The 56,125-nt window shown below is 66.5% G+C and carries 52 protein-coding genes (2 of these 52 cut by a window edge); 14 read left to right on the top strand and 38 right to left on the bottom strand.

Features of this window, described 5'->3' with window-relative positions; genetic code table 11:
• On the bottom strand, positions 1-633 hold the 5' portion of the coding sequence (gene puuE / locus DBY63_RS00795; RefSeq protein WP_108581046.1) for an allantoinase PuuE. 276 nt of this gene lie to the left of the window's left edge; the window shows 633 of its 909 coding nt (coding positions 1-633); the start codon lies at positions 631-633; its stop codon lies off the left edge, out of view.
• Positions 634-849: 216 nt separating this feature from the next.
• On the opposite strand from puuE, the gene uraH reads away from it, so the two are divergent.
• On the top strand, positions 850-1,221 hold the full coding sequence (uraH, locus tag DBY63_RS00790; RefSeq protein WP_108581045.1) for a hydroxyisourate hydrolase: 372 nt from the start codon (positions 850-852) through the stop codon (positions 1,219-1,221).
• A gap of 69 nt (positions 1,222-1,290) precedes the next feature.
• Here the strand turns inward: uraH and DBY63_RS00785 are convergent, their stop codons facing one another.
• The gene (locus DBY63_RS00785) at positions 1,291-2,337 is read right to left on the bottom strand and encodes an SGNH/GDSL hydrolase family protein (RefSeq protein WP_074583060.1); all 1,047 of its coding nucleotides are present in this window, start codon (positions 2,335-2,337) and stop codon (positions 1,291-1,293) included.
• 187 nt (positions 2,338-2,524) lie between these two features.
• Complete coding sequence (locus DBY63_RS00780; protein ID WP_007158858.1) at positions 2,525-2,848, bottom strand: metalloregulator ArsR/SmtB family transcription factor; 324 nt, start codon at positions 2,846-2,848, stop codon at positions 2,525-2,527.
• 107 nt (positions 2,849-2,955) lie between these two features.
• On the opposite strand from DBY63_RS00780, the gene DBY63_RS00775 reads away from it, so the two are divergent.
• The gene (locus DBY63_RS00775) at positions 2,956-4,053 is read left to right on the top strand and encodes an NADH:flavin oxidoreductase/NADH oxidase (protein WP_044342806.1); all 1,098 of its coding nucleotides are present in this window, start codon (positions 2,956-2,958) and stop codon (positions 4,051-4,053) included.
• Between the two features lie 143 nt (positions 4,054-4,196).
• Positions 4,197-5,360: a pyridoxal phosphate-dependent aminotransferase gene (locus tag DBY63_RS00770; RefSeq protein ID WP_007158856.1), complete on the top strand. Its 1,164-nt coding sequence runs from the start codon at positions 4,197-4,199 to the stop codon at positions 5,358-5,360.
• A gap of 213 nt (positions 5,361-5,573) precedes the next feature.
• Here the strand turns inward: DBY63_RS00770 and guaD are convergent, their stop codons facing one another.
• Genes guaD through xdhA form a run of 4 tightly spaced genes read right to left on the bottom strand, consistent with a single transcriptional unit; the run spans position 5,574 to position 11,569 of the window.
• A complete protein-coding gene (gene guaD, locus DBY63_RS00765) occupies positions 5,574-6,884 on the bottom strand; it encodes a guanine deaminase (RefSeq protein ID WP_108581211.1) in 1,311 nt (436 codons plus the stop codon).
• Positions 6,885-6,913: 29 nt separating this feature from the next.
• Positions 6,914-7,741, bottom strand: a complete 828-nt coding sequence (gene xdhC, locus DBY63_RS00760; RefSeq protein ID WP_027599776.1) for a xanthine dehydrogenase accessory protein XdhC — start codon at positions 7,739-7,741, stop codon at positions 6,914-6,916.
• Complete coding sequence (gene xdhB / locus DBY63_RS00755) at positions 7,738-10,137, bottom strand: xanthine dehydrogenase molybdopterin binding subunit (RefSeq protein ID WP_108581044.1); 2,400 nt, start codon at positions 10,135-10,137, stop codon at positions 7,738-7,740. The genes xdhC and xdhB overlap by 4 nt, the downstream gene beginning before the upstream one ends.
• Positions 10,130-11,569, bottom strand: a complete 1,440-nt coding sequence (gene xdhA / locus DBY63_RS00750) for a xanthine dehydrogenase small subunit (protein WP_108581043.1) — start codon at positions 11,567-11,569, stop codon at positions 10,130-10,132. The genes xdhB and xdhA overlap by 8 nt, the downstream gene beginning before the upstream one ends.
• Positions 11,570-11,883: 314 nt before the next feature.
• Here xdhA and DBY63_RS00745 point away from each other — a divergent pair, with 314 nt between their 5' ends.
• Positions 11,884-14,460 (top strand): EAL domain-containing protein, encoded by a 2,577-nt coding sequence (locus tag DBY63_RS00745; RefSeq protein ID WP_256594329.1) that lies wholly within the window; start codon positions 11,884-11,886, stop codon positions 14,458-14,460.
• Here the strand turns inward: DBY63_RS00745 and DBY63_RS00740 are convergent.
• The 8 genes from DBY63_RS00740 to cydP all read right to left on the bottom strand — a co-directional run bounded on the left by DBY63_RS00740 (position 14,457) and on the right by cydP (position 23,240).
• On the bottom strand, positions 14,457-15,089 hold the full coding sequence (locus tag DBY63_RS00740) for a LysE family translocator (protein ID WP_074583044.1): 633 nt from the start codon (positions 15,087-15,089) through the stop codon (positions 14,457-14,459). The two genes, DBY63_RS00745 and DBY63_RS00740, sit on opposite strands and share 4 nt — an antisense overlap.
• Before the next feature lie 141 nt (positions 15,090-15,230).
• Complete coding sequence (locus DBY63_RS00735; RefSeq protein ID WP_108581041.1) at positions 15,231-17,192, bottom strand: methyl-accepting chemotaxis protein; 1,962 nt, start codon at positions 17,190-17,192, stop codon at positions 15,231-15,233.
• Between the two features lie 505 nt (positions 17,193-17,697).
• On the bottom strand, positions 17,698-19,659 hold the full coding sequence (locus DBY63_RS00730) for a methyl-accepting chemotaxis protein (protein WP_042133528.1): 1,962 nt from the start codon (positions 19,657-19,659) through the stop codon (positions 17,698-17,700).
• A gap of 217 nt (positions 19,660-19,876) precedes the next feature.
• Complete coding sequence (locus DBY63_RS00725; protein WP_074583040.1) at positions 19,877-20,179, bottom strand: cyd operon YbgE family protein; 303 nt, start codon at positions 20,177-20,179, stop codon at positions 19,877-19,879.
• The gene (cydX, locus tag DBY63_RS00720; protein WP_007158843.1) at positions 20,160-20,276 is read right to left on the bottom strand and encodes a cytochrome bd-I oxidase subunit CydX; all 117 of its coding nucleotides are present in this window, start codon (positions 20,274-20,276) and stop codon (positions 20,160-20,162) included. The genes DBY63_RS00725 and cydX overlap by 20 nt, the downstream gene beginning before the upstream one ends.
• A 23-nt stretch (positions 20,277-20,299) precedes the next feature.
• Positions 20,300-21,439, bottom strand: a complete 1,140-nt coding sequence (gene cydB, locus DBY63_RS00715) for a cytochrome d ubiquinol oxidase subunit II (RefSeq protein ID WP_027599768.1) — start codon at positions 21,437-21,439, stop codon at positions 20,300-20,302.
• Positions 21,440-21,449: 10 nt separating this feature from the next.
• The gene (locus tag DBY63_RS00710; RefSeq protein WP_108581040.1) at positions 21,450-23,063 is read right to left on the bottom strand and encodes a cytochrome ubiquinol oxidase subunit I; all 1,614 of its coding nucleotides are present in this window, start codon (positions 23,061-23,063) and stop codon (positions 21,450-21,452) included.
• A gap of 33 nt (positions 23,064-23,096) precedes the next feature.
• Complete coding sequence (gene cydP, locus DBY63_RS24940) at positions 23,097-23,240, bottom strand: cytochrome oxidase putative small subunit CydP (protein ID WP_007158840.1); 144 nt, start codon at positions 23,238-23,240, stop codon at positions 23,097-23,099.
• Between the two features lie 259 nt (positions 23,241-23,499).
• On the opposite strand from cydP, the gene DBY63_RS00705 reads away from it, so the two are divergent.
• Positions 23,500-23,760, top strand: coding sequence for a hypothetical protein (locus tag DBY63_RS00705; protein WP_108581039.1), 261 nt, complete (start codon positions 23,500-23,502; stop codon positions 23,758-23,760).
• Positions 23,761-23,840: 80 nt separating this feature from the next.
• Positions 23,841-24,842 carry a membrane dipeptidase gene (locus DBY63_RS00700; protein WP_108581038.1) on the top strand — a complete coding sequence of 334 codons (1,002 nt, stop codon included), beginning with the start codon at positions 23,841-23,843 and terminating at the stop codon, positions 24,840-24,842.
• A 29-nt stretch (positions 24,843-24,871) separates the two neighbouring features.
• Here DBY63_RS00700 and DBY63_RS00695 read toward each other — a convergent pair whose 3' ends face one another.
• Together DBY63_RS00695 and DBY63_RS00690 are read right to left on the bottom strand one after the other, a co-directional pair.
• Positions 24,872-26,059, bottom strand: coding sequence for an NAD(P)/FAD-dependent oxidoreductase (locus DBY63_RS00695; RefSeq protein ID WP_108581037.1), 1,188 nt, complete (start codon positions 26,057-26,059; stop codon positions 24,872-24,874).
• A 193-nt stretch (positions 26,060-26,252) separates the two neighbouring features.
• Positions 26,253-26,756 carry an Lrp/AsnC family transcriptional regulator gene (locus tag DBY63_RS00690; protein ID WP_197027415.1) on the bottom strand — a complete coding sequence of 168 codons (504 nt, stop codon included), beginning with the start codon at positions 26,754-26,756 and terminating at the stop codon, positions 26,253-26,255.
• A gap of 138 nt (positions 26,757-26,894) precedes the next feature.
• Here DBY63_RS00690 and DBY63_RS00685 point away from each other — a divergent pair, with 138 nt between their 5' ends.
• On the top strand, positions 26,895-27,830 hold the full coding sequence (locus DBY63_RS00685) for an EamA family transporter (protein WP_256594328.1): 936 nt from the start codon (positions 26,895-26,897) through the stop codon (positions 27,828-27,830).
• A 25-nt stretch (positions 27,831-27,855) separates the two neighbouring features.
• On the opposite strand, the gene DBY63_RS00680 is transcribed toward DBY63_RS00685, so the two are convergent.
• From DBY63_RS00680 to DBY63_RS00660, 5 genes are all read right to left on the bottom strand, one after another.
• Positions 27,856-30,324 carry a PAS domain-containing protein gene (locus tag DBY63_RS00680; protein ID WP_108581035.1) on the bottom strand — a complete coding sequence of 823 codons (2,469 nt, stop codon included), beginning with the start codon at positions 30,322-30,324 and terminating at the stop codon, positions 27,856-27,858.
• Between the two features lie 218 nt (positions 30,325-30,542).
• Positions 30,543-32,003, bottom strand: a complete 1,461-nt coding sequence (locus DBY63_RS00675; protein WP_108581034.1) for an amidase — start codon at positions 32,001-32,003, stop codon at positions 30,543-30,545.
• A gap of 20 nt (positions 32,004-32,023) precedes the next feature.
• A complete protein-coding gene (locus tag DBY63_RS00670; protein WP_044342819.1) occupies positions 32,024-33,241 on the bottom strand; it encodes an MFS transporter in 1,218 nt (405 codons plus the stop codon).
• Between the two features lie 10 nt (positions 33,242-33,251).
• The gene (locus tag DBY63_RS00665) at positions 33,252-34,178 is read right to left on the bottom strand and encodes a transporter (RefSeq protein ID WP_044342820.1); all 927 of its coding nucleotides are present in this window, start codon (positions 34,176-34,178) and stop codon (positions 33,252-33,254) included.
• A 65-nt stretch (positions 34,179-34,243) separates the two neighbouring features.
• The gene (locus DBY63_RS00660; protein WP_108581033.1) at positions 34,244-35,212 is read right to left on the bottom strand and encodes a helix-turn-helix domain-containing protein; all 969 of its coding nucleotides are present in this window, start codon (positions 35,210-35,212) and stop codon (positions 34,244-34,246) included.
• Positions 35,213-35,395: 183 nt separating this feature from the next.
• Between DBY63_RS00660 and DBY63_RS00655 the strand changes: the two genes are divergently transcribed.
• Together DBY63_RS00655 and DBY63_RS00650 are read left to right on the top strand one after the other, a co-directional pair.
• On the top strand, positions 35,396-36,388 hold the full coding sequence (locus tag DBY63_RS00655) for a dienelactone hydrolase family protein (protein ID WP_077172548.1): 993 nt from the start codon (positions 35,396-35,398) through the stop codon (positions 36,386-36,388).
• 261 nt (positions 36,389-36,649) lie between these two features.
• Entirely contained in the window at positions 36,650-37,099 is a 450-nt protein-coding gene (locus tag DBY63_RS00650) for a DMT family transporter (protein WP_042133543.1), read from the top strand.
• Between the two features lie 67 nt (positions 37,100-37,166).
• On the opposite strand, the gene DBY63_RS00645 is transcribed toward DBY63_RS00650, so the two are convergent.
• From DBY63_RS00645 to DBY63_RS00620, 6 genes are all read right to left on the bottom strand, one after another.
• Entirely contained in the window at positions 37,167-38,069 is a 903-nt protein-coding gene (locus tag DBY63_RS00645) for an allantoinase PuuE (RefSeq protein WP_027599758.1), read from the bottom strand.
• A 52-nt stretch (positions 38,070-38,121) separates the two neighbouring features.
• Positions 38,122-38,991, bottom strand: coding sequence for a MurR/RpiR family transcriptional regulator (locus DBY63_RS00640; protein WP_027599757.1), 870 nt, complete (start codon positions 38,989-38,991; stop codon positions 38,122-38,124).
• Between the two features lie 36 nt (positions 38,992-39,027).
• Entirely contained in the window at positions 39,028-40,263 is a 1,236-nt protein-coding gene (locus tag DBY63_RS00635) for a cysteine desulfurase-like protein (RefSeq protein ID WP_027601968.1), read from the bottom strand.
• A 20-nt stretch (positions 40,264-40,283) separates the two neighbouring features.
• Positions 40,284-41,018: an amino acid ABC transporter ATP-binding protein gene (locus tag DBY63_RS00630; RefSeq protein ID WP_027599755.1), complete on the bottom strand. Its 735-nt coding sequence runs from the start codon at positions 41,016-41,018 to the stop codon at positions 40,284-40,286.
• Entirely contained in the window at positions 41,015-41,692 is a 678-nt protein-coding gene (locus DBY63_RS00625) for an amino acid ABC transporter permease (protein WP_027599754.1), read from the bottom strand. The genes DBY63_RS00630 and DBY63_RS00625 overlap by 4 nt, the downstream gene beginning before the upstream one ends.
• A 64-nt stretch (positions 41,693-41,756) precedes the next feature.
• Positions 41,757-42,533, bottom strand: coding sequence for a transporter substrate-binding domain-containing protein (locus tag DBY63_RS00620; protein WP_027599753.1), 777 nt, complete (start codon positions 42,531-42,533; stop codon positions 41,757-41,759).
• A 522-nt stretch (positions 42,534-43,055) separates the two neighbouring features.
• Here DBY63_RS00620 and DBY63_RS00615 point away from each other — a divergent pair.
• Entirely contained in the window at positions 43,056-44,288 is a 1,233-nt protein-coding gene (locus tag DBY63_RS00615) for a glutamate carboxypeptidase (RefSeq protein WP_108581032.1), read from the top strand.
• A gap of 48 nt (positions 44,289-44,336) precedes the next feature.
• On the opposite strand, the gene DBY63_RS00610 is transcribed toward DBY63_RS00615, so the two are convergent.
• Entirely contained in the window at positions 44,337-45,299 is a 963-nt protein-coding gene (locus DBY63_RS00610; RefSeq protein WP_108581210.1) for an endonuclease, read from the bottom strand.
• Between the two features lie 229 nt (positions 45,300-45,528).
• Between DBY63_RS00610 and DBY63_RS00605 the strand changes: the two genes are divergently transcribed.
• On the top strand, positions 45,529-45,732 hold the full coding sequence (locus tag DBY63_RS00605; RefSeq protein ID WP_108581031.1) for a hypothetical protein: 204 nt from the start codon (positions 45,529-45,531) through the stop codon (positions 45,730-45,732).
• A 94-nt stretch (positions 45,733-45,826) separates the two neighbouring features.
• Here the strand turns inward: DBY63_RS00605 and DBY63_RS00600 are convergent, their stop codons facing one another.
• The 5 genes from DBY63_RS00600 to DBY63_RS00580 form a co-directional block, all read right to left on the bottom strand.
• Positions 45,827-46,081, bottom strand: a complete 255-nt coding sequence (locus DBY63_RS00600) for a DUF2790 domain-containing protein (RefSeq protein ID WP_108581030.1) — start codon at positions 46,079-46,081, stop codon at positions 45,827-45,829.
• 165 nt (positions 46,082-46,246) lie between these two features.
• On the bottom strand, positions 46,247-47,419 hold the full coding sequence (locus DBY63_RS00595; RefSeq protein ID WP_108581029.1) for an MFS transporter: 1,173 nt from the start codon (positions 47,417-47,419) through the stop codon (positions 46,247-46,249).
• Positions 47,420-47,496: 77 nt separating this feature from the next.
• Complete coding sequence (locus DBY63_RS00590; protein ID WP_108581028.1) at positions 47,497-47,985, bottom strand: DUF3237 domain-containing protein; 489 nt, start codon at positions 47,983-47,985, stop codon at positions 47,497-47,499.
• 41 nt (positions 47,986-48,026) lie between these two features.
• A complete protein-coding gene (locus DBY63_RS00585) occupies positions 48,027-49,361 on the bottom strand; it encodes an alginate export family protein (protein WP_108581027.1) in 1,335 nt (444 codons plus the stop codon).
• Between the two features lie 127 nt (positions 49,362-49,488).
• Positions 49,489-50,697, bottom strand: a complete 1,209-nt coding sequence (locus tag DBY63_RS00580; protein WP_256594339.1) for a serine hydrolase — start codon at positions 50,695-50,697, stop codon at positions 49,489-49,491.
• Between the two features lie 196 nt (positions 50,698-50,893).
• Here DBY63_RS00580 and DBY63_RS00575 point away from each other — a divergent pair, with 196 nt between their 5' ends.
• From DBY63_RS00575 to DBY63_RS00565, 3 genes are all read left to right on the top strand, one after another.
• Positions 50,894-51,514, top strand: coding sequence for a TetR/AcrR family transcriptional regulator (locus DBY63_RS00575; RefSeq protein WP_027601977.1), 621 nt, complete (start codon positions 50,894-50,896; stop codon positions 51,512-51,514).
• Between the two features lie 334 nt (positions 51,515-51,848).
• Positions 51,849-52,199 carry a CidA/LrgA family protein gene (locus DBY63_RS00570; protein WP_027599748.1) on the top strand — a complete coding sequence of 117 codons (351 nt, stop codon included), beginning with the start codon at positions 51,849-51,851 and terminating at the stop codon, positions 52,197-52,199.
• Positions 52,192-52,878, top strand: a complete 687-nt coding sequence (locus DBY63_RS00565) for an LrgB family protein (RefSeq protein WP_108581025.1) — start codon at positions 52,192-52,194, stop codon at positions 52,876-52,878. Before DBY63_RS00570 ends, DBY63_RS00565 begins: the two co-directional genes overlap by 8 nt.
• A gap of 50 nt (positions 52,879-52,928) precedes the next feature.
• Here DBY63_RS00565 and DBY63_RS00560 read toward each other — a convergent pair whose 3' ends face one another.
• From DBY63_RS00560 to DBY63_RS00545, 4 genes are all read right to left on the bottom strand, one after another.
• Positions 52,929-53,429: a DUF4126 domain-containing protein gene (locus DBY63_RS00560; RefSeq protein WP_108581209.1), complete on the bottom strand. Its 501-nt coding sequence runs from the start codon at positions 53,427-53,429 to the stop codon at positions 52,929-52,931.
• A 187-nt stretch (positions 53,430-53,616) separates the two neighbouring features.
• A complete protein-coding gene (locus tag DBY63_RS00555) occupies positions 53,617-54,174 on the bottom strand; it encodes a hypothetical protein (protein ID WP_108581024.1) in 558 nt (185 codons plus the stop codon).
• A gap of 282 nt (positions 54,175-54,456) precedes the next feature.
• Complete coding sequence (locus DBY63_RS00550) at positions 54,457-54,885, bottom strand: nuclear transport factor 2 family protein (protein ID WP_027599744.1); 429 nt, start codon at positions 54,883-54,885, stop codon at positions 54,457-54,459.
• Positions 54,886-55,227: 342 nt separating this feature from the next.
• Positions 55,228-56,125: the 3' end of an amidohydrolase gene (locus DBY63_RS00545; RefSeq protein ID WP_108581023.1), read on the bottom strand. Its footprint extends 941 nt past the window's final position; 898 of the gene's 1,839 nt are visible here — the last part of the coding sequence; the start codon falls outside the window, past its right edge — the gene reads right to left on this strand; it ends in the stop codon at positions 55,228-55,230.

The following is a 56,125-nucleotide window of genomic DNA, read 5'->3' as shown; positions in this document are numbered from 1 at the left end:
CAGGGTGTAGGGGATCACCAGGTGTGGCCTGCCGGTGGGCGTATTGGGTTCCCAATAGGGCAGGTCGTCGTCATAGGTGTCGCTGTCGTAGAGGAAGCCGCCTTCCTCCATCACCAGGCGCCGGGTATTGGGCCCGGTCCGGCCGGTGTACCAGCCCAGCGGTCGTTCGCCGGTCAGTTCGGTGAGGATCTCGATGGCGCGCTGCAGATGGGCGCGCTCTTCGGCCTCGTCCATGTACTGGTAGTCGATCCAGCGATAGCCGTGGCTGCAGATCTCGTGGCCGGCCTGGACCATGGCGCGGATGACCTCGGGGTGGCGCTCGGCGGCCATGGCCACGGCAAAGATGGTCAGGGGCACCTGGTGCCTGGCGAACAGTTCCAGGATGCGCCAGACGCCGGCGCGACTGCCGTATTCGTAGAGCGACTCCATGGACATGTTGCGGACGCCCGGCAACGGCTGGGCGGCGACCATCTCGGAAAGGAAGGCCTCGGACTCCTTGTCGCCGTGGAGGATGTTGCGCTCGCCACCCTCTTCGTAATTGAGCACGAAGGACAGGGCGATGCGGGCGTCACCCGGCCAGCGGGGGTGGGGCGGCTGGGCGCCATAGCCGATGAGATCACGGGGATAGGTCATGGAAGGGGCATCCTGGCAGTCGAGATGTTTTGTATACAATGTTTGGAGACCTTTGCCGAGTCCCAGCAAGAATCCTGCCTAACTGGTCTGACCGGTCTGAAGACTTTCGGCCGGCTGGAACGCGCCCGGGCCGCAGACAGTGCCTCTGGCAGGGCTGTATACAATCGCTGGCTGAAAAACTGTTAGGCTGGCTCATCACCCTGCAGGAGCGCTCCCATGTCCGTTTCTTCCCCTGGCGGTTACCTGACGACCCATGTGCTGGACACCGCCGGTGGCTGTCCGGGCGCAGATATCGTCTTTCGCCTGTACCGTCTGGAGGGGGCCGCGCGGCAGGCCCTGGGTGAAGGGCGGACCAACGCCGATGGCCGCAGCGATACGCCGCTGTTGCGGGGCGACGCCTTCACGGCGGGAGTCTATGAGTTGGAGTTCGAGGTGGGCGCCTACTACCGGCGCCGCCAGGTGGCGGTGGATGAGCCGGCCTTTCTCGATACCGTGGTCCTGCGCTTCGGCCTCGCCGACGAGGGCGCGCACTACCATGTACCGCTGCTGGTCTCTCCCTACAGCTACTCGACCTACCGCGGCAGCTAGCGGCAACTGCTCCGCGGCGGTGCGCTTCCGCCCGAATCGGCACCAGGGTAGGGCGCAGGTGCCGTGGCGCTAGTGGAACGTCGGCTCGGTATTGAGTCGCGCGGTGGCGAGCAGCGGACGATCCGGCACGGCACTGCCGGGCCAGGTCTGGGCGATGCGTTCCAGCACTACCTGGGCCAGCATGCTGTGGGTACGACTGGCGAAATGCCCGCGGGCGCCAAAGATATAGGCCTGGTCGGCGCCCGGTTCGACATAGCTGTCCGGATCGCAGAATTCGCGACCGGGGAGACAGGCATCCCCTTCGGCATGGGTGAAGCCGTAGTTGCCGTAGTGAGCGAAGACCTCTTCCATCACCCGGTAGGCATCCACCAGCAGCAGGCGGTCTCCGGCCGGCAGGTTGGCCTGCAGGGTATCGTTGTAGAGCTTGACCAGATCATGGTTGCGCTGGGCCACCTGCTCGGTCCAGGGCTCGAGATAGGGCGCCTTGCCGTAGTCGGTGTTGTTGAGCACCACCAGCCGCTGGGCACCCAGGCTCAGCAGATAGCGCAGCAGCTTGACCTCGTTCAGGGCGGTATGCCGGATCCGCGCCTCGACCTGTTCGCGGACTTCGGGGGGCAGTGGGGCGTCGGCCATCAGCGCGGCCTTGAGCTTCTTGTCGTAGAAGGGCCCGATGATGTCATTGCCGCCGATCTGAACCAGCACCAGGTCCTGCTGGCGGAAGCGGCCGTGCTGCATCTCGAAGTTGCGGATCTGCTGGGAAAAGGCCAGTGGCGCCTCGTTGTGGTCGAAGCCCGGCTCGGTGAAGCTGCCGGTCACGGCGCCGCCCTCGGCGTAGCAGAGACCGTCGGGGTCGCTCGGCCCCTCGTGGCCATAGCCTTCCACCTGACGATTGGGACCCAGCTCTATGCCGTAGGCGTCGGCGATTTCCTGCGGGTAGGTACGCCCCGGATTGGTCGCATAGATGTGGCCGAAGGTGCCGCAATCCATGAGGCTGTCACCAAAGGCGATGACCCTCTGGATACCCCGCGCCTCGGCGATGGGCTCGGGGCTGGGTACGAGGGCGAGTAGCGCGGCGACACCCGCCAGTGCGGTCGCCAATCCCCAGTGCTTGCCCATCCTCTACCTCCCGGCAGCGCCCAGCGTCTGTGCTGTCACCGCCTGCTGCAACCTTCATACCGGGAAGAGCGGGAAAAACGGCGGAGAGTTCCCCGCGCCCGGACCAGCCGAGACGGCAGGCGACGATAGGCAAGGACCTCGGGTGGGACGGGGCGATTGCGGCCCGCCCGCTGCCATTCAGGGTGGGTCAGTCCGGCTTGGCGACGGGATCGGAAGATTGCGCCAGGATGGCTGCCATCAGACCGGGGAAGCGCTGATCCAGGTCTTCGCGCCGCAACTGGTTCATGTGCGTGGTACCGGCGTTGCGGGTATGCACCAGGCCGGCGTCGCGCAGGACACGGAAGTGATGCGACATGCTGGACTTGGGACGGCCGCCGTCGAGTTCGCCACAGGTGGCCTCGGCGACCCGCGCCAGATAGCGGACGATATCCAGGCGCACGGGATCGCTGAGCGCGTGGAACAGACGCTCAAGGGAAAATTCGTCGGGACTGGGATGTTTGAAAGGGCGCATGCGCCAATCATACACCGGGGGTTGGCGATTATGTTATGTTCGATTAATATCGAATTAACGAACAAGACTTCAACGTACACCTTGTCACCATACGGGAGACCGCTCAGATGTCCGCATTGTTCCAACCCTTCACCCTCAAGGACGTGACGCTGCGCAACCGCATCGCCATTCCGCCCATGTGCCAGTACAGCGCCGTGGACGGCGTCATCAACGACTGGCACCAGGTCCACTATGCCGGCCTGGCCCGTGGCGGTGCGGGTCTGGTCGTCGTCGAGGCCACGGCGGTCTCGCCGGAAGGCCGCATCACGCCCGGCTGCGCCGGCATCTGGTCGGACGCCCATGCCCAGGCCTTCGTGCCGGTGGTCCAGGCGATCAAGGCCGCCGGTTCGGTACCGGGCATCCAGATCGCCCACGCCGGTCGCAAGGCCAGCGCCAACCGGCCCTGGGAAGGTGACGACCATATCGCCGCCGACGACGCCCGCGGCTGGGACACCATAGCCCCGTCCGCCGTGGCCTTTGGCGCCAACCTGCCCAAGGTCCCCAAGGCCATGACCCTGGACGACATCGCGCGGGTCCGTCAGGACTTCGTCGACGCCGCCAAGCGTGCCTACGAGGCCGGCTTCGAGTGGCTGGAACTGCATTTCGCCCACGGCTACCTGGCGCAGAGCTTCTTCTCGGTGCACTCCAACCAGCGTGACGACCAGTACGGCGGCGACCTCGCCGGCCGCAGCCGCTTCCTGCTGGAAACCCTGGCCGCGGTGCGCCAGGTCTGGCCGGAGCACCTGCCGCTGACCGCGCGGTTCGGCGTGATCGAATACGATGGTCGCGACGAAGAGACCCTGGCCGAATCCATCGAGCTGGCCCAGGGCTTCAAGCGCGAAGGCCTGGACCTGCTGAGCGTCAGCATCGGCTTCTCCACCCCGACCGCCAACATCCCCTGGGGCTCGGGCCTGCTGGCGCCCATCACCGAGCAGGTGCGCAAGGCGACCGGCCTCAAGGTGGCCTCGGCCTGGAACATCGACACCCCGGCCCTGGCCAACCAGGTAGTGGCCGACGAGCAGCTGGATCTGGTGATGGTGGGTCGCGCCCACCTGGCGGATCCGCACTGGCCCTACTATGCGGCCAAGGCCCTGGGCGTCGACAAGCCGTCCTGGGTGCTGCCGGCGCCCTACGCCCACTGGCTGGAGCGCTATCGCACCAGCTGAGGCTGAAGAAATGGCCGCCGCGGACCGGCGGCCATTTCTACTGGCGAGTGGCTAGTATGATAGCTAGCTAATCGTTAGGCCCGCACCTTGCATGACGTCAAAGCGATCCATCGCTGCTTTATCGTCATACAGGGAAAATTGTCATGTCCGAGATGTCTCGTCGCTCCTTCGTCAGCCTGGCCACCCTGGCCTCCGCCGCGGTTCCGCTGGTGGGCTGGTCCCGTCTGGCTGCCGCGGATACGGCCGCGCCGCCCGTGCGGGAAAAGGTGCTGATCAACTACAACGAGAATCCGCTGGGACCTTCGCCCAAGGCCGTGGCCGCCATGCAGCGAGGGGCGGCCCTAAGTGGCCGTTATCACTTCGAGTATCAGGAGCAGCTGATCGAGCTGTTCGCCCGCCAGCACGGCTTGCCGAAGGATCATGTACACGCCTTTTGCGGCTCCAGCGAACCCCTGCAGTACGCGGTGATGGCCTTTACCGGGCCCCGCAGCCTGGTGCTGGCCAACCCCAGTTACGAAGCGGCCATGGTGGCAGCCAAAGCCAAGGGGGCACCGGTCCACGAGGTTCCGCTGGACGCCAGCCATGCCCACGACATTCCCGCGATGCTGGCGGCGGACAGCCAGGCCGGGCTCATCTACATCTGCAATCCGAACAACCCCACCGGCACCGTCACGGCACGCGAGCGCATCGAATTCGCCATCGCCAATCGCCCCAAGGGTAGCGTGGTGATGATCGACGAGGCCTATATCCACCTGAGCAACGAAAAGAGCTGCCTGGACCTGGCCGCGCAGCATGACGATGTTCTGGTCCTGCAGACCTTTTCCAAACTCTACGGCATGGCCGGCGCCCGGCTGGGCTTCGCCGTGGGTAAACCGGATTTGCTGGCCAAGCTGGAGGTGTTCGGCGGCGAGAATGCCATTCCGGTCGCCGCCATGCTGGGTGGCATGGCCAGCCTGGAGGATCGCCAGTTGGTAGCGCAGCGCCGCAAGGAGAATGCCGCCACGCGCGACGAGACCCTGGCCTGGCTTCGTCAACGGGGCTTCGCCTGCACGGCCTCCCAGGGCAACTGCTTCATGGTCGATACCGGTCATCCGGGCCAGCAGGTCATCGCCGCCCTGGCCAGGCGCAACATCGTCATCGGTCGCACCTGGCCGGCGTGGCCGACCTGGGTAAGGGTCAGCGTCGGGTTGCCGAATGAGATGAAGGCCTTCCGCGAAGCCTTCGTCGCGGTGCTCAAGGACCCGACGGCGCTGGCCGGATTCACGCCCTTGGAACGCCAGGGTGGCCAATTGGCGCAGCTCGCCTGATCCGCCGATAAAGCGCTTGCAGGGTGGCTAACGGCGCAGCCTTATCCACCCTGCCGCGGGCCTGCCAGTGGAAAACGCGGCGCGGTTTTCCACGCTACCGGATCGAGGCTCGGGCTCGGTCGTTTGGGTTTGTTGGGCTTCGCTAGGCTCAACCCAACCTACGTTGATGGGTAGGTTGGGTTGAGGCGGCTCCAGCGGCGAAGCCCAACAGGTTCAGCTGTCGCGGCTGTGTACCCGGCGACCCGCGGCATAGGTCTCGCGCACCACGCGGTCGTCGGCCAGGGTGGTGAGGACGAAGAGGGTTTCTTCCAGGCTCTTGGACTGCTGCAGGCGGTAGTCGAGCAGCGGGGTGGCCTTGAGGTCGAGCACCACGAAGTCGGCGTCGTGGCCGGGGGCCAGGCTGCCGATGCGGTCGTCCAGGCGCAGGGCGCGGGCGCCGCCGAGGGTGGCCAGGTAGAGCGACTTGAAGGGGTGCAGGCGATGGCCGCGCAGTTGCTGCACCTTGTAGGCCTCGCCGAGGGTCTGCAGCAGCGAGAAGCTGGTGCCGGCGCCGACATCGGTACCGAGGCCGACATTGACCTTGAAGGCTTCCATCCGCTCTAGATCGAACAGCCCGCTACCGAGGAAGAGATTGGATGTGGGGCAGTGGGCCACCGCCGAACCGGTGTCGTGCAGGCGCTGGCATTCGGCGTCGCAGAGGTGGATGCCGTGGGCGAACACCGAGCGCGGACCGAGCAGCTGGAAGTGGTCGTAGACGTCCAGGTAGTGGCTGCGCTCCGGGAACAGCGCCTTCACCCAGTCGATCTCTTTGAGGTTCTCGGAGAGGTGGGTGTGCAGGTAGACGTCCGGGTGCTCGGCCAGCAGGCGGCCGGCGGCTTCCAGTTGCTCCGGCGTGCTGGTGGGGGCGAAGCGCGGGGTGACGGCGTAGTGCAGCCGGCCCTTGCCGTGCCAGCGCTGGATCAGCGCCTTGCTGTCGGTGTAGGCGGACTCGGCGGTGTCCCGCAGATAGTCCGGGGCGTTGCGGTCCATCAGCACCTTGCCGGCGATCATGCGCAGGTCGAGGCGTTCGGCGACCTCGAAGAAGGCATCCACCGACTGCGGATGGACACTGCCGAACACCAGGGCGGTGGTGGTGCCGTTGCGCAGCAGTTCGCCGACGAAGACCTCGGCCACCTCGGCGGCCTTGGCCGGATCGGCGAAGGCGCCCTCGGTGGGGAAGGTGTAGGTGTCCAGCCAGTCCAGCAGCTGTTCGGCGTAGCTGGCGATCATGCCGGTCTGCGGATAGTGGATATGGGTGTCGACGAAGCCGGGGGTGATCAGGGCGTGGGGGTGCTCGATCACCTCGGTGCCGGCTGGCAGGGTGGGCAGCAGTTCGGCGGCCGGACCCATGGCCTGGATGCGGCCGTCCGCGACCAGCAGCAGGCCGTCGGCGTGGTATTCGTAGGAGGCGTCCAGCCCCACCTCGGCCGGGTCGGCGAGGCTGTGGAGCAGGGCGGCACGATGGGCGATGGCAGTCATAACGATCTCTGAAAGACGAAGCGGCGGAAAAGGGATCAGTTGGGCGCGACGGCGTTGACCAGGCGCAGCGGCTGGTCCGCCTGCTGGGCCTGGCGGCCGTAGTGGGCGATGACCTCGCCGGCCACGGCGATGGCGATCTCCAGCGGCAACTTGCCCTGGACCTCGGGCAGGCCCAGCGGGCAGCGCACCGTGGCCAGACGGTCGGCGCCGTGGCCACGGGCGGCGAGGCGGTGGCGGAACTTGGCCCACTTGGTCCTGGAGCCGATCAGGCCGAAGTAGCCATGGTCGCCGCGGGCGAGGATGGCGTCGGTCAGCTCCAGGTCCAGGGGGTGATTATGGGTCATGACGATGTAGTAGGCACCCGCCGGCATGCGGGCGATCTCGTCGACCGGCTCGTCGGTAACGATCTTTTCCACGCCAGCGGGCAGGACGGCGGGAAACTCCTGGGGCCGCGAGTCGACCCAGCGCACGGCGCAGGGCAATCCCGCCAGCAGCGGCACCAAGGCCCGGGCGACATGGCCGGCGCCAAAGACGATCACCGGGACGTCCTGCGCCAGCTGAGGTTCGAACAGCAGGGTGGTGACGCCGCCACAGCACTGGCCGAGGCTGGCGGCCAGGGAGAAGCGTTCCAGGCGCGGCTGGCGGGTGCCGGCGGCGAGCATTTCCCGGGCGATGTCCACCGCGCGGTATTCGAGATGACCGCCACCGATGGTCAGGTGCTGCTCCTCGCGCCCCACCAGCATCTTGGTGCCGGCGTCGCGGGGCGTGGAGCCCTGTTCGTCGGCCACGGTGACCAGCACGCAGGGTTCGCCGCGCGCCTCGAAGTCGGCCAGCAGGGCCAGCCAGCCACGTTTGGAGTTCATGCGGGCTCCTCCGTGGCGGGGACCGGGGTGGTGTGCAGCTCGGCGGCCAGGCGGCGCATGCGCTCCACGCCCCAGAGTACCCGCTCGGGGGTGGCGGGCGCGTCCAGCGCGGGATGGAAGCGGTAGTCCGCCACGCTGGCCACGGCGTCCTGCAGGGCGCACCACACCGAGATGCCGAGCATGAAGGGCGGCTCGCCCACGGCCTTGGAGTGGAACACCGTGGCCTCGGGATTCTGCCTATTCTCCACCAGGCGCACGCGCAGATCCGGTGGCACATCGCTCACCGCCGGGATCTTGTAGGTGGAGGGACCGGCGGTGAGCAGCTTGCCGGCGTCGTTCCATACCAGTTCTTCCATGGTCAGCCAGCCCAGGCCCTGGACGAAGCCGCCTTCCACCTGGCCGATGTCGATGGCCGGATTCAGGGAGGCACCGACGTCGTGGAGGATGTCGGTGCGCAGCAGGCGGTATTCGCCGGTGAGGGTGTCGATCAGCACCTCGGAGCAGGCGGCGCCGAAGGCGTAGTAGTAGAAGGGCCGGCCGCGCGCCTGGTCGCGGTCGTAGTGGATCTTGGGCGTGCGGTAGTAGCCGGTGCTGGAGAGTGACACCTGGCCGACGTAGGCCAGCTGGATCAGCTCCTCGAAGCTCAGCAGGCGATCGCGCACCCTGACATGGCCATTGCGGAAATCGACCTCTTCGGGCCCGATGTGGAAGTGCCGACTGGCGAAATCGATCAGCCGGTCCTTGATGGTCTGGGCGGCGTTCTGCGCGGCCTTGCCGTTGAGATCGGTGCCGCTGGAAGCGGCGGTGGGCGAGGTGTTGGGCACCTTGTCGGTGTTGGTCGCCGTGATCTGGATGCGGGCTATGTCGACCTGGAAGACCTCGGCCACCACCTGAGCGACCTTGGTGTTGAGCCCCTGGCCCATCTCGGTGCCGCCGTGGTTCAGGTGGATGCTGCCGTCGGTGTAGACATTGACCAGGGCGCCGCCCTGGTTGAGAAAGGAAGAGGTGAAGGAGATGCCAAATTTCACCGGGGTCAGGGCCAGGCCCTTCTTCAGTACCGGACTGTCCCGGTTGAAGTCGCGGATGGCCGCACGACGCGCCTGGTAGTCGCTGCTGGCCGCCAGGTCCGCGGTCATCTCCTCGAGCAGATTGTCTTCCACCACCTGGTGGTAGTGGGTGAGATTGCGCGTCTCCTTGCCGTAGTAGTTGCGCCGCCTGACCTCCAGCGGATCGAGACCGCGATGGCGGGCGATGGCGTCCATGACGTTCTCGATGGCCAGCATGCCCTGGGGGCCGCCAAAGCCGCGGTAGGCGGTGTTGGAAGCGAGATGGGTCTTGCATCTGTGGCCGGTGATCTGGGCGTTGCCGAGAAAGTAGGCGTTGTCGGCATGGAACATGGCGCGGTCGATGATGGCGTTGGACAGGTCCGGCGAATAGCCGCAGTTGCCTGCCAGTTCGAAGCGGATGCCCAGCAGCCGGCCTTCGTCGTCGAAGCCGACGTCGTACTCGACATGGAAGGGATGGCGCTTGCCGGTCATATGCATGTCTTCAAAGCGCGGCAGGCGCATCTTCACCGGGCGCCCGGTGAGATGGGCGAACACCGCGCAGAGCGCCGCCGGCATGCCGGCCTGGCTCTCCTTGCCGCCGAAGCCACCGCCCATGCGTCTCATGTCGACAGTGACCCTGTTCATGGAGACGCCGAGCACCTCGGCCACCTGTTTCTGCACCTCGGTGGGGTTCTGGGTAGAGGAATAGACCAGCATGCCGCCGTCTTCGGTGGGCATGACCGAGGCCACCTGGGTTTCCAGGTAGAAGTGCTCCTGGCCGCCGATGGCCAGTTCGCCCTGCAGACGATGGGGGGCAGCGGCCAGGGCGGCGGCCGCGTCACCCAGGTGGTGGCTGTGGCTGGGCGAGATGAAGTGCTCGCGGCGCAGCGCTTCCTTGACGTCGAGGATGGCCTCCAGCGGCTCGTATTCGACGAGGGCGGCCTGGGCGGCGCGGCGGGCAGCGTCAAGGCTGGTAGCGGCCACCGCCAATACCGGCTGGCCCAGGTACTGCACCTCGCCATCGGCGAGCAGCGGATCGCCGGGGAGGACGGCGCCAATGTCCAGCTGGCCCGGTACGTCGGCGGCGGTGATGGCCAGGGCCACGCCGGGAATCGCGTAGCAGGGCGCGAGATCGATGTGCTTGATCCGCGCATGGGCGTACTCGCTCATGCGCGCATAGACGTGCAACTGGTTGGGGAATTCCAGGCGATCGTCGATATACAGGGCCTCGCCACTGACATGCTTGTCGGCGCTCTCGTGCTTGAGCGGCTTGCCGACACCGCTGGCCAGGCCGGCGGCGAAGGCCGCGGCCATTTCCTCGGGGGTGCGAACGGGGAGGGTGCTAGACATGGGCGGTGAGCCTCGTGGCGAGCGTGGGCTGGGTGGTCTCCAGGTGACATTTGCGCAGCAGATTCTGCGCCGTCAGCAGGCGGTATTCGCGACTGGCGCGGAAGTCCGACAGTGGGGCGAAATCCTCGGCCAGGGCCTGGACGGCGCGTTCGATGGACGCGGCATTCCAGGGCTGGCCAAGCAGCGCCTGCTCGCACTGAGCGGCACGCTTGGGCGTGGCCGCCATGCCGCCGTAGGCGATGCGTACCGCCGCGACGCGGTCCTGGTCGAGCTCCAGCGCGAAGGCGGCGCAGACCGCGGAGATATCGTCGTCCAGCCGCTTGGATACCTTGAAGGCGCGGAAGACCAGGCCCTCACGCGCCCGCGGCACCCGGACCGCCTGGATGAATTCGCCGGGTTCCAGGGCCGTCTTGCGGTAGTCGAGAAAGAAATCGTCCAGAGCCAGTTCGCGCAGGCGTTCACCCTGGCGCAACAGCAGGCTGGCGCCCAGGGCCAGCAACAGGGGCGGACTGTCGCCGATGGGCGAGGCATTGCCGATATTGCCGCCCAGGGTGCCCTGGTTGCGGATCTGCAGGGAGGCGAAACGCTGCAGCAGGGCGCCGAAGTCCGGGTAGTCGGCGGCCAGGGCGGCGGCACAGTCGGCCAGCGGGGTGGCGGCGCGGATCTCGATAGAATCGTCGCCAACGGTGACGCCGCGCAATTCCGGGAGGTTACCCAGGTAGATCAGGGTATCCAGACGGCGATGCTGCTGGGTGACTTCCAGGGCCAGGTCGGTACCGCCGGCCAGCAGGCGCGCCTCGGGGTGCGCTTGGTAGATACCGGCCAGTTCGCTTAGGGTAATGGGGCTGTGGCAGCGCCGGTTGGCGCCCTCCAGACGGGTGTCGGGTACTGGCGCCAGGGCCTCGAGGCGCTCCAGGGTCTGCTGCTCGCGGGCATCGAACTGATCCGGCTGACGGCCGGCGCAGGCCTGCTCGGCTGCGGCCAGGATCGGTCGGTAGCCGGTGCAGCGGCAGAGATTGCCGGCCAGGGCCTCGTGGGTGGCGGCGTCATCCGGCGCGGCGACGTTCTTCTGCAAGGCGAACAGCGACATGACGAAGCCAGGGGTGCAGTAGCCGCACTGGGAACCGTGGCAGTCGACCATGGCCTGCTGCACGCTGTGCAGGCGGCCCTGGTGCTTGAGGTCTTCCACGCTGATCAGTTGCCGACCGTCCAGTGCCGCGACGAAGGTCAGGCAGCTGTTGACGGTGCGATAGCGCAGCTGGTCGCCGTCGGGCTCGGCCAGCACCACGGTGCAGGCCCCGCAGTCGCCCGAGGCGCAGCCTTCCTTGGTGCCGGTCTTGCCGCAGCGCTCGCGCAGATACTGCAGCACGGTAAGGTTGGGATCGAGCTGCTCTTCAACGCGCAGCTCCTGGTCCAGCAGAAACCTGATCACGGCCGCTCTCCACCTGGTCTCGAATGCCTTGATGGTGGGTAAAGCTGACCGATAGGTCAACATTTGCCCGGGTGAGTGGCGCCCCTCTGTCGTTTTTGAGCAAGAGGGGCAGGAAAGGCTGCGCCGTCCTGGCGCACTCGGTACGTCGGCGCCCATGGATGGTGCAAAAGCAGCCGCTCTAGCGAGCTCTTCTGCGGAATATTTATGCGGGGGCTTCAAGCCGCCCAAGGCAGTGCCGATATAAAGGCAGACGATTACGGCCTGGCCGCCTGCCGTCAGCACCCTCGTACAACCCGTTGCAACAGGTCGCTATCGTGCCTACCCAACTCAATCGTGTCGCCCGTCAGGCCTCCCTCGGCTTCTTCGCCCTGGTCACCCTCATCTTCGCCCTGGCGGGCTGGATGCTGTTCGACCTGTGCGCGCGCATCGACGAGCAGCAACGCCACCACAGCGAGGCGGACGCCCAGCGCGCGCTGGAAACGCGGGTGGACAAACTGGGTCGGGTGCTGACCGATTATTCCTTCTGGCTGGAGGCCTATGCGCGGACCAATAAGAAGGTCGACGTCAACTGGGCCTACGAGGAGGACAATGTGGGGCCGTCCCTCTACAGCGGCTACGGGGTGAACGGCGCCTTCATCCTGGCACCCAATGGCGTGACCCGCTATGCCGTGGTTGGCGGCGGCCGCAGCAAGATGCAACTGGACACCTGGCTCGGCGACGACCAGACGGCGCTGCTGGCGCAGGCGCGGGAACGCTCGCTCAAGGATGGCTATGCCCAGGGCTATTTCCTGATCGATGGCCAGCCGGCCAGCGTGCTGGCCGCGGTCATCCGCCCGGATGCGACCTACCAGGACTTCAAGCGGCTGTCCTATATGGTGTTCGTCGACATCCTCACGCCGGACAAGCTGGCCCAGCTCGGGCACGCCTTCGAATTGCCCGGGCTGACCGCGGAGCCCGGGGACCTGCCCGCCCTGGCGGAGCGGCCGACCCTGGTGGTGAGGTCCGATCCGGGTATCGCGGTGACCTTCCACTGGCTGGTGCATGGCATGGGGCATCGCCTGCTGACGCAATTCGTGCCGCTGCTGGCGACCATGTGTGGCCTGGCGCTGCTGCTGGTCTGGTACCTGCGCCGGCGGATCGCCCTGGCGGCGCGGCAGACCGGCGTGGCCGAAGATGCCCTGAGGCACAGCGAGCAGCGCTTTCGTACCGTTTCCGAGGCCTCGTCCGACTGGATCTGGGAGAGCGACGCCGAACAGCGACTGGTCTATCTCTCGGAGCGCTTCGTGGCCGTCACCGGCTTCAGCCGCGAAGACTGGCTGGGGCGTCCGCTGCACGAGTTGCTGGGCTACCCGCCGAGCCAGGTCGAGGAGGTGGCCCGGACGCCGCTGGCGGCCGGCCGCACCCGCCGTCCGCTGCCCTGCGAGATGCGCGATGCCCAGGCCAAGCTCAGGTACTGCCAGCTCTCGGCGCAGCCCATCATCAGCGGCGGCCTGCTGGCCGGCTTTCGCGGCACCGTATGCGACGTGACCGAGGAGATCGAGGCCAAGGCCCGCATCGAGCACATCAGCCGGCACGACGCCCTGACCGGACTGGCCAATCGTCATCAGCTGCACCGCTACCTGGCGCAGCGCTTCGCCGAGGGCGTCAGTGCCAGTCAGCCGCTGCATCTGCTGGCCCTCGACCTGGACCGCTTCAAGCCGGTCAACGATTCCCTCGGCCATGGGGCGGGCGATCAGGTGCTCTGCCAGGTCGCTCGCGAATTGCGCGCCAGCGTCCGGGAGGGCGATCTGGTCGCGCGCATCGGCGGCGATGAATTCCTGATCGCGGTGAACGGCTGCCTGAGTGCCGAGCAGGTGAGCCTGATGTGCAACCGGATGCTGGAGGGCATCGGCCGGACCATGCGCATCGACGAGCACGACATCAATATTGGCGCGAGCATCGGCATCGCCCAGGCGCCCCAGGATGGCCATGGCGCCGAGGATCTGCTGCGCTATGCGGACATCGCCCTGTACGAAGCCAAGGCCGCCGGGCGCAATACCCTGAGGTTCTACGAGCCCACCATGAACCAGCGCATCCTCGAGCGGCGCCAACTGGAGACCGAGTTGCGCCTGGGATTGCAGCGGCTGGAATTCGAGCTGGATTTCCAGCCGCGATTCGACGCCAGCAGCCAGCGCCTGCTGGGCGCCGAGGCGCTGGTGCGCTGGAACCATCCCGCGCGCGGTCGCCTGGCACCGGCCGAATTCATCGGGGTGGCGGAGGAGACCGGACTGATCCTCGGCCTGAGCGACTGGGTGCTGCAGGAAGCCTGCAGCCAGGCGGTGGTCTGGGAGCCGGAGCTGATCGTGTCCATCAACCTGTCGCCGCTGGAGTTCCAGCGTGACGATCTGGTCGCGCGGGTGCGCAAGGTGCTCGACCGCACCGGCATCGATCCGGCGCGGGTCGAGCTGGAGCTGACCGAGAACGTCCTGCTGGACGACGCCGCGGGCGCCCTGGAGTTGATGAAGAAGCTCAAGGCGCTGGGGGTGCGGCTGTCCATGGACGACTTCGGTACCGGCTATTCTTCGCTGAGCTATCTGCGCACCTATCCCTTCGATTGCCTGAAGATCGATCGCAGCTTCGTCTCCAACATCGAGGTAAGCGAGAGCAACGCGGCCATCGTCGAGGCCATCGTCAGCATGGGGCGGGCGCTGTCGCTCACGGTGGTGGCCGAGGGCATCGAGACCGCCGGCCAACTGGCGCGCATCGCCGATCTCAGGTGCGACCAGGCCCAGGGCTTCCATCTGCAGCGACCGCTGTCCCAGGCGCGGTTCGCCGCCTTGCGGCAGGACCAGGCACGGCCGCGGGAAGCGTCCAACGACGCCAGTCGCACCCTGGTCGCCACCAGGCACTAGGCACTAGGAGCACCCAGGGCCGCACCCAGCAGCAGCGCGGCGAACAGCAGAAAGAGTCCGCCGGCCGCCCGGTTCAGGCGCGCGAGGGTGGAACCCGCGGTCAGGCGGGTACTCAAGGCTGCTGCGGCCCCGGCGTAGCTGCAGTGAATGAGGAGGCTCAACAGGCAGAAGCTCGCCACCAGCAGCACCAGCTGCGGCAGCACCGGGCGGTCCGCCTGGATGAAGGGCGGAAACAGCGCCAGAAAGAAGATGATCAGCTTGGGATTGGTGAGGGACACCAGCAGCCCTTGCCGGAGGCGTCTGGCGACGCCGATCGCCGGCCGGGTCGTGCCGGTCCGCTGGCCTGGAAGCGAGTCCTGGCGCAGGCGACTCAGACCCAACCAGCCCAGATAGAGCGCGCCAAGCAATTGCAGCCCCTGCAGCGCCCGTGGCGAACTGCTCACCAGGGCGCCGAGCGCGGTGCTGGACAGAATGGCTACCAGGAGGATGCCCAGCACCACACCGAGGATGCCTGGCAGGGCGCCGCGCCACTGCAGCAGCAGGGCGTTGTTGACCGTGAGCAGCACGCCCGGACCGGGACTGGCAATGGTGAGGCCGCACAGCAGCAGGTAGAGGGCAAAGGTATCCATGGCGTTTCCAGGCGGTCTGGTGGCCGGTCCTGCGCTGCCGGCGACCAGTCGCTGACAGCGGCGCCCAGTCTGGCGACAGGGCGCGCCGGCAGCGCCATCCAGAGGGGCGGTTTTTCCACCGTACAGCGGCCGGCGCGGGGCTCAGGCCACCTGGAAGCGCCCCACCAGTGACTGCTGGGCGTCGGCCAGGCGGGCCAGTTCGCGACTGGTGACCGCGGTCTGCTCGGCACCGGCGCTGACCTGGATGACCAGCTCATGGATGTCGCTGACGTTGCGGCTGATGTCTTCGGCGACCTGGCTCTGCTGCTCGGCGGCCGAGGCCACCTGGATATTGCGATCGTTGATCAGGGTCACGCCCTCGGCGATCTCGCTGAGCAATTCGCCGGCGCGGAGCATGTTGCCGGCGCCGGTCTGCACCTGGCCGAGGGTCTCCTGCATGGCCTGGGCGGCGCGGTCGGTGCCGCTCTGCAGGCGGCTGATCATCAGCTGGATGCTGCCGGTGGATTGCTGGGTCTTTTGCGCCAGGGAGCGTACCTCGTCGGCCACCACGGCAAAGCCGCGACCGGCCTCACCGGCGCGCGCCGCCTCGATGGCCGCATTCAGCGCCAGGAGATTGGTCTGCCCGGCAATGCCATTGATCACGTCCAGCACCAGGGAGATGGCGTCGCTCTCCTGCTTGAGTTCGGCGATGATCTGCGCGGTGCGCTCGGCCTGCACCGACAGCCCCTGCACTAGGCCGATGGTGGCCTGCAATTCGTGGCGACCCTGGCGGGCGCTGGCCTCGACCTGCCGCGAGCCCTCGGCGGCTTCGCTGGTGCTGCGGGCGACATCCTTGACCGTGGCGCTCATCTCGGCGATGGCGGTGGCCATCTGATCGGTGCCCAGGCGTTGCTGGGTCACGTTTTCGCTGGTCTGGATGGCGACCGCCGAGGCTTCTTCGGCGGCGGTGGTGACCTGCTGGGTGGCCGCGCCGATCTCCTGGATGACCTGGCCGAGTTCCTGGCTCATCAGATTGAGGTTGCCGGTGATGGTGCCGAATTCGTCCCGGCCCTGGTAGACGCAACGGGCGCTGAGGTCGCGGGTCGCCAGGCGGGTGAGGGTGCCGTTGACCTGTTCGACCGCCTGCCTGATGTTGCGGATGACCAGCCACGCCAGCACCGAAACGGCCACCAGCAGCACCAGCATCAGGCCGAGGGTGGTCCAGAGATCGCGGCTGGCGCCGGCGCGTAGCTGTTCGGTGATGGCGATGATGCTGGCGCCCAGCTCCGTTTCCAGGGTGCCCAGCTGATCGATGCGCTGGGTGGCCAGGTCGAACCAGGTGTCCGGCTGCACATTCAGCGGTCTACCCGGCGTCGTGTAGAGCGCGCGCCGCTGCAACTGCGCCAGCTCCAGGGCACCGGGCTGCTTGAGGAGGTTCTCGAATCGCTGGACGACCTCGGGCGCGGACCTCTTCCTGAAGGCGTCGGCGTAGGCGGTGAATTCGCCGAGATTGCGTGCGATCTGCACCAGTAGCGGCAATTCCAGCCGATTCCTGCTGAAGGCTATCCCCAGCAGCGCGCGCTCGCGGCCGGCTCTTTCCTTCATCTCGACGAACAGATTCAGGGCATTCAGGGCGCGCTTGATCGCCGGATCCTCGACTTCGGCTTCGAGCTTGCTGTTGTAGCCGATCAACGCCTGGATCATCTCGGTATAGGCGGCACTGGATTGGGTACCGCTGATCGTCAGGCCGTCCACGGTGGTGCGCACCCCGGGCAGGCCGTCGAGGAGCTTCAGCACGGGTTGCAGGGCGGTATCGTCGCTGGCCACCCGGGCGCGCAAGACGCCTTGGGCCTGGTCGCTGTCCTGGCGATAGGTTCGCAGGTCGTCACGCACGGCCGTGCCGCCACTGCTGAGAAAGGCGCCGCTGGCGCCCCGTTCGCGTTGCAGGTAGGTGATCAGGGTGCTGACGTCTTGCGCCGTGGCGCTGGCGGTCACGGTGTGATCGAGATTCTCCAGCGTCTGGTAGCGCTCCTTGAGGAAGAGACCGCAAATCAGCAGAAAGCCGGTCAGGGGCAGGAGCAGGATCAGCAGCAGCTTGGTACTCAGGGCGGCGTTCTTCAGCATCGGTCAGTCCTTCTATAGATGACCCTCGCGCTTGCTGGGACGCGAGGGATCGGTTCCATGAGAGGTCACCGCGCAGGCATCGCCGGAAAGGATTCCGCTGCGCAAAGCCTGACTGTTGCTTGCGGAAATACCCGGGTAGCGGATGCGCGCGCATGACCGGCTGTAATGTCTGCAAGTAGCGTGCTAGAGCGGTTCGTGGGTGTTGCTTGCCGATTCCCTGCGTCGTCTGGAACCGCGGAGTCGCCACCGGGGCTGAAGGGCGATGGCGGCAAAGGCCTGCGGTGGAAGGATCAAGCCGGGGCACACGGTAGAACTCGGTACAGAGCACTGACGTCCGGGTTGGGGGCAGGCTGGGCAGTGCCGAAGGGCGACCAAGCCCAACGACAGGGCAACGCGGGGAGGCGGGAGAGAACAGCGAGAAGCGGGAAGGCGGGGTTGCAGCGGATGGCCAGCGAGGGGGAACCCGAGCTGTCCCCCTCGCTGGCCATCGAATGCCTGGTTAGGGTCAGGCCACCCGGAAGCGGCCGACCAGCGCCTGCTGCTGTTCGGCGAGGCGCGCCAGTTCGCGACTGGTGACCGCGGTCTGCTCGGCACCGGCGCTGACCTGGATCACCAGGTCGTTGATGTCGTTGACGTTGCGACTGATCTCTTCGGCGACCTGGCTCTGCTGTTCGGCGGCCGAGGCGACCTGGATGGTACGGTCGTTGATCAGGGTCACGCCCTCGGCGATCTCGCCCAGCAGCTCGCCGGCGCGAACCACATTGCTGGCGCCGGTCTGCACCTGGCTCAGGGTTTCCTGCATGGCCTGGGTGGCGCGGTCGGAGCCGGTCTGCAGATTATTGATCATCTGCTGGATGCTGCCGGTGGATTGCTGGGTCTTTTGCGCCAGGGAGCGCACCTCGTCGGCCACCACGGCGAAGCCACGCCCGGCCTCACCGGCGCGAGCGGCTTCGATGGCGGCGTTGAGCGCCAGCAGATTGGTCTGTTCGGCGATGCCGCGGATCACGTCCAGCACCGAGGAGATGGCATCGCTCTCGTGCTTGAGTTCGGCGATGATGTCCGAGGTCCGTTCGGCCTGCACCGACAGCCCCTGCACCAGGCCGATGGTGGCCTGCAATTCGCGACGACCCTGGCTGGTGTTGCCCTCGACCTGGCGCGAGCCCTCGGCGGCTTCGGTGGTGCTGCGGGCGACGTCCTTGACCGTCGCGCTCATCTCGGCGATGGCGGTGGCCACCTGATCGGTGCCCAGGCGCTGCTGGGCGACGTTCTGGCTGGTCTGGATGGCGACCGCCGAAGCCTCCTCGGCAGCGGTGGCGACCTGGACGGTGGCCGCGCCGATCTCCTGGATCACCTGGCCCAGCTCCTGGCTCATCTGGTTGAGGTTGCCGGTGATGGTGCCGAACTCGTCCTTGCCCTGATAGGCGCAACGGGCGGTGAGGTCACGGGTGGCCAGGCGGGTGAGGGTGCCATTGACCTGTTCGACCGCCTGCTTGATGTTGCGGATGATCACCCAGGCCAGCGCCGAGACGGCCACCAGCACCAGCAGCACCAGGCCCAGGGTGATCCAGAGATCGCGACTGGCAGCGGCGCGGGCCTGCTCGGCCTGGGCGCCGACGCTGGCGCCGAGGTCCGCCTCCACCTTGCCCATCAGGTCGATGCGCTGGGTGGCCAGGTTGAACCAGTCCTCCGGCTTGACGCCCAGGGCATCGCCAAGGGGAACGGTAAAGGCCAGTTGCTGCAGGCGGCTGACTTCCTGGGCGCTGGGTTGCTTGAAGGTGTCGTCGAGCTGGCGGATGAACTCGGGCGTGGCCTTGCGCTGGAAGGCGTCGGCATAGGCGGAGAATTCGCCCAGGTTGCGGGCGAAGCGCGACAGCAGGCTGGCGTCGAAGCGATTCTGGTTGAAGGCCAGACCCAGGAGCACCCGCTCGCGACCGGCGCGTTCCTTCATCTCGACGAACAGATTGAGGGCGCCCAGGGCGCGCAGGATGGCCGGATCGTCGACCCCGGCTTCCAGCGAATGGGTATAGCCGATCAGCGTCTTGATCAGGTCGGTGTAGGCCGCACCGGACTGGGTGCTGTTGAGCGCCAGGCCGTCGACTTTGGTGCGCAGCTCCGGCAGACCGTCCAGGGCACGCAGCAGGGCCTGGATGTTTGCATCGCTACCGCTGGCGAGGGTCTTGAGTTCGCCATGGGCGTTGTCGCTGTCCTGGCGGAAGGTCTTCAGCTTGTCCTGCATCGACTTGCCGCCGCTGCCGAGAAAGACGCCGCTGGCGCCGCGTTCGCGCTGCAGGCTAGTGATCACGGCGCTGATGCGCTGCGCCGTGGCACTGGCGGTGACCGTGTGCTCCATGTCCTTGAAGGTTTCGTAGCGGTCGGCGGTGTAGAGGCCCGAGATCACCAGGAAGCCAGCCAGCGGCAGCAGCAGGATCAGCAGGAGCTTGGTACTTAGGGGGGCATTCCTGAGCATGGTGGACTTCTCTGAGGCGGTCAGCAGGGGCGCCGGCGGCAAAGCGATCAGCCGCCCTGGGCGAGGTCGATTGCGGTTATGTCGGCACCCCGGGACGAACCTTTATAGTCAGGTTAATCAGTGGTGCGAGTGAGGGTGCGCCAGGCTGTATGTCAGGCGGTACGCCGGGTGGTGCGTGCTGCGCCCGGGGAGGCCGGGCGCTAGGGTCGGACATCGATCAGCCCAGCTGCGCCCTGAAGAGCAGGGCGTAGCCGAGCACCAGCAGCGGCCAGCCCACCGCCGGCCCGAACAGCAGGCGCCAGAGCCACAGGCGCGGCACGAAGCCGACGCCGTGGACCAGTCCGGCGGACACGCCCAGCATCACCGCCATCAGCAGCGGATGGCTGTAGTGGCCGCTGGCGTCGAGCATCAGCCCGGGGTGGATCAGCAGCAGCAGGGCCAGGGGCGCCGCCAGCAGCAGGGACAGCGTCCGCCCCAGCGGGTGGACGCGGGGCAGGGCTTCAGCATTCGGCGTCGTCATGGACGTCCAGCTCCCGGGTGCTTTCCAGCCAGAGGGCGTTGATGATGCCGAAGCTCGCGGCGAGCAGGACACCGAGGATCCAGGTGAAGTACCACATGGCGTGTCTCCTTGAGAGGCTGATCAGTAGAGGCCGTGGGGGTTGGCGTCGATGAAGCGGTCATCGACCTTGCCCCACATGCGGACGTAGCTCCACAGGGTGTAGGCGAGGATGAGCGGCACGAAGAGGGCCGCGGCGACGAACATGATGCCCAGCGTCTTGTGGCTGGAGACGGCGTCCCAGACGGTCAGGCTGGAGGCCGGATCCAGACTCGACGGCAGCACGAAGGGAAACAGCGCGCAGCCGGCGGTGGCGAGGGTGCCGACGATGGCCAGGGCCGTGCCGGTAAAGGCCAGACCGGCCTGGCGCCAGCTGCTGCCCAGCAGCGCGAGGACGCTGCCGAGTACAGCCACGACCGGGGCGATCAGGGTCAGCGGTTGGGCATGGTAGTTGGCCAGCCAGCCCGGGTTGCCGGCCGCGACCACCTTGTGCAGCGGATTCAGGGCGGTGCCCGGATCGCCCTGGCTGATCAGCACGTAGCCGTCGATGCCATGGGCCAGCCAGACGCCGGCGAGGCCGAAGGTGGCGAGATGCAGCAGGGCGCACAGGCCGGTGGCGCGGCGGGCGCGCTCGCCCAGGGCCTGGTGGGTGCGCAGCATCAGCCAGCTGCCGCCATGGGCGCAGAGCATGGCCAGGCTGACCCCGCCGCAGAGCAGCGCGAAGGGGTTGAGCAGAGCGAAGAAGCTGCCGCTGTAGGTGGATCTGAGGGTGTCGTCGAGCTGGAAGGGCACGCCCTGGAAGAGATTGCCGAAGGCCACGCCGAACACCAGCGCCGGAACCAGGCTGCCGGTGAACAGGCCCCAGTCCCAGGCGCTGCGCCAGCGGGTGTTGTCCAGTTTGCTGCGGTAGTCGAAGCCCACCGGGCGCAGGAACAGGGCGAAGAGCACCAGCAGCAGCGCCCAGTAGAGTCCGGAGAAGGCGGTGGCATAGACCATCGGCCAGGCGGCGAAGAGGGCGCCGCCGGCGGTGATGAACCACACCTGGTTGCCGTCCCAGTGCGGGGCGATGCTGTTGATGGCGGCGCGGCGTTCCTTGTCGGTCTTGCCGATCAGGGGCATGAGGATCATGGCCCCCATGTCGAATCCGTCGGTGAGGGCAAAGCCGATCAGCAGCACGCCGATCAGCACCCACCAGATGAGCTTGAGGACTTCATAGTCGAACATGGCGGTCTCCTCAGACGTTGGCCGGGGCAGCGGGCTTGGCCACCGCAGCCTGGCGCAGGGCGTCGCCGACCTGGGCGGCGCGTTCATGGAAGTAGCGGCCGGTATGCAGGCTGCTCGGGCCGAGGCGGGCGAAGCGGATCATCAGGTACAGCTCCACGATCAGCAGCAGGGTGTAGAAGGTGACCAGGGCGCCGATGGAACCCCAGAGGTCGGCTGGGGCCAGGGTCGAGGCCGACAGGTGGGTGGGCAGCACCTCGCTGATGGTCCAGGGCTGGCGACCATGCTCGGCGACCCACCAGCCGGTCTGGGTGGCGATCCAGGGCAGGGGCAGGCTGAACAGCGCCCACTTCAGCAGCCAGGGCTTCCTGAGTTCGTTGCGCCGGGTCGAGGCCCAGAAGGCGCAGATGAACAGGGCCAGCATCAGCACGCCGCTGGCGACCATGATGCGGAAGGTCCAGAACACGCTCGCCACGTTGGGGATGGTGTCCAGGGCGGCCTTGCGCACCTGCTCGTCGGAGGCGGCAGGCAGATCCTTGGTGTATTTCTTGAGCAGCAGGCCATAGCCCAGGTCATGCTTGCGGGCGTCGAAGGCGGCGCGGGTAGCGGCGGAGTCGTCGCCGGCGCGCAGGCGCTCCAGCAGGGCATAGGCCTGGGCGCCGCTGCGGATGCGTTCTTCGTAGTGCTTGACCAGATCCTTGATGCCGGTGACCTGCTCGGTGGTGGAGCGGGTGGCGATCAGGCCCATCACATAGGGGATCTTTACCGCGTAGTCGGTGCGCATCTCCTGCTGGTTGGGGATCCCGAACAGGGTGAAGGAGGCAGGGGCTGCCTCGGTGTTCCACTCGGCTTCGATGGCGGCCAGCTTGACCTTCTGTACCTCGCCCACGCGATAGCCGGATTCGTCGCCCAGCACGATCACCGAGATGACTGCGGCCATGCCGAAGGCGGCGGCCACGGCGAAGGAACGCCGGGCGAAGCCGATGTCGCGGCCCTTGAGCAGGTAGTAGCTGGAGATCGCCAGGACGAAGATGGCGCCGGTGACATAACCCGAGGCCACGGTGTGGACGAACTTCACCTGGGCCACGGGGTTGAGCAGCAGAGCGCCGAAGTCGACCAGCTCCATGCGCATGGTGACGTAGTTGAATTCGGCACCGACCGGATTCTGCATCCAGCCGTTGGCCACCAGGATCCACAGCGCGGAGAGATTTGAGCCCAGGGCCACCAGCCAGGTCACCAGCAGGTGCTGCCCTTTCGACAGCCGCTCCCAGCCAAAGAAGAACAGCCCGATCAGCGTCGATTCGAGGAAGAAGGCCATCAGGCCCTCGATGGCCAGGGGCGCGCCAAAGATGTCGCCGACATAGTGGGAGTAGTAGGCCCAGTTGGTACCGAACTGGAACTCCATGGTCAGGCCGGTGGTGACGCCCAGGGCGAAGTTGATGCCGAACAGCTTGCCCCAGAACTGGGTCATGTCCTTGTAGACCTGTTTGCCGGTCATCACATAGACCGACTCCATGATCCCCAGGATCACCACCAGCCCCAGGGTCAGGGGCACGAAGATGAAGTGATACAGCGCGGTCATGCCGAATTGCAGGCGTGACAGGTCCACGACGGATTCCGAGATCATCCCGGCAATCTCCTCAAGCGAAGGGAAGGGGTACTAGTCCAGCAGGTGGGCGCTGACCGCCTGGGTGGCGTCGGGCGGCACCGTGGGGGCGCTGAACCAGAGGCTCTTGATCGCCATGAGCAGCGCCAGCTTGATCAGCAGGATGATCAGCAGTTCCTTGACCAGGCGTCCGTTCATGGCGACCTCGCGAGCCGTGGCGCCGCTCCAGGACGGAGTGGCGGCTGCATGCAGGATGCGCCTGCTGGCCCTGGGCAAAACTGATCCAGATCAATTGGCCAGTGGCCATCGCCTGGGTCAGGTTGTCGCAGTCGTTCAGGTCGGGTTCAGAGGGGTTAAGACAGCGTTAAGACGCCTGGGCGCAAGGTGGAACCGTGACTGACGCCGGCCCGCTGCCGCGGCGACGCCAGCCCCCGTGTTCAAGACAGGAGGATCCACCATGAACGTCTTCAACAAGATGGCCGCTCTCGCCCTGCTCAGCACCGCCAGCTACACCGCCATGGCTGCCGAGATCAATGAAAGACGCGCCCAGGCCGCACTGCAGCCCAAGTCGGCCCAGTCCGAGGTCGTCGCGGTGCAGACGCAGGCACCGGCACGCTGGGACCAGGTGCTCGATCCCCAGGCCTATGGCCAGGCGTCGGTGCGCTATCAGGCAAGGGTCGTGGATCCGGCGCTGCTGCGGACCGTGAACGTCGGCTAGCGCCGCGGCGGGCCGGGCGGACCCCGGCCCCCGTTCGCATGCTATGTTGCATCCCTCGAGACGTGCGTAGGGGGACGCCAATGCAGCCGGTCACAGCCATAGCCGCGGGACTCGGGCCGATCCGCTGGGAGGCGCATGCCTGCCTGCCCCTGGTGCCGGGGCAGGACATGTCCGGCTTGCATCGCTATCGCGACGCCGGCTTCCATCATGTGTCGATCAACGTCGGCATGGACATGACGCCTTTCGCGATGGTGGTGCAAACCCTCGCGGATTTCCGCGCCTGGCTGGCGCGGCATGAGGCGCACTTCCGTCTGGTCGGCACGGTGGCCGACATCCACCGGGCGCGTGAGCAAGGCAAGCTGGCCGTGTCCTTCGATCTCGAAGGCTCGACCATGCTGCTCGACGACCCGGCGATGGTCGGGCTCTATGCCAGTCTCGGGGTGCGCCAGATGCTGCTCGCCTACAACCGCGACAACAGCTGCGCCGGGGGTTGCCATGGCGCGGGGGGCGGTCTGACGGCGCTGGGTCGCGAGATGGTGGCGGCCGGCAATGCGGCGGGCATCACCCTCGACTGTGCCCATTCCAGCGAGCGTGCCAGCCTGGAGATCATGGCGGTGTCGACGCGGCCGGTGGTCTTTTCCCACACCAACATCAAGGCGCTCCACGAGCATCCGCGGACGGTGAGCGATCGCCAGATCCGCGCCTGCGCCGACCAGGATGGGGTGATCGGCTTGACCGGGCTAGGCATCTTTCTGGGTGATCCCGCGGCTTCGGTGGCCAGCTTTGTCCGCCAGATCGACTACCTGGCGGAGCGGGTCGGGACTCGCCATATCGGCATCGGGCTGGATACCGAATTGTGCCCGGCCGACCATGACCTGCCCGCTGGCGTCGACGCCGAGGACTGGTGGCCCGCACGTCACTATGGACAGCCGCATGGTCATACCCAGCTGCAACCCGAGGCGCTACCTGAACTGATACGCCAACTGGTGGGACGGGGCTACACCGCCGCCGACATCGACGCCATCCTGGGCGGGAATTTCCTGCGCATCGCGAGCCAGACCTGGCCGTCTGCGGCTGCCTGAGTCCAGGCGCAAAGCGCTTTCCCCTTGGCCTAGACGTACTGCGCCGCCGCGTAACCCGACGCCCAGGCCCACTGGAAGTTGAAACCGCCCAGGTGGCCGGTGACATCCAGCACCTCGCCGATGAAGTACAGGCCGGGCGACTTGAGCGACTCCAGGGTCTTGGACGACACCTCGCGGGTGTCGACGCCGCCCAGGGTGACCTCGGCGGTCCGGTAGCCCTCGGTGCCCGCCGGGACCAGTTGCCAGTCGTGCAGGCGGGCGGCGATGGCCTTGAGTTCGTCCGGGGTGTATTGCTTCAGCGGCCGGGACTGGAACCAGCTGTCGGCGAGCAGCGTGGCCATCTTCTTGGTGAACAGCTCGCCCAGCAGGGTCTTGAGTTCGCTGTTGGGCCGCGCCTGGCGCTGCTCGGCGAGCCACTGGGCCAGGTCCAGGTGCGGCAGCAGGTCGATGCTGAGGCTGTCGCCGGGTTGCCAGTAGGAAGAGATCTGCAGGATCGCCGGACCGCTGAGGCCACGGTGGGTGAACAGCAGATTCTCGACGAAGCTCTGGCCGTTGCAGCTGATCCGGCAATCTTCCACCGCCGTGCCGGACAGGGCGCTGCAGAATTCCTTGAGCTGCGGATCGGTGATGGTGAAGGGCACCAGACCGGCGCGGGTCGGCAGCAACTGATGGCCGAACTGGCGGGCGACCTGATAGCCGAAGCCGGTGGCGCCGAGGGTCGGGATGGACAGGCCGCCGGTGGCGATCACCAGGGACTCGCCACGCACCGGGCCCAGGCTGGTCTGCAGCTGATAGCCGCCCGGGTCGAGGCGGGCGATCTCCTGCACCGAGGTATTGAGGCGGATGTCGACGCCGCCCTGTTCGCACTCATCCAGCAGCAGGGCGAGGATGTCGCTGGCCTTGTTGTCGCAGAACAGCTGGCCGAGCTTCTTTTCGTGATAGGGCACGCCGTGCTTGGCCACCAGGGCGATGAAGTCCCATTGGGTGTAGCGCGCCAGTGCCGATTTGCAGAAATGCGCGTTCTGCGAGAGGAAGTTGGCGGGCTCGCAATAGAGGTTGGTGAAGTTGCAGCGGCCGCCGCCGGACATGAGGATCTTCTTGCCGGCCTTGTTGGCGTGGTCGAGTACCAGCACCCGGCGCCCGCGCGCGGCGGCGCTCAGGGCGCACATCAAACCGGCCGCGCCGGCACCGATGATGATGACCTGGGTCTCGAACACTGTGACTCCTTACCGAGAGAAAGGGGCCACTGGCCCGCGGCGGCGCATGTTACCCGATCGCTCGCCCGGGGTGGATGGCCGCCGTCGCATCGCGGGTCCGGCTGTCCGGGCACCCTCCGCTAGGCGCGGGCCGGGGCGGGCGGCGATCCATGGGCACCCTCGGCCATGGCCGGACGCGCGGCAGCGGGCAGTCTCAGCGACGGCTGCCCGCCGCCCGTCCGCGCAGGTGATTGGTCGGTAGGGCGGTGGTGTACTTCACCTGGCTCAGGGCGAAGCTCGATCTGATGCTGGCGACGACGGGGATGGTCGTGAGGCAATCCAGCAGCAGCGTCTGGTACTTGGCCAGGTCCTCGCTCACCACCCTGAGCATGAAGTCGGCCTCGCCGCTCATCAGGTAGCACTCCATGACCTCCGGACGCTCCTTGATCGCATCCGTGAAGACCTCCAGCGACTGCTTGTCCTGCAGCTTGAGCGACACATGCACGAAAACGTTGATGGCGAGCCCCAGCGCGGCCGGATCGACCAGGGTCACGGCGCCGCGCAAGACGCCATGCTCCTTCATGTCCGCCACGCGCCGCCAACAGGGGGACGTCGAGAGTCCGGCGATTTCCGCTAGTTCGGCATTGCTCAGTTCGGCGTTCTGCTGCAGGGCATCCAGGATGCGCAGGCTGGCATCGTCGAGTTTGGCGCGGTTCACGGTAGGAATTTCCTCTTTGCGACCTCTACAGGGTTGGATGTACCGATCTTTCCATTTTTCACGAAGAGAAAGGTGCGTTTTCGCGCGCGAGCGGAAATAGCATAACTCCGAGTGATCCATGGGCAACAGGGTGGCATCGTGAGCGCTACGATTCGGCAAAACCTCGACCTTCCAGGCAAGGCCTTCGGGCTTTCCTCCACCTATGTCGCGCTCGGCGTCATGGTGCTGCTGTGGGGAAGCAGCTGGCCGGTGACCAAGCTCGCCCTGCAATCGGTGCCGCCGCTCTGGCTGGCGACCGTGAGATTCGCCAGCGCCGCGGTCTGCCTGTGCCTCTACCTGGCGCTGCGGGGACAATTCAGGCTACCCACCCGGCAGGACCTGCCGATCATCGCCAGCGTGGGACTGCTGCAGATGATGACCTTCACCGGGCTTGGCATGGTGGCCATGGTGCAGATCGACACCAGCAGGGCCGTGCTGCTGGCCTACACCACGCCCCTGTGGTGCGTGTTGGTCGCCTGGCTGCTGTTTCGCCAGGCGCCGTCGCGCCTGCAGCTGACCGGATTGTCCATCGGCATGGCCGGGGTGGTCGTCGTCTGCAGTCCCGCGGAACTCGACTGGACGCAGCCGGGCACCGTGAAGGGGGCACTCTTTCTCCTGCTCGCCGCGGTGAGCTGGGCGCTCGTCATCCTCCACGTGAAGCGCCATCGCTGGGTGACGTCGGCGCTGGCACTGGCACCCTGGCAGATGCTGCTGGCCGTGGTGCCCCTGGCCTTTGCCGCCTGGCTGAGCGAAGGCTGGCCGACCGCCGTGACCCTGGATACCCGGCTGTTGCAGGAGCTGTTCTTTATCGGTCCGATCGCCACCTCGGCCTGTTTCGTCATCTCGGCGGAGTTCGGTCGGCGGATTTCCACCTTCGCCATGTCGACCGTCACGCTCGGGGTGCCCCTGGTGGGAACCCTGGCGTCCTGCCTGGCGTTTGGCGCCACCGTGTCGAGCCTGTTCGTCGCCGGGCTCGGCCTGGTGGTGGCGGGGGTGCTCGTCTCGGCCCTGGCGGTGCGCCCCGGCCGTGCCTGAGCCTGACCGTCCGTACCGCGGCGCCCTAGATGGTCAGGTGCGTCGCGGTTTCTTCGAGGATCTGCTGCAGCCGGCGTGACAGGGCCTCCGCCGAATAGGGCTTGTGGATCAGCTCGAAGCCCTGGGCGCCATTGGTCGCCAGGACGTGGCTGTAGCCGGAGGTCAGCAGGATCGGCAGGCAGCGATAGAGGCGTCTGATCTCGATGGCCAGCTCCAGCCCGCTCATGCCGGGCATGACGACGTCCGAGAAGACCACGTCGAATCGACCCGGCTGGTCGGCGAGCAGGGCGAGGGCGCGCTCGGCGTTGGTGGCCAGGACTGCGTGGTAGCCGAGATCGCCCAGCAGGTCGACGGCGAAGCTACCCACCTCGAGATTGTCCTCGACCACCAGGACGGTGATCCCACCGCCATCGACCGTTGCCGTGGCATCAGCGAGGGTCGGTTGCGGCCCGCTGGCCGGCGCGAGCGGCAGATAGAGGTGGAAGGTCGTCCCGCGGCCGACCTCGCTGGTGACCCGCACCTCGCCACCGGACTGCTTGATGAAGCCGAACACCTGGCTCAGGCCGAGTCCGGTACCCTGGCCGACTCTCTTGGTGGTGAAGAAGGGCTCGAAGATCTGCTCCAGGTGTGCCCGGGCGATGCCACTGCCGTTGTCCGCCAGGGTGATGGCCACGGCTGGGAGGTCCAGCGCTGGCTGAGCCCCGCTGGCCGGAATGCCGGCGACGGTCATTACGCCTATGGTCAGGCGTCCGGCACCGCTCATGGCGTCGCGGGCGTTCACCGCGATGTTCACCATCGCGGTATCGAACTGGCTGGGGTCGGCATAGACCAGGCACGCGTCATCGCCTACCTCGAGCTCGATGCCCACCTGCGAACCCAGCAGGGTTTCCAGCATGTCACCCATGGCCAGGACATTGTCCCGCGCGGAAAACACCTCGGGCGCCAGGGCCTGGCGCCGGGCGAAGGCCAGCAGTTGCCCGGTCAATCGCGCGGCGCGATCCACGGTGGTGGAGATCGCTTCCAGGTAGCGCTCGCGTCGCGCATCGCTGAGGTTGGGGCGCTTGAGCAGGTCGCAGGAGGTGCGGGCGACGGTGAGCAGGTTGTTGAAGTCGTGGGCCACGCCCCCGGTGAGCTGGCCGATGGCTTCCATCTTCTGCGCCTGGCGCAGGGCGTCTTCGGCGGCCGCGAGATCCAGCGTCTGCTGGCGTTGCTGGGTCACGTCGCGCACGGTGGCATAGATGAGTTCGCCGTTGCGCGTGGCATTCCAGGAAAACCAGCGGTAGGTGCCGTCGCGGTGGCGATAGCGGTTTTCGAAGCTGACCAGCGCCATGCCCTGCTTGACGTCGCGAAACGCCTGGCGCGTGGCGACGAGGTCGTCATCGTGGACGAAGGTCAGGAAGGGACGGGCCTTGAGCTCGTCGAGCGACCAGCCCAGGGTCGCCGTCCAGGCCGGATTGAGGTTGACGAAGAAGCCTTCGAGGTCGGCCACGCACAGCGGATCGGTAGAGCAGTTCCAGATCTGGTCGCGCTCGGCGGTGCGCTCCGAGATGCGTAGCTCCAGCTCGTCGTTGAGCGCGGCAATGGCTTCGGCACGGGCCTGCTGCGCCTGCTGGGCGAGGATGCGACTGCTGATGTCGCGCGAGATGCAGACGATCTTGACCTCGCCGGTGCCGGCCACCGCGAAGGGCGAACAGGACACCTCCCACCAGCGCGGCTCGCCCCGGGCCGTGGGGCAGAATCCCTCGACCCGGGTGCCCTGGCCTTCGACGGCGCGCCTGACGGCGTGGCGGATCTTCTCGACCTCCGCGTCAGGCCAGAGCGCGGCGTATTCGCAGCCCATCACCTGATCGACGGACTGCAACTGGTTGAGCTCCAGGCCCTGGGCGTTCATGAATTCGATATGGCCCCCGGCGGAGAGGACCTTGACGCAATCCAGGCTGGCCTGGAGCAGGCTGCGGGAAAAGCCTTCGCTGTGCAGCACGTTGCGGGCGGCCACGAAGCGGCGCTGGGCGTCGATCTCCAGCGCGATCATGCTGGCGAAGAGTTCGAAGGCGGGCAGGATCTCCGGGCTGCTGGGCTTGGCCGGCTGCGGATCGATGGCGCAGAGGGTGCCGAAGAAGCTGCCGTCCTCCAGCACGATGGGCACCGAGATATAGCTGCGCAGGCCGTACTGCCTGGGCGTGTGATGATGGCGATAGAGCTCGTCCCGCGCCACGTCGTCGATCACCACCGGCTGGCGATGGTCGCGGATCTCGTCGCAGATGGTCGATTTGACCTCCAGTTCGCCACCGGGCTCCAGGCCGAAGCCGATCAGGTCGAGGGTACTGCAGGCGATCCAGCGATCGTCGGTCACCCGGGCGACGGCGGCGAAGCCCATCCCTGTCATCCGACAGACCACGTCCAGGATCCTGGGTACCGCGGCGATCTCGGCAATGAGATCGATGTCCTGGGACAGGAGGTACGAGGGGACTGGAGTCGAGGTGAGAGTGCTCATCGGGTCGCTCGTACGGTGCCCTGCCGGGGCAGCGGGGAAGATGGCGAGCGACAGGTTGAAGCCTCCAACACGGATGCTAGAGGTGTTCGTCACAGGCCGTGCGCGGCCAGTATAGCGAGCATCCAAGCGAAGCGGGTGACAGGATGCCCACCGGTTTGCGATGGGCGTCTCCGTCTGCCACCCGGGACCGCGGCCGCCGTTGCCCGGCGGCCAGGGCTTCAGCGGTTACCCAGCAACGGCGGCCGCCGTCCCGCCCAGGGTTGCGCGCGTTCCAGCTGGGCGGCCAGGGCCAGCAGGGTGCCTTCCGCGCCGAAGCGCGCGGCGAAGTGGCTGCCCAGGGGCAAGCCGCTGGGCGTCCACCACAGCGGCACCGACATGGCCGGCTGACCACTGGCGTTGAACAGGGCGGTGAAGGGCGAGTAGCTGTGGAAGGCCGCGATGGCCTCGGCCAGGGGGCGCTCCGCGTGCCCGCCGTCGAGTTCACCCAGGCGCGGCGGTTCACGGGTCAGGGTGGGGCTGAGGATGACGTCATGGTCGGTGAGAAAGCGCGCGAGGGTCCGGCCCAGGGCGTGCAGGCCTTCGACCGCGGCGGCGTAGCGGTGGGCGGGGATATCGCCCCGCTCGCGCAGTATCACCCGGGTGCGGGCGTCCAGTTCCTCTTCGCTGACCGGGGTACCGCGCATCGCGCCGAGCATCTGCAGGTAGTGGCGGGTGCTCGGGCCGATGATGTCGAAGACCTGGTCGAGAAAGCACGGCAGGTCCACCGGCAGGGTTGCCGGTTCGACGTGGTGGCCAAGGCTTTCGCACAGCCGCGCCGTGTGGCGCACCGCGGCCAGGGCGTCGGGCCCGCTGGGCCAGGGCGCCAGGTGCTCGACCAGGGCGATGCGCAGCGGGCGCGGATCGCGCTCCAGCAGGCTGGCGAAGGGCACCTCCTGGCTCGGTGCCGCGTAGGGCGCGCCCAGATCGGCGCCGGCGGTGGCGTCCAGCAGCAGGGCGTTGTCGCGCACCGACAGGCTCATGGCATGGGGCGTGCCCATTCCGGCCCAGCCTTCACCTACGATGGGGCCGGAGGGCATCCGGCCGCGACTGGGCTTGAGGCCGAAGATCCCGCAGCAGGAGGCCGGTACCCGCAGCGAACCACCGCCGTCGTTGCCGTGGGCGAAGGGCACCACCCGGGCGGCGACCAGAGCCGCAGCGCCGCCGCTCGAACCGCCGGCGCTGTGGGCCGGGTTCCAGGGATTGGCGGTGGCGCCGAAACGGCGCGATTCGGTGCTGTAGGATGTGCCGAATTCCGGCGAGGTGGTAGTGCCGACGAACAGGCAGCCGGCCTGGCGCAGCCGGGTGACCAGTTCGCAGTCGAAATCCGGGCGCGCCTCGCCGAGGGCCAGGGAGCCATTGGTCATGCGGGCCCCGGCCAACGGGGTAAAGAGGTCCTTGACCAGGGTCGGGACCCCGGCGAAGGGGGCATCGACGTCGAGCGGCGCCCTGGCCCTGGCCCTGGCCGTGGCGCGGGCCTGGTCATAGAGTCGCTCGCTCACGGCATTGAGGCTGGGCTCCACGGTGTCCAGGCGCTCGATGACCGCTTCGAGCAGCTCGCCCGCCGTGATCTCGCGCTGCCGCAGCAGCATCGCCAGGCCGTGGCCGTCGTGGGTGTCCAGCAGGGATTGCAGGCTGTGCATGGAAGATCCTCGATCAGAATTCAGGAAGAGCGCGATGGGGTCGGCAGGGCGGTCTTGCGGCGCAGGAGGCCGATCGCGGCCCAGCCAAGGGCCGCGACCAGCGCGGCAAGGGCCAGGGCGCGGATGGCCAGGTGCAGATCGCCGGCGAAGGGCAGGAGCACCGCCACCACCAGGGGGCTGGCGAATTGGCCGAGATACAGGCAGCCGGTGTAGCCCCCCATGCCGCGACCCCGGGCCCGGGCGCTGAGGGCACCCATCACCGGCGCCATGGTGTTGGGCACCAGCATGCCGACGCCCAGGCCGTGGATGCTCACCGCCACCAGCACGGCCTCGTAGCTGCGGGCATGGACCAGCAGCCAGAGGCCGCTGCCCATGCAGGCCAGCAGCACGGCGTTGCAGCCGGCCAGGCCCCACCCGCGCCGCAACAGCGGCCATAGCAAGGGACCGCCCAGGGTCGCCAGCAGGCCAAGACCCGCCGAGGCGCCGATCAGGGTGCTGGACGTCACGCCCAGCTGCACCAGCAGCAGCGGACTCTGGATGGGCACCACCACGCTGAGCACCATGCCGGCGAAGACCAGCAGGTAGTTGACGAGCAGCGGTAGCGGCGCGCTGTGCTGCGGGCCTTCTTCGATGCCAGCTTGCACGGCGGAACGGACCGGTTCCCATAGCAGCCGCAGCATGAAGGGCACCAGCAGCAGGGGCAGCAGATAGAGATAGAAGGGCGTGCGCCAGGAATGCTCGCCCAGGGCGCCACCCACCACATAGAACAGCGAGCCCACCAGGCTGATGGCGACGACCTGGCCGTTGACATAGGCCAGGCGCCGGCTGCCCTGCCAGTAGTCGGCGATCAGCGTCACGCAACAGGTCATAACCGCCGCCTCGGCCAGCCCGAAGATCAGCCGGGTGAGGGTGATGGCCGGCAGCGACTGCAGCAGCGCCGGCAGCATGCCGAGCACGGCATAGCACAGCGTCGCCAGGATCAGCAGGCGCTTGCGCCCCAGGCGGTCGGCCAGCCAGCCGGCCAGGGGGGCGAAGAGGGCGATGGCTAGCGCCGGGCCGGTCATCGCCAGGGGGATGAGCAGATCGGCACGGGGTTCGACGGGACCGAATTCGGCGCCCAGCTTGGGAATGATCGGCGCGACCATCACCGAGCCCATGATGGTCAGGCTGCTACCGAGCAGGAGTACGGCGCCCTGCGGTCGACCTGGGGTTTGCCGGGAGGAGGCGTTGAGTGTCATGCGCAGATCCTCAGAAGCTGTGGGAGAGCCGCACGGCGAAGGCGTAGCCCTCGGCGCGGTTGCGGGCGTCGACTTCCTTGTAGAAGTGCACCCAGACCGGCGGCAGGCCGGGCTGGAAGAAGCTCAGCGCGGGTCCCAGCGCCAGCACCCGGGCTCGATTGCCGCGCGTGAGGCCAGGGGCGTCGTCGTCGGTCAGCTGGCGGTAGTAGTAGCCGCCGAGGCCCAGGGTCCAGGGGCCGAGGTGCTGCCCCACGGCGAATTCGTGACGGTATTCCGTGCCGCTGCGGTAGTCGGTGGCGTTGTTGCGGCTGTTGAAATCGGCCTGGAGGCTGGACGAGACCTCGAAGCCCGAATCGCTGATGTAGCTCAGGTTGAGCATTGGCGAGACGGTCCAGTGATTGGTGCCCGGATTCACCAGCCGCCGCTTGTCGTAGTCCCCGGTAGGCGCCTGCACCTGGAACCAGAAGTTCACGCCCAGGTTGCGCGAGGGCTCCCATTGCAGGATCAGCGGAATGACCTGGATGTCGGCCTGGCGGAAGAGCTCGGCGCTGTCGGCAAACACCGGCACGCCGTTGGCCTTGACGTTAAGGTCCGCGTCCATCTTGAAGAAGGGCTGGACCCCGCCGAAGCCATAGCGGGCGCCGAGCACCCGGGTATCGGTCATCTTCAGATAGGCCAGGCCCAGGGAGAGGACGTCGACGGAAAAGTCGTTGCCGTTGTCGCGGCCGTGGCTGTCACGGACGGAGATGGCGCGGTAGTAGTTGGCGCGCAAGCCCAGGGTGCCGTGCGGCGTGGGCGGTGGCGTGAAGCCGGCACCGAAGTCGTAGACCCCGAAGGCGGTGGTGGGCGAGCCGTTCTCGGTGGCGAGGCTGGCGGCGGTCATTCCCAGCGCGGTGAGGCCGACGGCAAGGGTGTGGAGCGGGCGGGTAACGTTCATGGAGTTCCCTCTTCTTATTGGCCATTCGAGCCTGAGGGAAAGCCGTTACCCGCCGTTAGCCAGATTCAGCACTTCTGCATGGCGGCCTTGAGGGTGGTGGAGGGCAGCTGCCCGAACAGCCGCTGATAGTCGCGGGCGAAGCGGCTGAGATGGCAGAAGCCCCACTGGGCGGCGACGTCCTGTACCGATTCGCCTGCGCCCCGGCGCAGGGCGCGGTGGGCCGCATTGAGGCGCAGGGTTCGCAGATAGGCCACCGGATTGATGCCCAGCGTCTCCTGGAAGCAGTACTGCAGCTTGCGCCGACTGGCGCCCACGCGACTGCACAGTTCGAGGATGCTGGGCGGCTGGTCCGGATGCGCCAGGGCGTATTCCCGCGCCCGGCGGATTACCCGCAGGCGCGCGCTCGGTGCCAGTTCCTGGGACTCCGAGGTGTCGAGCAGATCGAGCAGGTACAGCAGCACGGTATCGCGCAGGGTCGCGCGGGTACGCGGATGGGCCAGCCAGGACTGTATTTCCGCCTCGGAGGCGAAGAGCTCATGGGCCAGGGCGGCCAGCTCCCCGTGGGGCCCCCCTGCAGGCAGGCGATAGCAGCCGGAAAGATCGCGCACGCTCAGGTCGCTGCGCTGACTGGCCAGCAGCCGCGCCATCTCGGCTTCCTGCAGGTTGATGCAGAGCAGTTCGAGATTGGCCGGGGTCCGCAGCTCCGGCAGGTTGTCGCCGCGCGCCACCAGCAACTGGGCTTCGTGCAGGGTATGGCCGGCGCAGTGCAGGGCGCCAGCGTCCCGCAGGGGCAGGCTGAAGGTCAGGGTGTCCCCCTGGGCCTCGCCACTCTTGAGCATCGCCTGGTTGGATCTGTCCCGCAGCAGGCTGACATCGTCCAGCCAGAGGTCGCTGAGCTCGCCGTGGAAGCGCCCCGCCGACAACTGATCGTATTGCATGCGCCAGCCCTCGACGCAGAGCGCATGCTCGTCGATGTCACCGGTATACCGATGGCGGACGCGCGGCGGTAACGCGAGGAAGCCGTCTTGGTGCATTTAGGAAACCTTTTGGGTAGCACAGGGCCGGTAGTGCGAGAGCTACAAATTTCGTACCTCGAGGCAGGATCGCGCGGCAAGGGTGCCAATTCTGGCTAGTGCGGCGGGTTCTGCTCGCCGTCTTTCCAGCAGGGCACCGCCGATTGGCTACCCTGGGAAGACCTCACAAGAAGGATGCAACCGATGCGCTACCTGTCCGCTGGAACCCTGCGCCCCTTGCTCGCGGCCATTGCCGGTCTTGCCAGTGCCACGGCTTTCGCCGCCACCGCGCCCGCTACCGACATACCCGCTCGGCAAGAGGTGCTGACCTTCACCTCGCTGACCCTGAGCGATCAGCAATTCCTGACGGGGGACCAGGGCGGCACCGAGGTTCTGCTCGGCGGCGTACTGTCGCTGCCGCCCGGCGAGGGCAGGGTGCCGGTGGTGCTTCTTCAGCATGGGTCGGGCGGGGTGGGGGCCAACATCACCTATTGGCAGCGGCAGTTCAATCAGGCCGGCATCGCCACCTTTGCCGTGGATGGCTTCTCGGGCCGGGGCATCACCAGCACTGCCACCAATCAGGCTCAGCTGGGGCGGCTCAATTTCGTGCTGGATGACTATCGCGCCGGTGCCTTGCTCGCGCGGCATCCCCGCATCGATACAGGCAAGATCATCCTGATGGGCTTTTCCCGCGGTGGACAGGCCTCGCTCTATGCCGCCATGGAGCGCTTCGACAAACGCTGGAAAAGTCAGGACTTCCAGTTCGCCGGCTATCTGTCGTTCTATCCCGACTGCTCGATCAGCTTTCGCGAGCAGGACCGGGTCGTCGCCAAGCCGCTGCGCGTCTACCACGGCCTGGCCGACAACTACGATCCCTATTCCCGCTGCGAGGGCTATCTCGCCACGCTCAAGCAGCAGGGCGCCGATCTCGGGGTGCACACCTATCCTCACGCCGAGCACGGCTTCGACAGCCCCTATGTCTGGAGTCCGGTGGTGGTCGCGAAGGGTAGCCAGACCGTGCGTGAGTGTCGGATCACCGAGAACGCCAAGGGCGAGTTGATCAACCAGCAGACCGGCAAGGTCTTTTCCTATCAGGATAGCTGCGTGGTGCTGGGGCCCAAGGTCGGGCCCGATGCGGAGGCGACCCGGCAGGCCACCCGGGATGTGCTGGCGGCGGTCAGGGCCATCGTGAAATAGGGCTGACGCTGGACATCGGCCCTGGCGGAGGAGGGCGCAGGACCGCATCGGGGTTCGAGCGGATCGGCTGGCGGGACCGGCATGGATCCAGGCGGCGGGTCAGGCCCGCTGGTCGAAAAAGCGCCCAATATCCCGGTGTAGAGCCTTCACGAGTGAGCGAGACGGCACTTTTACAAGATGTGTCCAGTCGTAATTCAGGCCTCGCCGGGTCGCTTGAGCGGCCCCGCGTCTCTCCCATGCTCCGCTCCGAGACGACTCCTGATGAATACTGCGAACTGGGCTTACATCCTTATCGTCGTGGCCGGATTCCTGCAGGCTGCCGGTGCGGCCATGAACGGCTCGCTGAACAAGGCGCTGGTCAATCCCTGGCTGGCGACCTCGGTGTCCTTCGTGATGGTCACCTTCGTCGCGCTCGGGCTGTTCATCTGCATGCCCAGGCCGCTGCCTTCGGTGAGCCAGATCGGCGACATGCCCTGGTGGGCACCCCTGGGCGGCATCGCCGGCGCGGTGGCGGTCTTTGCCGGTCTGCTGTTCATCCAGCGCCTCGGCGCAGCGCCGGTGAACGGCGTCACCATCACCGCGAACCTCATCGCCAGCCTGGCCATCGATCACTTCGGCCTGTTTTCCATGGAACAGCATGCGGTCAACGGCTGGCGGCTGCTGGGCGCGATCCTGATGATCGCCGGGGTGGTGCTGATCGCCCGGTTTTGAAGCCACACCCCGGTAATCCCGGGACAGCGGAGGCCTTCGAAGCGCCTCCGGATTCATGGGAACCGGGCTAGCCGTCAGCCCTTTCCAGCCAGGCGCGGGCGATCTCCTCGCGGGTCGCGAACCAGACCCCTTCAAACTGCCTGGCGTATTCGATGAATCTCTTGATCGCCCGGACCCGACCCGGACGACCCACCATGCGTGGGTGCAGTCCGATCGACATCATGCGCGGTCCGGTCGCGGAATCCTCGTAGAGGACCTCGAAGCTTTCCTTCATGTATTCGAAGAAGTCCGAGGCCTGGGACAGGCCGGGCGAATTCCAGTAGCGGAAGTCGTTGACGTCGGCGGTATAGGGCACGACGAGATGGCGGCTGCCCTCGACCTCGACGAAGTAGGGGACGTCGTCGTTGTAGGCGTCGGAGTCGTAGAGAAAACCGCCTTCCTCGGCCACCAGCCGGCGGGTGTGGATGCTGGCGCCGTAGCGGCAGTACCAGCCGACCGGCCGCTTGCCACAGGTGCGCTCGAAGGATTCGACGGCGAGGCGGATATGCTCGCGCTCCTCTGCTTCGCTGAGGCGAAAGACTTCCTCCCAACGATAGCCATGGCTGCAGATCTCGTGGCCACCGGCGACGGCCGCCTGGGCGACGTCGGGATTCTGTTCGAAGGCCACCGCACAGGCGTGGAAGGTCGCGCGTACCGATTGTTCGTCGAGTATGTCGAGGATCCGCCAGATGCCGACCCGGGAGCCGTATTCGTACATGGATTCCATGGCCAGGTTGCGGGTGCCGGCGGGGATGGCGTAGCTGCCCCATTCGGTCATCGACTCCTGGTCCGGATCGCCCATGGCGAGCGAGCGCTCGGAGCCTTCCTCGTAGTTGATCACCAGGCTGATGGCCAGACGGGCGCCGTTGGGCCAGGTGCCTTGCGGCCGTTGTCTTCCATAACCGACCAAATCGCGTGCAGGTGACAGCATCGGGATCTACTCCTGAAGTGATTGTTGTGAACTACCCGGTGAGCGCTTGGGCTCAGCAGTCGATGTCCTTCAGCCGTTCATGGTCGAAGGCGCCATCGGTATCGCCCTGGCTGAAGGCGAGTCCCATGGCCAGGGTCTGGGCGATACAGAAGGAGGCGGTGAGGGAGCGAAAGCCCAGCAGCTCGGCATCGTTGACCTCTATCACCGTCTCCGCCATCTTTCCGATCGGACTCAACACGGTGTCGGTGATGGCCACCAGCGTCACACCCGCCTCGCGCGCCTGCCGGCAGGCTTCGACGGTGTCCCTCGCGTAGGGTGGAAAACTCACCGCGATCAGCAGGTCGTCCTGGGCGATGGCGCTGACCTGTTCCGGCAGGGTGCCGCCGCCACCGCTGATCTGCACGGCGCGTCGGCCCACGCGGGCCAGGGCGTAGCTCAAATAGGCGGCCACCGGAAAGGCCCGCCGCAGACCGATGACGAAGGTCGTGCGCGCCAGCTGCAGATGGGCGATGGCGGCTTCGATATTGGCCTGCTGGTCGCCTTCCGCCAGGTGTTCCAGGGACACGATATTGGCCTGGCTGAATTCCCGCAGGATCGCCCCGACGTCGCTGGGGTCATCCAGCAGCTTTTCCCCACCGTAGTGCCGGATGCGCTCGCTGTGGGTGGCCGCGGCCTGTTGCAGCGGCGCGCGAAACAGCCGCTGCAGATCCTTGAAACCGGCGAAACCCAACGCCTGCGCCAGCCGGATATAAGCCGCCGGGGCGATGTTGGAGCGCTTGCCCAGTTCGGCGACCGTGCTGAGGGCGATCTCGTGGGGATTGTCGATGAGGAAGCGGGCCGCATCGCGCAGGCGCTCCGACAGGTGTTCGTGCTGGGCGGTTATGCAATCGCGCAGCTCCGCAAGGGTTTCCGGTAAGGCCATGAAAAACGCTCGGCAGGTGGAAAGGAGAGGCGCCGGTCAGCGCAATTCGGTGATTGCCTGATCGAGCGCGGCGATGAGACGGTCGATTTCTTCGAGCGTGTTGTAGTGCGCCAGCGACACCCGTACCACGCCGCCCTGGGGCGCCAGGCCCAGGGCTTCGATCAGGCGTCGGGCATAGAAGTCGCCGAAGCGGATGCCGATTCGCTGCTCGTCGACCTTGAGCACCACGGCTTCCGAGCGCACGCCTTCCACCACGAAGCTGATCGTGGGCACGCGCGCCTGGACGCTGGTCTTGCCGATGATGCGGACCCCGGGGCGCTGGCGCAGAAAGCCCAGCAGTCGTTCGGCGAGGGCATCTTCCTGGATCTCGAAGGCGTCGAATGCTGCCTGCATCCGCTCGCGCTCGCTACCCTGGATGCCCAACTGGTTGGCGATGTCGAGCAGGTAGTCGGAGATGCCGATGCAGCCAAAGGACAGCTCGTAGTTGACGTTGCCGGGCTGCAGTTTGTAGGGCACCACCTCCTGGCCGATGAAGAAGTGGTTGAGGCTGGGAAAGTCCAGCAGCAGGTCACGACGGCCCCAGAGCACGGCGAAGTGCGGTCCGAAGGTCTTGTAGAAGCTGTAGACATAGAAGTCGGCGCCGCTGGCCTGCACATCGACCAGCCGGTGTGGCGCATAGGCCACCGCATCCACGCACAGCTGCGCCCCCACGGCATGCACGCGGCGGGCGATCTCGGCGACGGGATTGATCGAGCCGAGGATGTTGGAGGCGTGGGTCACGGCTACGTAGCGGGTCTTGTCGCCGAGCAGCGCCTGCAGGTCGTCCAGTTCCAGCTCGAGGCTGTCGGGATCGACCTCCCAGACACGCAGGGTGGCGCCGCGGTCTGCGCAGAGCCGGACCCAGGGGCCGATGTTGGCCTCGTGGTCGCAGTTGGTGACGATGATTTCATCGCCGGGCGCGATCGAGGGGGCGATGGCGCGGCAGAGTATCTGCAGCAGGTGGGTGGTCGAGCCGCCCATGATGACTTCGTCGGGATGAGCCGCGTTGATCAGCTGCATGACCGAGCGGCGCGCCTGCATCACCCGTTCGCCGGCCGCGACCGAGGGCGCGTAGGAGGCGCCCAGCTGGACGCTGCTGTTGAGCAGGTAGTCGGCCACCCGGTCGGCGACCCCTTGCAACACCATGGAACCACCGGCGTTGTCCATGAAGGCGTAGTCGCCGGCCAGACCGGGAAACTGCTTGCGAACGTATGCGATATCGAGGGGATTCACGCGACTCTCTCCAGCCAGGATCAGTGGTGCAGGATGGCCTGCAGGAAGGCCCGGGTGCGGGGTTCCTGAGGGGCGGTAAAGAAGGGTTCCGGGGTGTTCTGTTCGACGATGCGGCCGCTTTCCATGAAGATCACCCGGTCGGCGACGCGCCGGGCGAAGCCCATTTCATGGGTCACCACGACCATGGTGACGCCGGAGCGGGCCAGGTTCTGCATGACGTCGAGCACCTCGCCGACCATCTCCGGGTCCAGCGCCGAGGTGGGCTCGTCGAAGAGGATGGCGCGCGGCTCCATGGCCATGGTGCGGGCGATGGCGACCCGCTGCTGCTGGCCGCCGGACAACTGGCTCGGGTACTTGTGGGCGTGATCGCCCATGCCGACCTTGACCAGCAGCTCCCGCGCGCGGGCGTGGACCTCGCGCCGGTTCAGGCCGCGCACCCGGATCGGCGCCAGCGAGACGTTGTCCAGGACGTTCAGGTGCGGATAGAGGTTGAAGCTCTGGAAGACCATGCCCACTTCGCTGCGAATACCGGCCAGGCGCGGTCCGTTCTCGACCCGTTCCCCGGCCACGCGGATATGGCCCTGCTGATAGTTTTCCAGCAGGTTGATGCAGCGGATCAGCGTCGACTTGCCGGAGCCGGACGGGCCGAGGATGACCACCACCTCGCCTTCCTCCACCTGCAGATTGATGTCGCTCAGCGCCTGGAAATTGCCGTAGTACTTGTCGAGGTGTTCGATGTCGATCAGGGTGCTCATGCGGTCTTGCCTCCCATGGCATTGCGTCTTTCGACCCAGCTGACCAGTTGCACCATGGGCAGGAGCAGCAGCAGATAGAGCAGGGCGGCGCCCACCAGCGGGGTAGGGTTGGCCGTCAGGGCCTGGGCCTGGGTGGCCTGCTTGAGCAGGTCCGGCATCGCCACCACCGAGGCGAGGGCGGTGTCCTTCATGACGTTGATGCAGTTGCTGGTCATGGGCGGCAGCACGATGCGGATCGCCTGGGGCAACACGACGTCGCGCATGGTGTTGAAGAAGCTCATGCCCTGGGCGGCCGACGCCTCGAACTGACCGCGGGGAATGGCTTCGATGCCCGAGCGAAAGATCTCGGCGCTGTAGGCGCAGGACACGAGGGACAGCGCGCTGGCCGCTGCCGCGAAGGAGGACAGGCGGATCCCGACGAAGGGCAGCGCGTAATAGATCAGGACCAGCAGGACCAGCAGCGGGATGGACCTCATGATGTCGATGTAGATGCGTGCCAGCAGCCGGACCGGGGCGTAGGAATACAGCCGCAGCAGCGCCAGCAACAGCCCGCCGACCAGCCCCAGGACGATACTCACGAGGCCCAGCAGCACGGTCACGCCCAGGCCCCGGATCATCAGGGGGAGCGATTCGACGAGCACGTTCCAGTTGAAGAAGGTTTGCAGAAGATCCATGGGATACCTCGGTCACGGCCCGGGGCGCGCGGACGGCGTCCCGGGCCTGCAGCAGCGGCAGGACTCACTTGGGCGCGGCGGAGACCTTCAGGGTGCTCGACTCCTTGTCGGCCTCGGTACCGAACCACTGTTTGTGGATGGCGCCCAGGGTGCCGTCTTCCTTCATCTTGCTGATGATGTCGTTGACCTGATCGCTCATGGCCCAGCCCTTGGCATGCATCAGCGAATAGCGTTCACCGGTGGGGATGCGGGCGACGACGGTGAATTGCGGCTTGTCCTTGATGTAGTAGAGGACGGCGGGGATATCGCTCAGGTAACCATCGATGCGCCCGGAGCCCAGGTCCAGCATGGCCGGTGACAGCCCTTCGTAGCGCGAAACGTCGGCGAACTTGTATTCGTTCCTGTGCTGGCCGATCCACATGTCGCCGGTGGAGCCGGTATCGACACCCACGACCTTGCCATTCATGTCCGCCAGGCTTTTCACCTTGGAGTTGGTCAGGGCGGTCAGCGACTGGTCGCTGTCGAAGTAGGGTTGAGCGAAGGCGACCGATTCCAGGCGTTTGGGCGTGATGGTGATGGACGAAATCGCGATGTCCACGCGTTTCGACTGCACCGCGCTGAACAGCCCGTTGAAGGGAATGTTGACGAAATCCACGGTCTTGCCGGCCCGTTTCGCCACTTCCTTCACCACATCGACTTCAAAGCCGACGAAGTCACCCTTGGCGTCCTGGAACTCCCAGGGCACGTTGCCGACGTTGGCACCCACCGTCCAGTCGGCTGACCAGGCGGGCAGGGCTACTGCGGCGGTCATGAGCAGACCCAACGCTATCTTCGCTTTCATCTTCACTCCCTATTTTTCGGTGCGGTCAGTGGCTTGTTCCTTACGACGTCGAGCCGAGAGTAAGGCGATGAAATTTTTTATTCAATAGGCTTTTTTTATGAATATTTTGCTCCAAAATTGTGCGACGTAGCTCGATGAATGCTCTGCCGTAGGGGCTTTGCGCGGGTTTTTCTGGCTGCATTTTCAGTCGATGGCCGGCGCTAGACACCTCCAGCGGCCGGTCGCACGCATGCCCGAAAATGAGTCACGCGACCTTTGGCTAGACGCTCGGCCCGGCAGCTCTCTTGCTGTCAGCGGACGAATGACAGCCTCCTCTGCAGCAGTGCGGCCGGATCGTGGTCGACTGGCCTTGGGCTATCTCCGGCTACGGGCCTGTCTGGTCCCTTGATACTTCCTCAGGACAAGCACCGCCGGCAGCCCGCTACGGGCTCAGGCCGGTCTGGAACGGCGCGAATTTCCCCTATGTCCTTGTTGCGACTACAGTTGTCTGACTAATTCAACAATGCCAACAAGGAAAGCCCGATGTCCGCTCCGTTCTTCCGCACCACCCTCGCTGCCGTTCTCGCCTGCTGTATCGCCGTGCCCGCCAGTGCCGCGCTCGATGCGCGCATCCAGACTGCCGCGGAGCAGGCCAAGGCGCCGACGCTCAAGCTGCTGGAGCAACTGGTCAACATCGACTCGGGTTCCGGCTACGAGCCCGGCCTGAGCGAGGTGGGCAAGCTGGTCAGCGCGGAATTGAAGACACTCGGCGCCACGCTGCAACAGGTGCCCAATACCGCGCCGGACAAGAGCCAGCACCTGGTGGCCACGCTCAAGGGCAGCGGCAAGGCGAAGATTCTCCTGCTGGCGCACATGGACACGGTGTTCAAGGAAGGCACCGCCAAGGCCCGGCCGTATCGCACCGATGAAAAACGCGCCTATGGTCCGGGCGTGTCCGACGACAAGGGCGGCATCGTGGTCGCCCTGGCGGCGCTGGAGATCCTCAAGCAGCTCGACTTCAAGGACTACGGGCAGATCACCCTGTTGCTGGACGCCAGCGAGGAAACCGGCTCCCAGGCCGCCACCGAGCTGATCGCCAGTACCGCCAAGCAGCACGACGTGACGCTGAATCTGGAGCCCGGTCGACCGGCCGATGGCCTGGTGGTGTGGCGCAAGGGCAGCGCCACCGCCGTGGTGGAGGTCAAGGGCAAGTCGTCCCACGCCGGCGTCTCGCCGGAGCTGGGGCGCAACGCCGCCACCGAGGTGGCGCACCAGGTGCTGCAACTGGGCAACCTGGGCGATGCGGAAAAGAAGACCTCGGTCAACTTCACCGTGATCGAGGCGGGCGAGCGCATCAACGTGATTCCCGATCACGCCGTGGCGAAGGCCGACGTCCGCGCGGCGCTGCCCGAAGAATTCGATCGGGTGGAAAAGGACCTGGCGCGCATCGCTGCCAACAAGCAGATCCCCGATACCGAGGTGACCACGCGGCTGGAGCGTGGCCTGCCGCCGATGCCGCAGACGGCGGCGAGCGATCGGCTGCTGGCCATGGCCCAGGGCATCTATGGCGAGCTGGGCCGCAAGCTGACCGTCGAAGGCAGCGGTGGCGCCGCGGATGCCAGCATCGCCGCCGGTGCCGGCGTGCCCACCCTGGACGGCTTCGGCATCGTCGGCGGCAAGCTGCATACCCCGGAGGAGTACGTCGAACTGGACAGCGTGGCGCCGCGTATCTATCTGCTCACGCGCATGCTGGTGGAGCTGTCCAAGGGTCAGTGACGGCCTGGGCCCCCTGATGCATGGGGGCCAGCGCCCAGCGGCCAGCGATCAGGGCGCGCAGTTGCCCGCCTTGGTGAAGCCGGCCGCCTTCGCCTCGGCTTCCGAGGCGAACGTGACCTGGTTCTTCGGCGACACCTGGGCGTAGCTCGGGCAGCCTTGCGGCAGGTGATAGACGTGGCTGTTGCGGTTGCCGATGATCGCGCCCTGGCTGGCAGCGGCAGGGCTATCGGTCCTGGCCGGTGCCTTCGGCGCCGATTTCGGTCCGGGCAGCGGGCTGACGATGCCGTCGCCGACCGGCTGGTAGCCCAGCGTCCAGTGCCGCTCGCCGGACACGAAGGGATTGCCGTAGCCCATCACCGCGGCGATGCGTCTGTCCCGTTCGCGCTCCCAGGCGGTGACCGGCTGCTGCTTGTCCCAGGCCATGAGCAGTTGCTGCTGCTGGCGCGACATGTTCAGGCCGTAGCGATCGAACATGTAGAAGGTGACCCGGGCGACCAGTCCCTTGACCTCGTCGCGCGGTTCGGCGGCGCGTTCCTGGAAGTCGATCTTGGTCGTGCAGCGGCCATATTGGGGCTGCACGCCCTGGGCCATGCCGTAGTTGAAATTGGCCCGGTCCCCATTCACCTCGCCCACGGCGGGGTAGAGGTTGAAGAGGTCGGCCTCCATGGCCCGGAACACCGGGTCATCCGCCACGCAGTGTTCGCGGCCGCCGTTCTGCCAGCACTGGCGCTGATGACCAAAGGTCCAGGCCGGCACGATATGCTCCCATTCGGTGCGCTCCCCTCGGGTTTCCTGCTTGCGTGCCTGGAAGCCGCAGGAGGCGGCATCGACGCGCCCCCCGGACTTGCCGACCCACTCCCATTGGCAGCCGCAATAGAGGTCGCCCTGGGCGCTGGTGTTCTGGTCGAAATAGACTTTTTGTTTGGCGATTACCTTGGCTTCGACAAAGGTATCGGGCGCAGCGGCGAACGCGGAGGAGGCCAGCAGCGTGGCCAGGAGAAGCGAGAGCAGAGGACGCATGTATCTTCACGGCTTATTTAGGGCGCCGAATTGTATAGCTTTTGCCGGGCTGATGGCGGGTGCAAAGGTTCGGGGGAGCAAAGGAAGCGCTCTAGCCCGAGGGGTCGGGAAACACCACGGTGGAACGCATATTCAGCAACAATGAGATTCGCTACGATTTGTGAACCAAATCTCAAAAACTTGTCTGATGACGCAGTCTGCACATCTGTCGGAGTTTTCTATGAATGGCCCCAACCCCTGCTGTGATCTGGGTATGAGCACCTCGTTGCTGGAGCAGGAGCTGGCCGAGCGCAAGACGCGTCTGGCCCAGGCCCATGCCCAGGCCCAGGCCGATGCCCAGCGCCAGTTCCTGTCCTATGCGGACGAGCACGCCTGCATCGCCGTGCTGGAGCGGGCGCTGGCCAAGGCCTATCGGTTTTTCTAGTGTCTGGCGGCCGGCGCCTGGCGTGAGGCGCCCGGAGTCCGGCTTAGGGAGGCGCCTATTCAGGCGCTCCTTCGGCACTGAGTCGACTAGCGCCTCAATTCTGGTTGTAGCAGCCGTTGCCGAACACCTGGTAATCCAGCTCATGTTCCCGGCCGGCGTGATCCAGGTAGTCGAGGCGGGCCGTGACGATCCCGCATTGGGCGCTCAGGTCGGTCTGGCTGACCACCCGGTCGACGTCGAGGGGGACGAAGAAGCCGGGCTGGTCGTGGATCAGGACGGGATGGTCGGGAGCGGCCAGGGCGGAGCCGGTGGCGAGCAGACCGAAGAGACCGAGCAGCAGTGCTTTCATGATGAGTCCTCTTGAGTGGGGTAGCTATTCGCTGACCGGGCCACTCTAGGAGGACAGGGGGGACGTCAGCCTGACCGGCGCATGACAAATTGGTCATGGAGGTTGTCGCCTGGTTGCGCAGAAGGCCGAGAGATCCGCGCGGACCTCTTACCAGGCGCCCAACGCTCAGACCGAGCAGTCCAGTGTCTTGCCCGGCACCCGGCGCCGCCCGCAGGACAGCATGACGATCACCAGGACGCAGCCGATGAGGATGGCCCCTGAGGACAGCACGAAAAGGCTGCGCCGGTCGTTGCCTTCGATGATCAGGCCCAGCAGGGTCGGCGCCGCCGCGGCCGAGGCGACCTGCACCACGCCGACCAGCTTGGTCAGGCGACCGCTCGGATCGTGGGTCACCACCAGCGACATGTAGTAGGACAGCGCCAGGTTCCAGCCGAACTTCATCAGGAACACCGCGAGCAGCAGATCCGCAGCGGTGTGGATGCGCGTGGCCAGCAGGTAGATGGCGCCGAGCACGGCCAGGGAGCCGGTGAGAATCATCGGCACCCGGCCGAGGTGCCGCCCGGCCAGGCTCGGCAGCGCCGCACCGGGCAGGCCGCCGAGCAGGCCGAGGCTGATCGCCCAGCCGATATCGACCGGTGCCACCCCGGCGTCGCTGGCGATGCCCTCGACGAAGCCCCACAGCGAATAGATCGACAGCTGCAGGAACAGCATGCCGAGCAGCGAGCAGACGCCGATCACCGTCAGGCCGGAGCGTAGCGACGCCTGGGAGACGGATCGTGTTTCCGGGCTGTGCCTGGCCGGCAGGCAGAGGCTCAGCAGGCAGACCAGGGCGAACCAGGCTGCCAGGTAGTAGATCGCCCCGGCGAAACCCTGCCACTGGGCGATCATCGGCATGATCACTGCGCTGCTGGCGAACAGGGCGGTCTGCACGAACAGCAGGATGCCAAAGGACCTGTCCTGGCCCGGCATGCTGCCCAGCCAGTAGATGGCGTAGGAGTAGAGCACACCCGAGCAGAGACCCGAGAGACCGCGCAAGGCCAGCAGCGGATCGAGCGCGGTGACGCTGGCGGTCGCGGTGTTGGCGAACAGCAGGAGCAGGGCGGTGCCCAGGGCCAGGGTGCGTGGACCGAGGAAGCAGATCATCGGCAGGTACAGCAGCGTCCCGACGATGGAGCCGCACATCTCCACGGACAGGGTCCAGCTCTGCTGCGCCAGGCTCAGGCCGAGGCGTTCGGTCAGCAGTCCGATAAAGATCGGCTGCACACCGATGACGAGGATCGAGGCGGCGGCGATGGCGATGCACGCGGCGCGTACCAGGGTTTGATGGGCGATGGTCATGGTCATTTACCTGCCGGCTAGGCCACGACGGGGCCTGCCGTTTCAGTAGAAAGCCGTGCTGCGAGAGGGGTGGGCGGTCAGGTGAGGCGATAGCAATGGATGGCGACCTGGTCGGCGGCGGGATAGCCCACCTTGCCGATCATCACGCTACGGGTCAGCCAGTCGAGCCTGCCGCTGGCCACCTGGAAGCGCGGCGTGCAACTGCAGTGATAGTCCTCCTCGGCGATGGGCCAGAGGCCCTGGGCGACCTGCGCCCGGCCCCGGTCGCTGAGGGTGATCAGGCCGGTGTTGTGGATGTTGATCCACTCGCCCTGGTCGCTGCGCAGGCTGTAGCGAGCGTCCAGCTCGCCCACGCCATCGCTGCGCAGCAGATAGAAATCCGCGCCGCCGGCGATGACTTCGCCGCGCACGTTCAGGCCTTCGAACTGCCCGCCGGTGATGCGGTAGTTGCTGCGCTGGCCATCCGTGCAGGCGCCCAGGCCATCGGCCGGATCGATGAGCACATGCAGGCTCAGCACCCATTCCAGCGTCGGCACGGCGATCCCGTTTTCTGTCTTGGTATTCATCACGCTCTCCTGTGCCCCTCGGGGGCAGTGGTGGCTGGTGGTCAGTAGCGATAGGTGAAGTACAGCTCGAGGGCGCTGAAGCGCTCGTTATCGCCGAACGCCTGGCGGGCGGCCGACCTGGCCTGCACCCAGTTGTACGAGAGCGAGCCGTAGAACTGCCGGTTGGGGGTCCAGTCGAGATACACCGCGGTCTCGTCGGCGAAACGTCGATCGCTGACCGCGGCGCCGCGGAAGTTGGCCTGGTCGAGCCAGAACTGGTAGTGGATGACGCCGAGGGTGAGGGTGTCGCCGAGGCGGTTCTTCAGCGAGAACTGCTGGACGCGCTCGTTGCTGTTGAACAGCAGGTAGTTGCCCACCACGTCGCCGATCAGCCAGGTGCTCCAGTCCGTGAACCCCTTGCTCAGCGGGTCCCAGGCTTTCTGGCGATTGTCAGTCGGGTTGCTGTCACCGGAGAAGACGGCGTAGCGATAGCCGAGGGTGGGGCTGAAGGGCAGGTCCTGGAATTGATAGTCGGCCTGGGCGTACCAGGCCCTGGCGTCGTAGCTGAGGGCGCCGTCACCGCCGCGCTGCACCGCGTATTCGCCATTGAGGGCGAGGTTGGGCAGGCCCGGCAGGTGACCACGCAAGGCCCGCAGGTTGTATACCCGCATGCCGTCGCGGCGGACCGCGGTGCTGTCTCGGCTGGCCAAGGTATCGACCGTCATGGCCAGGGCGCCGAGGGTCACCTGGCCGTCGAGGTCGTAATCCAGGTTGGCGCCGCTCAGGCGGAAGTCGCCGTAGTGATCGTCGGTGCGCAGGGTGAAGACCTGGGCCTGGGCCGGACCTTGCCCCCACGCCAGGATCGCCGAGTCGCGAAAGGCAGTGCGCGGACCGAGCCAGTAGGCGCCATCGCCGAACAGATCGAGATTGCCGTCCATGACGATGAAGCCGGTGCCGACCATGAAATTCTGGCGGCCCGCGGTGAATTTCCAGTCGCCCAGCTGCACCCCGGCATAGAGCTCTTCGGGGGCGAAACGGCCGTCCGAACTGCGGGTGAAGCCACCGGCATCGCCGTCGCCAAAGGTGGTGGCGCCGACCACCGAGCCCCCGGCGAGCAGATGGAGCCTGTCGCTGAGCGAATAGTCGAGCGTGACGCCGGGTTTGACGTAGAACTCCTGCCAGGCGCTGCGGCTGCCGTTGTTCTGGCCGCTGCGGGCATCCACGCGCCCGGCACCGAAGTTGACGCCCCGGGTGCTGATGGAACCGGCGCCCACCGTCAGGTTGAGGTCACCTCTGAGATTCTCGTAATCGAACGCATAGCCCGCCAGGGCCGGCTGGCTGGCCAGCGGCAGGCCGAGCGCCAGCAGCACGCCGGGAAGGCGCTTGGTTGTGCACATGTGGAGCTCCTGACTATTTTTCTTGTATTACAGGGCAGTGAAGGATGGCCAAGGCGACCACCGGATACCTGACAGTGCAGGTGGGAGCGCTGGCGAGCCGGCGCTCTTCGATCTCGTTAGGGGTGGATCAACCGCGCAACCGGGCGGCAATGGCGCGCAGCAGGCGAACGGTATCGATGTCCAGTTCGGTGACCGCCTCGGGCAGCGACGACTGCTTGACGATCACCACCTTCGAGGCGAAGTCGACGAACAGGTACTGGCCGTGGATACCGCTGGCCATGAGGGCCGGGCTGTGGTCATTGAAGACGTACCACTGGCTGCGATAGGAGGCGCCCGGGGTCCAGTCGGAGAAGTCCTGGTGTACGCCATAGACGGCCGGATCCCCGCCGGCCGCGATGGCCTCGATCACCGCCTGGTCGATGACCTGCTGGCCATCGACCACACCGCCATTGGCCAGCATCAGGCCGAAGCGGCCCATGTCGCGCAGCGTGGCGTTGAAGCCGGCGCCGGCGACGCTGCGGCCCCAGGGGTCGGCCATGAAGTAGGCGTCGCGCTCGCAGCCGAGTTGCTGCCATACCCGCTGCAACTGCTCGGCGCAGCCCAGGCCGCTGGCGCGCTCCATCACCCAGGCCAGCACCTCGGTGGTGGCGGTCACGTAGTGGAAGAGGCCGCCGTGCTCGCCTCTTTTGCGCAGCGATGGCAGGTACTGGTACAGCGACTCGTACTGGGCGTACGCGGGCAGGGCCGGCTTGAAGCCACAGGCGTAGCCGTACTGGGAGCTTTCCGAGGTGGGATCGTCGTAGAGCTCTGTGTAGTGGACGCCCACGGCCATGTCGAGCAACTGGCGGACGGTGGCGTCACCGAAGGCGCTGCCGGCCAGTTCCGGCACATAGCGCTGGGTCAGCGCCTGGGCATCGAGCACGCCATCGTGGATGAGTTGCTCGCCGAGCAACCCGATCAGCGACTTGGTGACCGAGAACATGATGTGGCGGTCGGTGGCGACCTGGCCGTTGAAGTAGCGCTCGTACACCACCCGGCCCTGGTGCAGCACCAGAAAGCCGTCGGTCTTGCTGGCCTGCAGATGGTCGAGGGCGCTGACGCTGCGGCCGCAGCTGCTCTCGAATCTCAGTGCTTCGAGGGCCTCGGGTGCATGGGCCAGCACCCTGTCCGGTCGCGGTCCGGCCGCCACCTCGATGGTAGGGCGCAGGCGCGCCAGATTACGGAAGCCCCAGCGATTGAACGGCGGTGACATCCAGTTGGCCCAGGTCACGCGCCGGTCCGGCTCGGCCGGAAAACCCTGCATCAGTACGGGCTCTTGTTCTTGTCTGTCGTACATCTCGCTGACTTCCCGACTCCGGGAAACCAGGGAGCGATCGAGGCTCTGGTTCATCAGACTCATCCTGGCAGTGGCCCTGCGTAGAGCAGGTACGAGAAAATAATTAACCCTGTTAATTTCTTTAGTCAATAAAATATTTTCTGTACCGAAGCCTGGCCAGCTATCCTCTCTGGCACCCCAGGAATCAGGAGCGACGGTGAGCGGGCTACGCGAACGTCAGAAGGAATCACGCCGCACCGCCATCTCGGCCGCGGCGGTCATGCTGTTCCAGCGCCAGGGCTTTCGCGAGACAACCGTCGAGCAGATCGCCCGCGAAGCCGGCGTCTCGGCGCCCACGGTGTTCAAGTATTTCGGCAGCAAGCACGAGATCATCCTGGAGATGATCAAGGAGTCCGATCGCCGGGCCCTGGTCGACGTGCGCCGGCACCTCCGCGACTTCGCGGATCCCGTCGATGCGCTCTGCCACCTGGAGCACCTGCTGGTCAGCTACGCGCTGGATGTCCTGCCCGCCGCCCTCTGGCGCGAGCTGCTGCCGCTGGTGCTGGTGGGGGGCGACAGCGGCCTGCCCCTGGCCTACCGGCAGATGAACAGCGGCCTGCAGGACGAGATCGCCAAGGTGCTGCGCGAGTTGCAGGCCGCCGGCAAGTTGCGCGCCGACCTGGATGTGCAACTGGCCGCCTTTCTGCTCAACGACTACTCCCATCTGCAGCTGCTGCGGCTGACGGCCAGTGACCCGCTGGATCGCGAAGGCCACGCGGCCAACGTGCGCAACACCACGCGCCTGATCTTCGAGGGCATGCGCGCGCTGCCGGCGTGAGGCGCCAGCGGCGTCATCAGCCGTGGCAGTGTCTTTGCGGGTCGGCTGGCGTCTCGTCAGGTTTCGCTCAGGGGTGCTCTACGGCGCTACGATTGCGAGGGCAGGGGGCAGGCGAAGCGGATCGCGGCGCCAACCCAACAGTGAGCCGACCAAGGCGAGCGCCTCTCACCTATCCCGGCAGGGAGGTGCCCAGCCCTTTTCAGATGCGCCTATAGTGAGTCCGCGTGCAGCAGGTGAACGTTGAACCGCCTTATCGGATCGATACTCCTGCCGTATCCAACGGGCCGGTGCGGCGCGTGCGGGCTGCGCAGAACAACAAGGTAATGGAGTGCTTATGCCTATAGCGGGCTTCTTGATGCTGGTGGGTTGCTATCTGGCGGGCGTCTATCTGACGACTCATATAGGCGGCATTCCGGCCAGCGTCATAGGAATCATCGTCCTCTTCGCCCTGCTGATGCTCTTGCGTCGCGTGCCGGAAGGCGTGGAGACCATGGCCGGCAACCTGCTCAAGTACCTGCCGCTGATGCTCGTGGTGCCGGCGGTGGGCATCGTCGATTTCAGCGGTCTCGAGGCGTCGGTGTGGTTGCGCCTGGTACTGGTCATCGCGCTGTCTCTGCTGGTCACGGTGCCGCTGTGCGGCTGGTTGCTGCAGTACCTGATCGGACGGAGCAAAGACCATGGCTGATCAATCCCTCGCACCCCTGCTGGCCCTGTCCCTAACGCTCGCGGCCTATCAGCTGGCGCTCGTGCTGCAGCAGCGCCTGCGCCTGGTCATGCTGCAACCGGTGCTGGTCACCACGGCCATCGTCGCCACCGTGCTCTGGATCGATGGCATTCCCTACGAGCAGTATCGAAGCGCCAGCGGGATGCTCGCTATGCTGCTCGGGCCCACCACCGTGGGCCTGGCCGTTCCACTCTACAAGAATGCCCAGCGGGTGAGGGCACTCTGCACGCCGCTGCTGATAACCCTCGTGGTCGGTGGCGTGGTGGGCGTCTCCCTGACCCTGGCCCTCGGCTGGCTGTTCGGCTTGTCCGAGACCCTGCTGATGAGTCTGGTGCCCAAATCGGTCACCATGCCGATCGCCTTGCCGCTGGCGGATCATTTCGGTGGCATCGCGCCCCTGACCGCGGTGATCGTCATGCTGACCGGCGTGATCAGCACCACGCTGGCGCTGCCGCTGCTCAAGGTCTGCAAGGTGGAGGATCCGGCGGCCCGCGGCCTGACCCTGGGCATGAACGGCCATGCCATAGGCACCGCCCATGCGTTGCGCGAAAGTCAGGAGACGGCGGCCTTTTCGGCACTTGGCATGATCCTGCTCGGCATCCTGACGGCACTGGTACTGCCCTGGGTGCTAGGTGCTTGAGCGACCTTGCCCGAGCGGGCGGGAAGGGGCGTGGCAGGCCAGTCCGGGCGTCACGGCCTCGGGGGCTCCTGCAGGGCTCGCCGCAGACCGGCATGGCCCAACGAAAAGGCGATGCCGTCCTCGGCCAGGCCCAGACCCGCGTTGATCCAGGTGTCAGCGGCGTAGCGCTTGCGCAGTCCTATCGCGACCCGGGCGGCGACACAGGCCGCCGTCGCCCCGATCACGGCAGGCAACAGCCTTGGTTGCCGCCGCGCGCCGGCGAGAGCTGCCGCGCTGAGGCCGCCGGACAGGGCACGGACCAACATAGAGGGCGCTATGGTACGGTCCGGGGCGAAGGGCAGTTTGTCGCCCAACAGCTCGCCGGCCGCCAGGGGCAGCAGGTACTGCCGTACGGGCTGCGACGCGAGCGTGCGAGCGGGTTCGCAAGCTTCGTCGAGGTCCGCACGTTCCGCCAGTGCCCGGCTGACCAGGGTCGGCGCCAGCATGCTGCGCATGCCCGTCACCACGCCAATGGCCAAGGCGCCCCACAAGACATTGCGGGCTGTCGTCATCGTCGAGTCTCCCAATGGTCGTTCCAATAGGGACCGAATCCACGGGTGGCTGTTCAGCTGGATGGCACCACGGGTCGCACGCCTGCTCGTATCCAGGGATGCCCGCCTTCCGGTCTCGCGGCGCGGACGCTCTCGCTACCGGTCCTGTCGTCAGGAAGCGGCGACGCTCCTGCCGGATGGGGTGTGATCAGGCACTTAGCAGTGCCCGGACGTGGGGCCGCCAGGGTTTGTGGACCAGCCGGCCCTTGAGCAGGTCGGCATCGGTATCCAGCAGCCGCGAGGTCCGGAAATGGTCCCAGTCGTGCTGGAAGGCCGAGCGCGAACGCAACAGCTGGAGCTGCGCCAGCACCACCTGTTCTTCCTCGGCCGAGCTGCAGGGGTCGATCCAGTCGATGCGGCGGTGCTCGCGATCCACCTTGCCGGCCATGACCAGGTGGCCGTGACGATCGGAGACGGAGATCCGCTTGGGGTGAAAGTCGAGCGCCGCCACGGGGATCGGATAGCGATCCTGGCGGACCGCCGCCAAGGCGATCCGGAGAACGTCATCAAGCACGCCGCATTGGCCGAGCTGAATATGCCCAGCGACATGGAAGGTGCCACGCCCGGCGTCTTCGAAGCGCTTCATCGTCCCGTGCAGCAGGATGGTGAATTGCCGCTCGAACAGATCCTGGCGAAGGGAAGTGCCCGGTACATAGGGGTTGCTGACGAAGGGCTGGCCTTCGAAGTGTTGAATGATCAGATCCATGATGCCTCCAGCGTCCTGGAATCCATCATGCCCCCGAAAGGATGATGGATTCCTTAAGGGTAGACGACGCAGGCGGGAAGCCAAGTCGGGCCGGTGATCCGCACCCCGCCCGGCGGAGGGAGTAGGGACCTTGCCATCTGATCATCGCCGCACCCCATGGCTTGCCTGGAGCAGGGACGGAGGGTGCGCGCCCGAGCCGTCCACCTGAATTCGGCGGGCGGCTCGTGAGGAGGCAGGTGCGCGCCCGAGGCCTAGGCGAGGTTCAGTGACTGCTCGGGGCTATCAGAAGCGAAAGGCCTGGCGACCGATCAGCAGCCAGTGGCCGTTCTGTTTCTGCCAGATCTGGAAGTTTTCGATTTCGGTGGGCACGACCTTCCCGCTGTTCACGGCCTGGGCGGAAAAGTGATTGCGCACCAGGGCGACGTCGCCGGACAGCGTGATCTTCTGATTGAGCATCTTCAGCTCGTTGAAGGCGCTTTTGCCCGTTTCGATGTCGGCGATGAAGGCCTTCTTGTCCTGAATGTTGCCGCTCGAATGGCCGTAGGTCAGGTTGTCCGCGGTCAGGGCATCGAGTTGCGCGATATCCTTGTGCCACATGGCTTGGGTCAGCTTGTCGACCGCAGTGGCGACATCGCCTTCATCGCCGGTAGCCGCGGCGACATAGCCGCTGAACAGACACAGGAAACCTACCGCCAATTTCAGCTTTTTCATGCGCGTATCCTTTTGTTGTAGTTGTCGGAAAGGGGGCGTAGCAGACGTCACAGGACGACCCTTCTTGTCGGTCATCGTATGACTATGGGATTGTGCCTGGCGGAAAGGCGTAAGGCCAGCCCTGGCCACATTCCGCGGAAGGCGGAATGCCTGGCCTGTTGGCTGCGACTGGCTGGCACCTGCAGGTGCCCGCAGAACCCAACCCGAGGCCGGCAAGCGCCGGGATGCTGGGCCCGCGCGTCTGGGCACTGCCTGAGCGCAGGGACCAAGGTGCCTAGGGCCCTCATGAGTGGTCATTGCCGCGACCGCAGCGAGCCGACAGCAATTGACGGCGGTGCAGGGCTAGAAGGCGAAGCACGAGCAGCCGAAGGCTCCCCAGAAGCCCTGGTGGTCACTGACCGGCACCGAGCTGCGGCGTGCGCGATCGTGCTGGTGCTGGTGAACGGCGCAGGAGCCGATGCACTGGTGGAGGCTGGCCGCCAGCGGGGCCGCGGGGCGCCAATGGCCAGGTACGATGGCCACCGGTGACCAGTCCGGCATGACCGGTACGGCTGGCGGTGCCAGGTCAGCGAATTCACCGGCGGCATGCACCACCTTGCCCCCGACCACCGTCAGCACCGATTCGAGCCATTTGATCTGCTCTTCCTCGACGCTGAAGAAATCGGCCGAGAGCGCCACCAGATCGGCCAGCTGGCCGACCTTGAGCTGTCCCTTCTTGCCTTGCTCGCTGGAGAACCAGGCGCTGCCGTGGGTGAAGAGCTGCAGGGCGGTGGCCCGAGGCAGGCCTTCCGGATAGAGGCTCATGCCGCCGACGGTCTTGCCGCTCACCAGCCAGTAGAGCGCCGTCCAGGGGTTGTAGCTGGCCACCCGGGTGGCATCGGTACCCGCCCCGACCGGTACGCCTTCGGCGAGCATGCGCTTGATCGGTGGGGTGGCCTCGGCCGCCTGGGCGCCGTAGCGGTCGACGAAGTATTCGCCCTGGAAGGCCATGCGATGCTGGATGGCGATGCCGCCGCCCAGGGCCCGGACACGCTCGATGTTGCGCGGGCTGATGGTTTCGGCGTGATCGAACAGCCACGGCAGGCCGTTGAAGGGGATGTCGCGATCGACCTTTTCGAAGACATCGAGCATGCGCGAGATGGACTCGTCATAGGTGGCATGCAGCCGGAACGGCCAGCGCTGCTCGACCAGATGGCGCACCACCGGCTCCAGTTCATCTTCCATGCTCGGGGCCAGATCC

Origin of the sequence: Pseudomonas sp. RIT411, assembly GCF_003057735.2 — a bacterium.
Classification (GTDB): domain Bacteria; phylum Pseudomonadota; class Gammaproteobacteria; order Pseudomonadales; family Pseudomonadaceae; genus Chryseomonas; species Chryseomonas oryzihabitans.
This window is presented reverse-complemented; position numbering and strand designations above follow the sequence as displayed.

Excerpts from the sequence above, each read along its gene's own strand:
- uraH (WP_108581045.1), top strand. The coding sequence starts at position 850 with ATGTCCGTTTCTTCCCCTGGCGGTTACCTGACGACCCATGTGCTGGAC.
- DBY63_RS00785 (WP_074583060.1), bottom strand. The coding sequence starts at position 2,337 with ATGGGCAAGCACTGGGGATTGGCGACCGCACTGGCGGGTGTCGCCGCG.
- DBY63_RS00780 (WP_007158858.1), bottom strand. The coding sequence starts at position 2,848 with ATGCGCCCTTTCAAACATCCCAGTCCCGACGAATTTTCCCTTGAGCGT.
- DBY63_RS00775 (WP_044342806.1), top strand. The coding sequence starts at position 2,956 with ATGTCCGCATTGTTCCAACCCTTCACCCTCAAGGACGTGACGCTGCGC.
- DBY63_RS00770 (WP_007158856.1), top strand. The coding sequence starts at position 4,197 with ATGTCCGAGATGTCTCGTCGCTCCTTCGTCAGCCTGGCCACCCTGGCC.
- xdhC (WP_027599776.1), bottom strand. The coding sequence starts at position 7,741 with ATGAACTCCAAACGTGGCTGGCTGGCCCTGCTGGCCGACTTCGAGGCG.
- xdhB (WP_108581044.1), bottom strand. The coding sequence starts at position 10,137 with ATGTCTAGCACCCTCCCCGTTCGCACCCCCGAGGAAATGGCCGCGGCC.
- DBY63_RS00740 (WP_074583044.1), bottom strand. The coding sequence starts at position 15,089 with ATGGATACCTTTGCCCTCTACCTGCTGCTGTGCGGCCTCACCATTGCC.
- DBY63_RS00735 (WP_108581041.1), bottom strand. The coding sequence starts at position 17,192 with ATGCTGAAGAACGCCGCCCTGAGTACCAAGCTGCTGCTGATCCTGCTC.
- DBY63_RS00730 (WP_042133528.1), bottom strand. The coding sequence starts at position 19,659 with ATGCTCAGGAATGCCCCCCTAAGTACCAAGCTCCTGCTGATCCTGCTG.
- DBY63_RS00725 (WP_074583040.1), bottom strand. The coding sequence starts at position 20,179 with ATGACGACGCCGAATGCTGAAGCCCTGCCCCGCGTCCACCCGCTGGGG.
- cydX (WP_007158843.1), bottom strand. The coding sequence starts at position 20,276 with ATGTGGTACTTCACCTGGATCCTCGGTGTCCTGCTCGCCGCGAGCTTC.
- cydB (WP_027599768.1), bottom strand. The coding sequence starts at position 21,439 with ATGTTCGACTATGAAGTCCTCAAGCTCATCTGGTGGGTGCTGATCGGC.
- DBY63_RS00710 (WP_108581040.1), bottom strand. The coding sequence starts at position 23,063 with ATGATCTCGGAATCCGTCGTGGACCTGTCACGCCTGCAATTCGGCATG.
- cydP (WP_007158840.1), bottom strand. The coding sequence starts at position 23,240 with ATGAACGGACGCCTGGTCAAGGAACTGCTGATCATCCTGCTGATCAAG.
- DBY63_RS00705 (WP_108581039.1), top strand. The coding sequence starts at position 23,500 with ATGAACGTCTTCAACAAGATGGCCGCTCTCGCCCTGCTCAGCACCGCC.
- DBY63_RS00700 (WP_108581038.1), top strand. The coding sequence starts at position 23,841 with ATGCAGCCGGTCACAGCCATAGCCGCGGGACTCGGGCCGATCCGCTGG.
- DBY63_RS00680 (WP_108581035.1), bottom strand. The coding sequence starts at position 30,324 with ATGAGCACTCTCACCTCGACTCCAGTCCCCTCGTACCTCCTGTCCCAG.
- DBY63_RS00675 (WP_108581034.1), bottom strand. The coding sequence starts at position 32,003 with ATGCACAGCCTGCAATCCCTGCTGGACACCCACGACGGCCACGGCCTG.
- DBY63_RS00670 (WP_044342819.1), bottom strand. The coding sequence starts at position 33,241 with ATGACACTCAACGCCTCCTCCCGGCAAACCCCAGGTCGACCGCAGGGC.
- DBY63_RS00665 (WP_044342820.1), bottom strand. The coding sequence starts at position 34,178 with ATGAACGTTACCCGCCCGCTCCACACCCTTGCCGTCGGCCTCACCGCG.
- DBY63_RS00660 (WP_108581033.1), bottom strand. The coding sequence starts at position 35,212 with ATGCACCAAGACGGCTTCCTCGCGTTACCGCCGCGCGTCCGCCATCGG.
- DBY63_RS00655 (WP_077172548.1), top strand. The coding sequence starts at position 35,396 with ATGCGCTACCTGTCCGCTGGAACCCTGCGCCCCTTGCTCGCGGCCATT.
- DBY63_RS00650 (WP_042133543.1), top strand. The coding sequence starts at position 36,650 with ATGAATACTGCGAACTGGGCTTACATCCTTATCGTCGTGGCCGGATTC.
- DBY63_RS00645 (WP_027599758.1), bottom strand. The coding sequence starts at position 38,069 with ATGCTGTCACCTGCACGCGATTTGGTCGGTTATGGAAGACAACGGCCG.
- DBY63_RS00640 (WP_027599757.1), bottom strand. The coding sequence starts at position 38,991 with ATGGCCTTACCGGAAACCCTTGCGGAGCTGCGCGATTGCATAACCGCC.
- DBY63_RS00630 (WP_027599755.1), bottom strand. The coding sequence starts at position 41,018 with ATGAGCACCCTGATCGACATCGAACACCTCGACAAGTACTACGGCAAT.
- DBY63_RS00625 (WP_027599754.1), bottom strand. The coding sequence starts at position 41,692 with ATGGATCTTCTGCAAACCTTCTTCAACTGGAACGTGCTCGTCGAATCG.
- DBY63_RS00620 (WP_027599753.1), bottom strand. The coding sequence starts at position 42,533 with ATGAAAGCGAAGATAGCGTTGGGTCTGCTCATGACCGCCGCAGTAGCC.
- DBY63_RS00615 (WP_108581032.1), top strand. The coding sequence starts at position 43,056 with ATGTCCGCTCCGTTCTTCCGCACCACCCTCGCTGCCGTTCTCGCCTGC.
- DBY63_RS00605 (WP_108581031.1), top strand. The coding sequence starts at position 45,529 with ATGAATGGCCCCAACCCCTGCTGTGATCTGGGTATGAGCACCTCGTTG.
- DBY63_RS00600 (WP_108581030.1), bottom strand. The coding sequence starts at position 46,081 with ATGAAAGCACTGCTGCTCGGTCTCTTCGGTCTGCTCGCCACCGGCTCC.
- DBY63_RS00595 (WP_108581029.1), bottom strand. The coding sequence starts at position 47,419 with ATGACCATCGCCCATCAAACCCTGGTACGCGCCGCGTGCATCGCCATC.
- DBY63_RS00590 (WP_108581028.1), bottom strand. The coding sequence starts at position 47,985 with ATGAATACCAAGACAGAAAACGGGATCGCCGTGCCGACGCTGGAATGG.
- DBY63_RS00585 (WP_108581027.1), bottom strand. The coding sequence starts at position 49,361 with ATGTGCACAACCAAGCGCCTTCCCGGCGTGCTGCTGGCGCTCGGCCTG.
- DBY63_RS00580 (WP_256594339.1), bottom strand. The coding sequence starts at position 50,697 with ATGTACGACAGACAAGAACAAGAGCCCGTACTGATGCAGGGTTTTCCG.
- DBY63_RS00570 (WP_027599748.1), top strand. The coding sequence starts at position 51,849 with ATGCCTATAGCGGGCTTCTTGATGCTGGTGGGTTGCTATCTGGCGGGC.
- DBY63_RS00565 (WP_108581025.1), top strand. The coding sequence starts at position 52,192 with ATGGCTGATCAATCCCTCGCACCCCTGCTGGCCCTGTCCCTAACGCTC.
- DBY63_RS00560 (WP_108581209.1), bottom strand. The coding sequence starts at position 53,429 with ATGACGACAGCCCGCAATGTCTTGTGGGGCGCCTTGGCCATTGGCGTG.
- DBY63_RS00555 (WP_108581024.1), bottom strand. The coding sequence starts at position 54,174 with ATGGATCTGATCATTCAACACTTCGAAGGCCAGCCCTTCGTCAGCAAC.
- DBY63_RS00550 (WP_027599744.1), bottom strand. The coding sequence starts at position 54,885 with ATGAAAAAGCTGAAATTGGCGGTAGGTTTCCTGTGTCTGTTCAGCGGC.